This window comes from Shewanella sp. FeAMO (assembly GCF_053653955.1).
In genome coordinates this window covers 4,315,487-4,371,632 of the sequence record NZ_CM132201.1, presented here as the reverse complement: position 1 = coordinate 4,371,632, position 56,146 = coordinate 4,315,487, and the positions used below count along the sequence as shown (strand labels likewise).

At 54.3% G+C, this 56,146-nt stretch carries 56 protein-coding genes and 1 pseudogene (2 of these 57 cut by a window edge); 40 read left to right on the top strand and 17 right to left on the bottom strand.

Going from position 1 to position 56,146, the window contains the following annotated elements:
- The 10 genes from ACWAU4_RS19620 to rraA form a co-directional block, all read right to left on the bottom strand.
- A protein-coding gene (locus ACWAU4_RS19620) for a TatD family hydrolase (protein WP_107352853.1) crosses the window boundary here: on the bottom strand, positions 1-465 show its 5' portion. The gene continues 339 nt to the left of window position 1, outside the view; the window shows 465 of its 804 coding nt (coding positions 1-465); its start codon is at positions 463-465; the stop codon falls past the left edge of the window.
- The gene (locus tag ACWAU4_RS19615; RefSeq protein ID WP_208125168.1) at positions 462-965 is read right to left on the bottom strand and encodes a hypothetical protein; all 504 of its coding nucleotides are present in this window, start codon (positions 963-965) and stop codon (positions 462-464) included. The genes ACWAU4_RS19620 and ACWAU4_RS19615 overlap by 4 nt, the downstream gene beginning before the upstream one ends.
- A gap of 48 nt (positions 966-1,013) precedes the next feature.
- Positions 1,014-1,769, bottom strand: coding sequence for a twin-arginine translocase subunit TatC (tatC, locus tag ACWAU4_RS19610; protein ID WP_025011570.1), 756 nt, complete (start codon positions 1,767-1,769; stop codon positions 1,014-1,016).
- A 10-nt stretch (positions 1,770-1,779) separates the two neighbouring features.
- The gene (gene tatB / locus ACWAU4_RS19605) at positions 1,780-2,187 is read right to left on the bottom strand and encodes a Sec-independent protein translocase protein TatB (RefSeq protein ID WP_028781365.1); all 408 of its coding nucleotides are present in this window, start codon (positions 2,185-2,187) and stop codon (positions 1,780-1,782) included.
- 6 nt (positions 2,188-2,193) lie between these two features.
- On the bottom strand, positions 2,194-2,439 hold the full coding sequence (gene tatA, locus ACWAU4_RS19600) for a Sec-independent protein translocase subunit TatA (RefSeq protein WP_028781364.1): 246 nt from the start codon (positions 2,437-2,439) through the stop codon (positions 2,194-2,196).
- 59 nt (positions 2,440-2,498) lie between these two features.
- Entirely contained in the window at positions 2,499-4,148 is a 1,650-nt protein-coding gene (gene ubiB, locus ACWAU4_RS19595; RefSeq protein WP_208125167.1) for a ubiquinone biosynthesis regulatory protein kinase UbiB, read from the bottom strand.
- Positions 4,145-4,777, bottom strand: coding sequence for a ubiquinone biosynthesis accessory factor UbiJ (locus ACWAU4_RS19590; RefSeq protein ID WP_044735309.1), 633 nt, complete (start codon positions 4,775-4,777; stop codon positions 4,145-4,147). The genes ubiB and ACWAU4_RS19590 overlap by 4 nt, the downstream gene beginning before the upstream one ends.
- A gap of 1 nt (position 4,778) precedes the next feature.
- Complete coding sequence (gene ubiE, locus ACWAU4_RS19585) at positions 4,779-5,534, bottom strand: bifunctional demethylmenaquinone methyltransferase/2-methoxy-6-polyprenyl-1,4-benzoquinol methylase UbiE (protein ID WP_025011572.1); 756 nt, start codon at positions 5,532-5,534, stop codon at positions 4,779-4,781.
- A gap of 270 nt (positions 5,535-5,804) precedes the next feature.
- A complete protein-coding gene (locus ACWAU4_RS19580; RefSeq protein WP_208125166.1) occupies positions 5,805-6,827 on the bottom strand; it encodes a formimidoylglutamase in 1,023 nt (340 codons plus the stop codon).
- A gap of 108 nt (positions 6,828-6,935) precedes the next feature.
- Positions 6,936-7,421, bottom strand: a complete 486-nt coding sequence (rraA, locus tag ACWAU4_RS19575) for a ribonuclease E activity regulator RraA (RefSeq protein WP_025011574.1) — start codon at positions 7,419-7,421, stop codon at positions 6,936-6,938.
- A 334-nt stretch (positions 7,422-7,755) separates the two neighbouring features.
- Here rraA and ACWAU4_RS19570 point away from each other — a divergent pair, with 334 nt between their 5' ends.
- From ACWAU4_RS19570 to ACWAU4_RS19560, 3 genes are all read left to right on the top strand, one after another.
- On the top strand, positions 7,756-7,998 hold the full coding sequence (locus ACWAU4_RS19570) for a YgjV family protein (RefSeq protein WP_028781361.1): 243 nt from the start codon (positions 7,756-7,758) through the stop codon (positions 7,996-7,998).
- Positions 7,999-8,119: 121 nt separating this feature from the next.
- On the top strand, positions 8,120-8,632 hold the full coding sequence (locus ACWAU4_RS19565; RefSeq protein ID WP_025888251.1) for a phosphatase PAP2 family protein: 513 nt from the start codon (positions 8,120-8,122) through the stop codon (positions 8,630-8,632).
- Between the two features lie 9 nt (positions 8,633-8,641).
- Positions 8,642-9,736, top strand: coding sequence for an MJ1255/VC2487 family glycosyltransferase (locus tag ACWAU4_RS19560; protein ID WP_144131702.1), 1,095 nt, complete (start codon positions 8,642-8,644; stop codon positions 9,734-9,736).
- 43 nt (positions 9,737-9,779) lie between these two features.
- Here ACWAU4_RS19560 and ACWAU4_RS19555 read toward each other — a convergent pair whose 3' ends face one another.
- The 4 genes from ACWAU4_RS19555 to ACWAU4_RS19540 form a co-directional block, all read right to left on the bottom strand.
- A complete protein-coding gene (locus ACWAU4_RS19555) occupies positions 9,780-10,160 on the bottom strand; it encodes a gamma-butyrobetaine hydroxylase family protein (protein WP_025011577.1) in 381 nt (126 codons plus the stop codon).
- A 156-nt stretch (positions 10,161-10,316) separates the two neighbouring features.
- Entirely contained in the window at positions 10,317-11,015 is a 699-nt protein-coding gene (fre, locus tag ACWAU4_RS19550; RefSeq protein WP_208125165.1) for an NAD(P)H-flavin reductase, read from the bottom strand.
- Positions 11,016-11,080: 65 nt separating this feature from the next.
- Positions 11,081-12,562 carry a 4-hydroxy-3-polyprenylbenzoate decarboxylase gene (ubiD, locus tag ACWAU4_RS19545; RefSeq protein ID WP_071475666.1) on the bottom strand — a complete coding sequence of 494 codons (1,482 nt, stop codon included), beginning with the start codon at positions 12,560-12,562 and terminating at the stop codon, positions 11,081-11,083.
- Positions 12,559-12,693, bottom strand: coding sequence for a hypothetical protein (locus ACWAU4_RS19540; protein WP_260849183.1), 135 nt, complete (start codon positions 12,691-12,693; stop codon positions 12,559-12,561). Before ACWAU4_RS19540 ends, ubiD begins: the two co-directional genes overlap by 4 nt.
- A gap of 85 nt (positions 12,694-12,778) precedes the next feature.
- On the opposite strand from ACWAU4_RS19540, the gene ACWAU4_RS19535 reads away from it, so the two are divergent.
- The 3 genes from ACWAU4_RS19535 to ACWAU4_RS19525 all read left to right on the top strand — a co-directional run bounded on the left by ACWAU4_RS19535 (position 12,779) and on the right by ACWAU4_RS19525 (position 14,465).
- Positions 12,779-13,276, top strand: coding sequence for a hypothetical protein (locus ACWAU4_RS19535; protein WP_208125164.1), 498 nt, complete (start codon positions 12,779-12,781; stop codon positions 13,274-13,276).
- Positions 13,273-13,935, top strand: coding sequence for an SDR family NAD(P)-dependent oxidoreductase (locus tag ACWAU4_RS19530; RefSeq protein ID WP_101058381.1), 663 nt, complete (start codon positions 13,273-13,275; stop codon positions 13,933-13,935). The genes ACWAU4_RS19535 and ACWAU4_RS19530 overlap by 4 nt, the downstream gene beginning before the upstream one ends.
- 137 nt (positions 13,936-14,072) lie before the next feature.
- Complete coding sequence (locus tag ACWAU4_RS19525; protein WP_157824609.1) at positions 14,073-14,465, top strand: thermonuclease family protein; 393 nt, start codon at positions 14,073-14,075, stop codon at positions 14,463-14,465.
- A 127-nt stretch (positions 14,466-14,592) separates the two neighbouring features.
- Here ACWAU4_RS19525 and ACWAU4_RS19520 read toward each other — a convergent pair whose 3' ends face one another.
- The gene (locus ACWAU4_RS19520; protein ID WP_454290358.1) at positions 14,593-15,168 is read right to left on the bottom strand and encodes an imm11 family protein; all 576 of its coding nucleotides are present in this window, start codon (positions 15,166-15,168) and stop codon (positions 14,593-14,595) included.
- Positions 15,169-15,648: 480 nt separating this feature from the next.
- Here ACWAU4_RS19520 and ACWAU4_RS19515 point away from each other — a divergent pair, with 480 nt between their 5' ends.
- From ACWAU4_RS19515 to tldD, 30 genes are all read left to right on the top strand, one after another.
- Positions 15,649-15,951, top strand: a complete 303-nt coding sequence (locus ACWAU4_RS19515; protein WP_101058383.1) for a hypothetical protein — start codon at positions 15,649-15,651, stop codon at positions 15,949-15,951.
- A gap of 175 nt (positions 15,952-16,126) precedes the next feature.
- Entirely contained in the window at positions 16,127-17,374 is a 1,248-nt protein-coding gene (locus tag ACWAU4_RS19510) for a malic enzyme-like NAD(P)-binding protein (protein ID WP_025011583.1), read from the top strand.
- Between the two features lie 191 nt (positions 17,375-17,565).
- Entirely contained in the window at positions 17,566-19,479 is a 1,914-nt protein-coding gene (csrD, locus tag ACWAU4_RS19505) for an RNase E specificity factor CsrD (protein ID WP_101058384.1), read from the top strand.
- A gap of 221 nt (positions 19,480-19,700) precedes the next feature.
- Positions 19,701-20,585 (top strand): MSHA biogenesis protein MshI, encoded by an 885-nt coding sequence (locus ACWAU4_RS19500; protein WP_096141131.1) that lies wholly within the window; start codon positions 19,701-19,703, stop codon positions 20,583-20,585.
- Complete coding sequence (locus ACWAU4_RS19495) at positions 20,582-21,181, top strand: PilN domain-containing protein (protein ID WP_025888262.1); 600 nt, start codon at positions 20,582-20,584, stop codon at positions 21,179-21,181. Before ACWAU4_RS19500 ends, ACWAU4_RS19495 begins: the two co-directional genes overlap by 4 nt.
- Positions 21,178-21,837, top strand: a complete 660-nt coding sequence (locus ACWAU4_RS19490; RefSeq protein WP_025011840.1) for an MSHA biogenesis protein MshJ — start codon at positions 21,178-21,180, stop codon at positions 21,835-21,837. Before ACWAU4_RS19495 ends, ACWAU4_RS19490 begins: the two co-directional genes overlap by 4 nt.
- An 88-nt stretch (positions 21,838-21,925) precedes the next feature.
- Positions 21,926-22,144: a general secretion pathway protein GspB gene (locus ACWAU4_RS19485; RefSeq protein ID WP_223828866.1), complete on the top strand. Its 219-nt coding sequence runs from the start codon at positions 21,926-21,928 to the stop codon at positions 22,142-22,144.
- A complete protein-coding gene (gene mshL / locus ACWAU4_RS19480) occupies positions 22,144-23,835 on the top strand; it encodes a pilus (MSHA type) biogenesis protein MshL (RefSeq protein WP_096141129.1) in 1,692 nt (563 codons plus the stop codon). The genes ACWAU4_RS19485 and mshL overlap by 1 nt, the downstream gene beginning before the upstream one ends.
- 8 nt (positions 23,836-23,843) lie before the next feature.
- Positions 23,844-24,755 carry an ExeA family protein gene (locus ACWAU4_RS19475; RefSeq protein ID WP_335899752.1) on the top strand — a complete coding sequence of 304 codons (912 nt, stop codon included), beginning with the start codon at positions 23,844-23,846 and terminating at the stop codon, positions 24,753-24,755.
- Positions 24,752-26,089 carry a tetratricopeptide repeat protein gene (locus ACWAU4_RS19470; protein WP_454290357.1) on the top strand — a complete coding sequence of 446 codons (1,338 nt, stop codon included), beginning with the start codon at positions 24,752-24,754 and terminating at the stop codon, positions 26,087-26,089. Before ACWAU4_RS19475 ends, ACWAU4_RS19470 begins: the two co-directional genes overlap by 4 nt.
- Positions 26,086-27,840, top strand: coding sequence for a GspE/PulE family protein (locus ACWAU4_RS19465; protein ID WP_025011844.1), 1,755 nt, complete (start codon positions 26,086-26,088; stop codon positions 27,838-27,840). The genes ACWAU4_RS19470 and ACWAU4_RS19465 overlap by 4 nt, the downstream gene beginning before the upstream one ends.
- Positions 27,841-27,842: 2 nt before the next feature.
- The gene (locus tag ACWAU4_RS19460; RefSeq protein WP_025011845.1) at positions 27,843-29,063 is read left to right on the top strand and encodes a type II secretion system F family protein; all 1,221 of its coding nucleotides are present in this window, start codon (positions 27,843-27,845) and stop codon (positions 29,061-29,063) included.
- Positions 29,063-29,557, top strand: a complete 495-nt coding sequence (locus tag ACWAU4_RS19455; RefSeq protein ID WP_107005198.1) for an MSHA biogenesis protein MshF — start codon at positions 29,063-29,065, stop codon at positions 29,555-29,557. The genes ACWAU4_RS19460 and ACWAU4_RS19455 overlap by 1 nt, the downstream gene beginning before the upstream one ends.
- Before the next feature lie 65 nt (positions 29,558-29,622).
- Positions 29,623-30,225: a pilus assembly FimT family protein gene (locus tag ACWAU4_RS19450; RefSeq protein WP_044735297.1), complete on the top strand. Its 603-nt coding sequence runs from the start codon at positions 29,623-29,625 to the stop codon at positions 30,223-30,225.
- Positions 30,226-30,259: 34 nt separating this feature from the next.
- The gene (locus tag ACWAU4_RS19445) at positions 30,260-30,778 is read left to right on the top strand and encodes a type II secretion system protein (RefSeq protein WP_454290356.1); all 519 of its coding nucleotides are present in this window, start codon (positions 30,260-30,262) and stop codon (positions 30,776-30,778) included.
- A gap of 17 nt (positions 30,779-30,795) precedes the next feature.
- Positions 30,796-31,296: a type II secretion system protein gene (locus ACWAU4_RS19440; protein WP_045282603.1), complete on the top strand. Its 501-nt coding sequence runs from the start codon at positions 30,796-30,798 to the stop codon at positions 31,294-31,296.
- Between the two features lie 108 nt (positions 31,297-31,404).
- The gene (locus tag ACWAU4_RS19435; RefSeq protein ID WP_044735296.1) at positions 31,405-31,872 is read left to right on the top strand and encodes a pilus assembly FimT family protein; all 468 of its coding nucleotides are present in this window, start codon (positions 31,405-31,407) and stop codon (positions 31,870-31,872) included.
- The gene (locus ACWAU4_RS19430) at positions 31,862-32,362 is read left to right on the top strand and encodes a type IV pilus modification PilV family protein (RefSeq protein ID WP_045282604.1); all 501 of its coding nucleotides are present in this window, start codon (positions 31,862-31,864) and stop codon (positions 32,360-32,362) included. Before ACWAU4_RS19435 ends, ACWAU4_RS19430 begins: the two co-directional genes overlap by 11 nt.
- Positions 32,362-33,198 carry a PilW family protein gene (locus ACWAU4_RS19425; RefSeq protein ID WP_096141121.1) on the top strand — a complete coding sequence of 279 codons (837 nt, stop codon included), beginning with the start codon at positions 32,362-32,364 and terminating at the stop codon, positions 33,196-33,198. The genes ACWAU4_RS19430 and ACWAU4_RS19425 overlap by 1 nt, the downstream gene beginning before the upstream one ends.
- The gene (locus ACWAU4_RS19420; protein ID WP_025011851.1) at positions 33,188-33,661 is read left to right on the top strand and encodes a hypothetical protein; all 474 of its coding nucleotides are present in this window, start codon (positions 33,188-33,190) and stop codon (positions 33,659-33,661) included. The genes ACWAU4_RS19425 and ACWAU4_RS19420 overlap by 11 nt, the downstream gene beginning before the upstream one ends.
- The gene (locus ACWAU4_RS19415; protein WP_107005197.1) at positions 33,654-37,109 is read left to right on the top strand and encodes a DUF6701 domain-containing protein; all 3,456 of its coding nucleotides are present in this window, start codon (positions 33,654-33,656) and stop codon (positions 37,107-37,109) included. Before ACWAU4_RS19420 ends, ACWAU4_RS19415 begins: the two co-directional genes overlap by 8 nt.
- A gap of 120 nt (positions 37,110-37,229) precedes the next feature.
- Positions 37,230-38,672: an inorganic phosphate transporter gene (locus ACWAU4_RS19410; RefSeq protein ID WP_454290355.1), complete on the top strand. Its 1,443-nt coding sequence runs from the start codon at positions 37,230-37,232 to the stop codon at positions 38,670-38,672.
- A 208-nt stretch (positions 38,673-38,880) separates the two neighbouring features.
- Positions 38,881-39,930 carry a rod shape-determining protein gene (locus ACWAU4_RS19405; RefSeq protein ID WP_025011854.1) on the top strand — a complete coding sequence of 350 codons (1,050 nt, stop codon included), beginning with the start codon at positions 38,881-38,883 and terminating at the stop codon, positions 39,928-39,930.
- A 42-nt stretch (positions 39,931-39,972) separates the two neighbouring features.
- Positions 39,973-40,851 (top strand): rod shape-determining protein MreC, encoded by an 879-nt coding sequence (mreC, locus tag ACWAU4_RS19400; RefSeq protein ID WP_208134971.1) that lies wholly within the window; start codon positions 39,973-39,975, stop codon positions 40,849-40,851.
- On the top strand, positions 40,848-41,336 hold the full coding sequence (mreD, locus tag ACWAU4_RS19395) for a rod shape-determining protein MreD (RefSeq protein ID WP_025011856.1): 489 nt from the start codon (positions 40,848-40,850) through the stop codon (positions 41,334-41,336). The genes mreC and mreD overlap by 4 nt, the downstream gene beginning before the upstream one ends.
- A 1-nt stretch (position 41,337) precedes the next feature.
- Positions 41,338-41,940 (top strand): Maf family protein, encoded by a 603-nt coding sequence (locus ACWAU4_RS19390; protein WP_025011857.1) that lies wholly within the window; start codon positions 41,338-41,340, stop codon positions 41,938-41,940.
- A 131-nt stretch (positions 41,941-42,071) separates the two neighbouring features.
- Complete coding sequence (gene rng, locus ACWAU4_RS19385; RefSeq protein WP_454290354.1) at positions 42,072-43,538, top strand: ribonuclease G; 1,467 nt, start codon at positions 42,072-42,074, stop codon at positions 43,536-43,538.
- Complete coding sequence (locus ACWAU4_RS19380) at positions 43,538-47,854, top strand: YhdP family protein (RefSeq protein WP_454290353.1); 4,317 nt, start codon at positions 43,538-43,540, stop codon at positions 47,852-47,854. The genes rng and ACWAU4_RS19380 overlap by 1 nt, the downstream gene beginning before the upstream one ends.
- Positions 47,778-48,623 carry a carbon-nitrogen hydrolase family protein gene (locus tag ACWAU4_RS19375; RefSeq protein WP_028781337.1) on the top strand — a complete coding sequence of 282 codons (846 nt, stop codon included), beginning with the start codon at positions 47,778-47,780 and terminating at the stop codon, positions 48,621-48,623. Before ACWAU4_RS19380 ends, ACWAU4_RS19375 begins: the two co-directional genes overlap by 77 nt.
- A gap of 36 nt (positions 48,624-48,659) precedes the next feature.
- On the top strand, positions 48,660-50,108 hold the full coding sequence (gene tldD, locus ACWAU4_RS19370; protein WP_028781336.1) for a metalloprotease TldD: 1,449 nt from the start codon (positions 48,660-48,662) through the stop codon (positions 50,106-50,108).
- A 970-nt stretch (positions 50,109-51,078) separates the two neighbouring features.
- On the opposite strand, the gene ACWAU4_RS19365 is transcribed toward tldD, so the two are convergent.
- Together ACWAU4_RS19365 and ACWAU4_RS19360 are read right to left on the bottom strand one after the other, a co-directional pair.
- Positions 51,079-51,591 (bottom strand): hypothetical protein, encoded by a 513-nt coding sequence (locus tag ACWAU4_RS19365; protein WP_454290352.1) that lies wholly within the window; start codon positions 51,589-51,591, stop codon positions 51,079-51,081.
- Between the two features lie 226 nt (positions 51,592-51,817).
- A pseudogene (locus ACWAU4_RS19360) lies at positions 51,818-52,026 on the bottom strand (IS630 family transposase); the annotation flags it as partial.
- 549 nt (positions 52,027-52,575) lie between these two features.
- Between ACWAU4_RS19360 and ACWAU4_RS19355 the strand changes: the two are divergent.
- The 4 genes in view from ACWAU4_RS19355 to ACWAU4_RS19340 are tightly spaced (at most 2 nt apart) and all read left to right on the top strand, a layout consistent with a single transcriptional unit that may run on beyond the window.
- Positions 52,576-53,976, top strand: a complete 1,401-nt coding sequence (locus ACWAU4_RS19355; protein ID WP_101058393.1) for a TolC family protein — start codon at positions 52,576-52,578, stop codon at positions 53,974-53,976.
- The gene (locus ACWAU4_RS19350; RefSeq protein WP_028781331.1) at positions 53,966-54,940 is read left to right on the top strand and encodes an HlyD family secretion protein; all 975 of its coding nucleotides are present in this window, start codon (positions 53,966-53,968) and stop codon (positions 54,938-54,940) included. The genes ACWAU4_RS19355 and ACWAU4_RS19350 overlap by 11 nt, the downstream gene beginning before the upstream one ends.
- Before the next feature lie 2 nt (positions 54,941-54,942).
- Positions 54,943-56,100 (top strand): ABC transporter permease, encoded by a 1,158-nt coding sequence (locus ACWAU4_RS19345; RefSeq protein ID WP_071238672.1) that lies wholly within the window; start codon positions 54,943-54,945, stop codon positions 56,098-56,100.
- A protein-coding gene (locus ACWAU4_RS19340; protein WP_071238673.1) for an ABC transporter permease crosses the window boundary here: on the top strand, positions 56,097-56,146 show its start. It continues 1,114 nt past the right edge of the window; 50 of the gene's 1,164 nt are visible here — the first part of the coding sequence; the start codon lies at positions 56,097-56,099; the stop codon falls past the right edge of the window. The genes ACWAU4_RS19345 and ACWAU4_RS19340 overlap by 4 nt, the downstream gene beginning before the upstream one ends.

The window sequence follows — 56,146 nt, the reverse complement described above, 5'->3', positions numbered from 1 at the left end:
CAGTAGCGCCGCCGGTAGTGCTTCCAGATAGTCGTCCAAAATAGCCAAAAAGTCATCATGGGCGTCGCGCTGGTGCATCAGTACTGGGTATTGCAGTTCTGCCGCCAGTGTCAACTGGGCCTCAAAAGCCTGGCGCTGCTGCCGGCGCGGCGAAAAGTCCCTGTTGTAGTCCAGGCCGCATTCCCCTATGGCGACGACTCCCGGTTGCCTGGCCAGTTGCCTCAGTTCGGCGGCGCTCTCCGTCTGCCACTGGCTGGCATGATGGGGGTGGACACCAGCTGTGGTGTAGATTTTTTTGGGGTATTGTCGGCAAACTTGGATGCAATTTCGGCTTTCACCCAGATGGCTGCCAATAAGGATAAGCGGCGAGACACCTTGGTCCGCCGCTTCATTGATAACTCGATTGAGATCTTGTTCCAGGTGGCTGCCAATCAGATTGACAGCGATATCCAGGTATTGATTCACTGCAGACGCTTGACCCTGATAGTGCTGTTGCGCCCTTCTGTTCCCAACAGGAATGAGCCTAAGGCGGCTTTTTCGATATAAACTTTCTGCCCGGATTCCAGGCGGAAATTGCGGCTGTCGGTCTGTTTCCAAACCTGACCGTTACTGAAGCTGATCTTGAGGGCACCATAGGGGTCTTTATCGACCTCGCTGATGGTCAGGAAAATCTTCGCAACTTCGTTTTTCTTGCTGGCCTGGATAGTGGATTCCAGGTTGTCGGCACCGAAGTCGGCCACAGGATCGGCCTGGACACTCTTGGCCACAGGCGCAGCGGTAACCACTGCGGCCTCAGTAGGGGTGACTTTTGCATGGGTGACTTTGGCAGCCAGCTCATCGTAACAGATGAGCCGGTCAAGCTTGTCAGATAGAGAGGCACACTGAGCCAATTGCTGTTCTATTCCGGCCTGAGCCTGAAAACAAAGCAGTGCAGCAGTAGAGGCAGCAATCCAGGTTAAACGCATGAATATCATCCTTCTTTTATTCTTGTTTTTACCCTTGCTGCCCGCTGATTACGCTTGCTTTTCTTCGGTCTCGTCCTCGTCTGATTCATCCGAAGCCTTGCTGTAAAAACGGGCAGCCAAGAGTCCGCCCTCAAACAATAACAGCATTGGCACGGCCAGCATAGTCTGAGAAATAACATCCGGAGGTGTCAGTAACATACCCACCACAAAAGCGCCGACAACGATATAGGGGCGTTTGGCTCTTAGGTCTTCCGGAGTGGTGACACCGGCCCAGCACAGCAAAATCACGGCGACCGGGATCTCGAATGCCAAACCAAAGGCAAAGAACAGCTTCAGAATAAAGCTCAAATAACTGCTGATATCGGTCGCAACCTGAACTCCTTCCGGAGCCACACTGGTAAAGAAGCCGAATACAACCGGGAACACCACATAATAAGCAAAGGCGATCCCCAAATAAAACAGCAGAGTACTGCTGAACAATAGCGGGACTACCAGACGTTTTTCATGTTTATACAGTCCGGGCGCAACAAAGGACCAGATCTGATACAGCACATAGGGTACAGCAATGAAAAAAGACAGTACTAGCGTCAGTTTAAAGGGAGCGAAAAACGGTGCGGCCACATCCGTTGCAATCATGCTGCCGGTATCCGGCAGTGACTGCATCAATGGGATCGCCATGTAGTGATAGATGTCGTTTGCCCAGTAAACCAGGGCGATAAACACGATGAGCACACTTGCTATAGCTCTGAGCAGTTTAGTGCGCAGTTCCAGCAAGTGGCTGATTAATGGCTGCTGTTGCGACATGCTTTACCCATTATTTAGTGTCAGTACCTGTCGGCTTGGGAGCCGTCTCGGTGGCAGGTGTCTTCTCCTCGACAGCGGCTTCTGCCTTGGGTGCTTCCTGGGCTGGAGATTTGCTGTCTTCAACCTGATAGGGACGGTTGACCGATTGGGCCGCCTCTCTCAGTTGGTCGATAGACTCCTGCAGTTCGGGAGACAGATTGCTGAGGCCCTTGCTCTCGGCCTTTTTCAGGTCTGCATGTAACTGCTCGATCTTGAGCTCCTGCTCAAGTTCATCTTTGACCGAATTGGCCATGCGTTTCATGGCACGGATCCAACCGGTAATTGAACGTACCGCTACCGGGAGACGTTCGGGGCCGAGAACGACCAGCCCCAATACCCCGATGAGCAGCAGCTCCATAAAGCCGATACCATCGAACATAGGGAATTACGCCTGTTCTTTGTCCTTGGACTCTGGCTTCTTATCAGCCGCCTGTGCTTTGGGGTCTGCTTGAGTGTTCTGTGCAGAAGTGTCCTCGATGGCCTTCTTGTCATCGTCACTGGACATGGCGTTCTTGAATCCCTTGACTGCTCCGCCGAGGTCGCCGCCCAGTGAACGCAGCTTCTTGGTGCCGAACAGCAGCACTACAATTAACGCGATGATGAGAAGTTGCCAAATACTGATACCACCCATGAAGGTTTCCTCTTAGATAATCTTGGTTCAATTATGAACCTTTAATTAAAATGTACTAATTAAAATTTCTTAATTTTGGGCCTGGATCGCCATCCAATAAACCACAGGATTGCTCCGGCTCCCATACTGACATAGGAAGGCCACAGTGTAGCGTTCTGACTGAGTGAAATCGTGCCACAGATCAACAAAATTGCGGATGTGATTAACAAATAATTGCTCTTGTGCGCTTTCTGCTGGTGCTTCAGATATTTGTCCAACATCTGCTGCTGAGCTCCAAGGAGATTCCGCCCCAGCTTCAGATTGTCATATATCAGCTCCGGAAACTCTGGAAGTTTATCAGACCAGAAGGGCAATTGTGTTTGCACTTTTTTGAACATTGCCTTTGGACCGACCTGTTCGGCCATCCACTGTTCGAGGAAAGGCTTGGCCGTTTGCCACAGATCCAACTGAGGATAGAGCTGACGTCCCAAGCCTTCGATATAGAGCAAGGTCTTTTCCAGCAAGACCAGCTGTGGCTGTACCACTATGTGGAAGCGGCGGGCGGTACGGAACAGTTCCAGCAGCACATGGCCGAAGGAGATCTCGTCCAGCGGCTTGTTGAACATAGGCTCACACACCACTTTGACTGCTTGCTCGAAGGCCTGAATGTCGGTATCGGCCGAAACCCAACCCGATTCCACATACAGCTGGGCGATACGGCGGTAATCACGATTAAAGAAGGCAAGGAAGTTTTCCGCCAGATAGCGTTTATCCGTGTCGTTGAGCGTTCCCATGATGCCGCAGTCCAGACCAATATAGAAAGGATCTTCCGGGTGCTCGCGGGAAATAAAGATGTTGCCCGGGTGCATGTCGGCGTGGAAAAAGTTATCGCGAAATACCTGGGTAAAGAAGAGTTCCACCCCACGCTCGGCCAGTAGCTTGAGGTTGGTACCCTGGGCCTTGAGCGCGGCAACGTCCGAAACCGGGATCCCCTCGATGCGCTCCATCACCATCAGCCTTGGATAGCAAAGCTCTTCATAAACATAGGGAATATAGAGGGCGTTGGAGTCGATAAAATTGTTGCGCAGCTTGACCGTGTTGAGCGCTTCCAGTTTAAGGTTGAGCTCTCCCAGAATGGTAGTGCGGTAGTCTTCCACCACTTCGGCTGGGCGCAGGCGATTATCCGGGCCGAGAATGGTTTCCAGCAGATTGGCACTCTGGCTCATCAGCTGCAAGTCGGCGAGAATGTTTTGCTCTACATTGGGGCGTAATACCTTGAGAACCACGGGCTTGCCGTTGGACTTGAGCGTTGCCGTGTGCACTTGGGAAATAGATGCCGAGGCCAGCGGGGTATCGTCAAAGTCGTCAAACAGGGTTTCTATGGGGGTCTTGAGTTCGGCTTCAATGGCTTCCCGCGCCAGCTTGGAGTCAAATGGCGGGACTCTGTCCTGCAACATGGCCAATTCATGGGCCCATTCATCGCTGAGCAGATCGCGACGGGTGGAGAGCATCTGGCCGAACTTGATATAAACCGGCCCCAACTCTTGCATGGCCAGTTTCAGCCGTTCACCACCGGCCTTGGATTTATGTTTGTTGCGCAGCCAGAACAGACTGCGGCGCCAGAGTTTGAAGTACCAAGGGGTCAACTTTTTCGGCAACAGCTCGTCCAAACCATAATGCAGGGCAATGCTGATAACCTGATATCCTCTCTTGATACTGGCGAAACTCATGGGCTTTTCTTGTCCTTCAAATTGGCGAGTCGTTGTTCCAGAGCGTCCGTGGCGGCCGCAAGCTCGTCAATTTTGTCGCAATGGTGAATAAATTCAAGCCGATGAGGGGCTAATCTGTACTCTTCGGTGGTTAATTGCGCCAGATGGGATTGGGTCTTGTTAAAAACCCGGCTTAAATCTGCCTTGGCTCGCTGCAGACCACTTAACAAGATATGAGTCGGGGCATCGCCCAGATACCGGGACAAAGGCTCGGCAAAGTCAAACCTGACCTGCTGCAGAAAATGGCTGAATGTTTGCAGCAAGGCGAGTTCCCCTTCGATTACCAGCTTATCTTGTTTGATAAGCTCGGTGAGGCTTTCGCCTTCGCCCAGGCGGTAGAGGGTGGTGGCATCGGCCTTGACGGTAACCGCTGCCTCACCTTCATAGCTGGAAAGCACCTGAATTTTCTTGGCAAACACTAAATAAAGCGGCCAGTTCAGTTGACTGAGTTGCAGACACAGGACTTTACCGTGCAGCGATTTCAACCGGGCATATTCGCCCTCGGCTTGGTCGGTGACTTTCTCTAGCGCCATCTCCAGAGCGGCGCAGCACAGCAGCCGCCACTGGGATGTCAGGCTCAGCTCATTCATCTCAGAACTTATAGCCTCGGTGCAGAGCCACTACGCCGTCGGTCATATTGATGTAATCCACCTGCTCCAGGCCGGCATCTTGCATCATCTGTTTCAGGGTTTCCTGATCCGGGTGCATACGGATGGACTCGGCCAGGTATTCGTAGCTGTCGGCGTCTTTGGCAACCAGCTGACCCATCTTGGGCAGGATCTTGAACGAATACAGATCGTAGGCCTTACGCATGATCTCATGCTGTGGCTTGGAAAACTCCAATACCAACAACTTACCGCCTGGCTTGAGCACACGTTGCATGGAGCGCAGCGCCGCGTCTTTGTCGGTCACATTACGCAGGCCAAAGGCGATGGTGATGATATCGAAGTGATTGTCCGGGAAGGGCAGTGCTTCGGCGTTGGCCTGTACATAACTGACGTTGCCCACTATGCCCTTGTCGCGCAGCTTGCTGCGACCGACTTTGAGCATGGAATCATTGATATCCGCCAGGATAACCTGACCCTTGTCACCCACCAGGTGCGAGAACTTGGCGGTCAAATCACCGGTACCACCGGCCAGATCCAACACCTTCATTCCCGGACGGGCACCGGCGCACTCAATGGTAAAGCGTTTCCAGAATCTATGGATACCAAAAGAAGCGACATCGTTCATGATGTCGTATTTAGTGGCAACGGAATGGAAGACTCCGGCTACCAGGTCGGCCTTCTTATCGGCTTCGACAGTTTTATACCCGAAATGTGTACTCTTTGGTGAGTCTTCAGACATCAGTGTATTCCTATGACTAGCTCGTATTGCAGCGAGTGTAAGCTATTGGTACAGCTTGCTGAATCTTTGCGCGGCCAAGCTGTGATCGCCGCAGTAAAAAATGCTGTTGGCCCCCAGGCCAGACTGCGCATTAGACCACAATATCCGCCGGGGGTGAATAGCCCCAGCCGCCATAGTATTCCCTATTGCGGCTGAACTTCGCTAAGCCGTCCTGCCTATTTGAGCACGGGCAAGCTTGGCGGTGCTAAAGCGAAAAGAGTGTGGCAGTGTTCAGACCTGTTTGGCCTGTAGATAGGCGTAAATCAGTTCGGCAAGGCACTGACCGACGGCCTTGTAGCCGGCGGCTAAACCTGCGTCGTGGCATGCCGGGGCGCCTTCGGCCAGATGCAGATAAACACTTGGGGTGTGGCGCGCCATATGGCTGACGTAATGTGCCGCATCCAACAACGGAATACCGGCAACGGTTGAGGCACTGGATGGCATCTGGGTTATGGCATCCAGATCCAGCTCTATGGCGACCGGTAGACCTGTATGACGCAGCTGGCGGGCAATGTCGCTCAGTGCCTGTTCTAAACTCAGCTCACGGCGTACCCAAATCTGTTGCAGGCTGTGCCAACTGCCTCCAAATGCCGTAAGTTGTTCCAGATTGGCTTCACTGTTTTTCAGTTCATGCAGCCCGAGCACGTGATAATGCCCTAGGGCGCCGTTGGCCGCGGCATAACTGAAACCATTGCCACTGTGGCGGCCTTCACGCAACCTGAAGTCTGAATGAGGATCCAGATTGACCGCCGCCAGCGGCTTGGATAATGCCGCCCGGGCGGCGCTGAGTAAGCCAAAGGCGTTGTTGTGGCCACCGCCGATGACGATGGGCTCAAGCCCGGCGGCAAAAACCGGAGTCAGGGCTTCGATGACCTGCTGATCCAGAGACTCCACCTCTTGTCTGAGTTGCTGACAATCATTGGCAGCATTGGCAACCGGGGTGATTTCCCCCAGCAGCAGGCATTCTTCACCACTTAAAAAGCGGTTGGACTGCAGATTAAGCAGCGCCGGCAACATGGCGGCAAAGGCCTGGTTGGCACCGCCTTGCCCTAGATTAGCCCTGGGCCCAAGGTCCTCCTTGATTCCGATAATGGCAAAACGGGCGCCTGCGGCTTTGGCCTGGGTCAGCGCATCCATATAGCTTGCCGCGCCTGGCAGCAGGCGCACTTTCTGACCCAGACGGGTTTCACCTTCTCTGGGGCTGAAAGATTGAGCCAGCTTGGCTTGCGTGGTGGGGGAGAGCGGCAGTTCCATAGAATATCCCTTTCTCTGACGGGGCAAGAATAGCCTCTATTCTGGCCGAGGCTGAGCAAAAGGCAACAAAAAAGCCGGCAGAGGCCGGCTTTTGTGCAGAGGTCGTTATCAGTCGATATCCAAAGGCTCGGGAGAAAGAATCACCCCAGTGTTATCGGCATAGATATGATCCCCCGGCAGGAAGGTGACGCCACCGAAGTTCACCGGAATGTCCACTTCACCAATGGCATTACCATCGGCACCAACAGGAATGGAGGCCAAAGCCTGGATACCTATATCCAGCTCTTCGAGGGCATCGACATCGCGCACGCTACCGTAAACGATAATGCCTTCCCAGTTGTTGTTGACCGCAACCTCGGCAATCGAGGCATCGATCAGCGCCCGGCGCAGAGAACCACCACCGTCTACCAGCAGAACCTTTCCTTCGCCATCGTCCTGCAATACATCGAGAATGAGGCCGTTGTCTTCGAAACACTTGATGGTGCTAATGGAGCCGCCAAATGAACTACAGCCACCGTAGTTGCTGAACATGGGCTCGACGACATCGACAACATCCAGGTACATGTCACAAAGTTCTGAGGTGTTGTATTCCATATTTACACTCCTGTTGAACCGCAGGGTCTGACAAGACCGCGGGATAACGCACTAAGTGCCAGTATATAAGGGATTCTTGAAAAGAAAAGTGTTATCAATCACGGTATTGCTGGATTTTCTCTCCGTTAACATTTGCGTGGTAATATTTCGTAACTCCTGTCTATATATGCAGCGTTTTTTGATGCAGCTCATTAAATAACGTATTTTTATTACAACTCTGTTGTGACTTTTGTTAGCATTGGCACCATTCAAACTTACTTAACTTTAACCTGCTTTAGGGGCATGGATCCCCCGTCAGGCTTATGGACGGCAGAGGGCCTTAATGAGGTGCCTTATGGAAGCTCTTAACACAGTTGAAATCGTTGGCTATTTTGCCTCCATCATGGTGGCTATTTCACTGATGATGAAGGACATTATCTGGCTGCGTTGGATCAACTTTACCGGTTGTACCCTGTTTGTGATTTACGGTGCAGCTATTTCTGCCTGGCCGGTAGCGGGGATGAACGCCTTTGTGGCTTGTATCAACATCTATCATTTGATCAAAATCTATCGTGGCCGGGCTACTGTCACTGCCTGATGTCATAAAAGCTTAGGGCAGGTGTCACCTGTCCGTCACACCCCTTGACTAGGCTCTTTACTGCTACACAGATTGGAGCCCTTGACCCGGCTCCTTACTGTCCACAGAAGGAGCCTCAGCCATGTTTACCTACCTTGCTGAACTCGATCTTCGAACCTTTCGCGCGCTGACACAATTTGGCCGCAAACATGATCTGGAAGCCAGCGCCCTCAAGTTTTCTGCATCGGGTAATGGTCCGCTTTACCTGTGTCTGGCGCTGCTTATGTTGCTGGAGCAGGATGGACAGCGCTTCTTCGCTTTGTTGCTGTTGGCGTATGCCGTGGAATTGCCTTTGTACCTGTTACTCAAAAATGCCATTCGCCGTAAACGCCCATGTCATCAGGTTCTGGTGGGCTTCAGGGCCAGCTTTGAGCCCTCTGACAAATTCAGTCTGCCGTCCGGCCATACGGCGGGTGCCTTCGTGTTCGCCAGTGCGGTATGGCAAATTTACCCGCAGCTGGCAGTGCCGGCATTTATCTGGGCTGGCCTGGTTGGGGTTTCCAGAGTGTTTCTCGGTGTTCACTACCCTCTCGATATCTTGGCCGGTGCCCTTTTGGGCAGCAGTGCCACTCTCATAGCAGTAGTTTGGATATAAGGACTATCAATGCGGATACTTTACGGCGTTCAGGGCACAGGGAATGGCCATTTGAGTCGCGCCAGAGTAGTAGCCAAATCCTTGGCAAAGCACGATATTCAGGTTGATTATTTCTTCAGTGGTCGCCAGCCGGAGCAGTTTTTTGATATGCAGGCCTTCGGCGATTACCGGGTCTGTTCCGGGCTGACCTTTGTGACTCAAAAGGGACGGGTCAGCATCCCCAAGACACTGATGCACAATTCCGCCGTTGAGCTTTGGCGAGACATTCGCGAGTTGGATCTCAGTGGCTATGATCTCTTGCTCAATGACTTTGAGCCGGTTTCGGCCTGGGCCGCCAGGCGTCAGGGGGTGCCCAGCATAGGCATTAGTCATCAGGCTTCCCTCAAATACCCTGTGCCCAAAGTAGGAAACTCCTGGTTCAACGACTGGTTGCTGGAAAACTTCGCTCCCGTGGATCAGGCATTGGGGTGTCACTGGCATCACTTTGGCTACCCAATATTGCCGCCCTTTGTCGATGTCAGCCGCTGCGCCGTGGAACATTCACACGATATTTTGGTGTATCTGCCGTTTGAGAGCCCACAAGCTATTGCCGAATTATTGCACCCTTTCCATGACTACCGTTTTATGGTGTATCACAGCCAGGCGGCGCCAGTTGCTTTACCTGAGCATATTCTGTGGCATGGTTTTGATCGTGAAGGCTTCAAGGCCGATCTCGCCAGTTGCGGTGGGGTGATAGCCAATGCCGGATTTGAACTGGCCAGTGAAGCCCTGACCCTGGGTAAAAAGCTCTTGGTTAAACCCTTGCTTGGGCAGTTTGAACAGCTGTCGAATGTGGCCGCCCTGGAGCTGCTGGCAGCGGCCGACAGCATGATGACGCTGGAGCCGCAAACGGTGAAACGTTGGCTCAAACGGGGTAGCCCTGAGCCGATTAACTACCCGGATGTGGGCGACCTGCTGGTGCCTTGGCTGTTGGCCGGCAATTGGCAGGACAGCCAATCGCTGTGCCGGGAGCTATGGCAGCAGGTGACATTACCCGACACCTGGTTTTCCAAGCAGGATGCCAGGGCGCTCAGCGGGCTGCCTTTGGGCTCGCTGATCCGCTAGCAAAGGTACGAATAACTCCTCGTGGAATTTGTTCGCACCTTCCTCAGTTATATTTGATATTCATGCTGATCAGGGCTTCACGGCTGCCCTTTTCGGCACGCAGCCGAGCCAGATATTGTTCCCAGAGTTCGGTGTGTTGGGTGCAGAGCTGGTGCAGTATCTGCCAGGAATAGAGGCCGGTATCATGGCCGTCGTCGAAGACCAGCTTCACTGCATAATTGCCGACCGGCTCAATGGCGCTGATGTTGACCTCTTTTTTGTGAGTCACCAGCTTGGGGTTGCCATGGCCGTGTACTTCGGCCGATGGAGAGTGAACCCGCAGAAATTCGCAGCTCAGTTGATACTGACTGCCATCATCGAAGCCTATCTCGAGCAGTTTGGATTTACGCTTCAGTTTCAGTGATGTGACTTGAGGATGACTCATGGGAACTCCATTGTGTCCGGGGTTTCTGTGTATCTGTTTATTCTATGTCAGAGCGCTGGGACTGTGCACCCCGGTGGATGAGAGCTGACACACATTAATGGTGGCAAAAAATAGCGGCCGCTGGCAGCGGCCATTATTGGATAATGATGAAGACAGTTATTTGATAAAGGCGAAGGCATCGCCGTAGAGGTGGGCTTCATCCAGTCCCATCTCGCGGAACAGCTCCCGCGCGGCACCGACCATGTCGAAACGACCGGCAATATAGATGTCATAGCCCACCAGGCTGACAAAGTCCGAGCGTATCTGCGCCAGCAGATTGGCCTGTTTCCCTTGCCAGTAGGCCTCGGCCTGTTCTACTACCGGCACGAAGTGCAACCAAGGGTGCGCTTGATGCCACTCTCTGGCGATGGCTTCGTAGTACATGGCTTCAGGATTGCGGCAGCCCCAATAGAGCAGGGTTTCAACCTTTTGCCCCAGGGCGATTTGCTGCTCTACCAGGCTCTTGATATAGGAGAAGCCTGTACCACCGGCAACCAGCAGTCTGGGCCTGATACTCTGGTGTCTGAGGAAGGCTTCGCCGCCCGGAGCTTCGATATCGATATGGCTGTTATTTCTCAGCCGCTCGACCACTTGCATGGGATAGCTCTCGCTGACGGCTGCGCCTATGTGAAGTTCTATGAGTTCGCTGCCGGGAGCCGAAGCTATGGAGAAGGGACGCTTGTCTTTCTCACCCATTACCACACACAGGTATTGACCGGCCTTGAACTCCAGCGGTTTTTCGGGGCGCAGCAATACTTGGTACACAGCGTCATTGAATGGGGCAACTTTCTCTATCTTACAGCGGATGCTATTCATCGAACTTCCTTTTTACCTCTCTGTTGAAGGCTTATTTTAATAATGGCTAAAGCAGTTATTGCGGATTATAGGGTAGCTTGGTCTTCTATGCCCAACTGCTCCCAAATCTCGTCCACTCGCTGTTTAACCTCTTGGTCCATCACTATTGGGGTGCCCCATTCGCGGTTGGTCTCACCTTCCCACTTATTGGTGGCATCCAGGCCCATCTTGGATCCCAGTCCCGCCACGGGTGACGCGAAATCCAGATAGTCAATGGGTGTGTTGTCTATCATCACAGTGTCGCGGCTGGGATCCATCCGAGTGGTTATGGCCCAGATAACGTCCTGCCAATCGCGGCAATTCACGTCTTCATCGACTATGACAATAAACTTGGTATACATAAACTGACGCAGGAAAGACCAGGCTCCCATCATCACCCGCTTGGCATGGCCGGGATATTGTTTGCGGATGGAGATCACCGCCATCCGGTAGGAACAACCCTCCGGTGGCAGGTAAAAGTCGACGATTTCCGGATACTGCTTGCGCAGGATAGGAACAAAGACTTCATTGAGCGCTACCCCGAGCATGGCCGGTTCATCCGGTGGCCTTCCTGTGTAGGTGCTGTGGTAGATGGCGTCTTTTCTGTGACTGACATGAGTCACGGTAAACACAGGGAAACTGTCAGTTTCATTGTAATAACCTGTGTGATCACCGTAGGGGCCTTCCACCGCCATCTCCTCGGGATCGATATAACCTTCGAGAATGATCTCACTGGTGGCCGGTACTTCCAGATCGCAACTCAAGGCCTTGACCACTTCGGTACGCTCACCGCGCAGCAGCCCGGCAAAAGCATATTCGCTCATGGCATCGGGCACTGGCGTGACGGCGCCGAGAATGGTGACAGGATCGCTGCCCAGAGCCACTACCACAGGATATTTTTCACCTGGGTGCTGCTGTTTAAAGTCGGCAAAGTCCAACGCGCCGCCTCTGTGTGACAACCAGCGCATGATCAGCTTGTTCTTGCCCAGCAGTTGCTGGCGGTAGATCCCCAGATTCTGGCGTTTTTGTCTCGGCCCTTTGGTGATGGTCAAACCCCAGGTCACCAGCGGTGCAACATCGCCGGGCCAGCAGTGCTGAATGGGCAGGGCGGTCAGGTCAACCTGATCGCCTTGCAACACCACCTCTTGGCAAGGGGCGTTACGCACTGTCTTGGGTGGCATGTTCAGCGCTTGTTTGAACATGGGGATCTTGGCTATGGCATCCTTGAAGCCCCTGGGGGGCTCGGGCTCCTTGAGAAACGCCAGCAGTTCGCCCACGTCCCGCAGCGCCATGGGATCATCCTTGCCCAGGGCCATGGCGACCCGCTTCGGAGTACCGAAGAGGTTCACCAGCACGGGCATCTGTTTGCCCTTGGGATTTTCAAACAACAGGGCCGGGCCACCGGCACGCAGCACCCGATCGGCTATTTCGGTCATTTCAAGATAAGGATCAACCGGATAGCTGATACGCTTGAGCTCACCCTGACTCTCGAGGTGATCGATAAAACTGCGTAAATCCTTAAAACTCATGTGGAAATAGCCTCGCTGCCGAATGCATTAATGGCGCGCACTATAGCATTAATCCCGGCAGCGGTTAACTGTTGTAGCATGGGGGAGCAGAGACAAACAGGCGCCCCTTGGCTGAATGCACGCTGAGTCATCTTTATTTCTCCTGCGATTCACTGATGAATCCGGGCGCCAGCCGTAGTAGCATGAAAGCTGCGGGCCTTGAAGCCTGGAGGCTATATGAAACGAGCATTTTTCCTGAGTCTGATACTGATGAGTTTGCCACAGGTGGCTGCTGCCTGGGATAACTCCCATGCCGAGCGCCCCTATCAGGGGGATATTCACAGAGAAGATGACAACCGCCGGCATAACCATGGCTCACGAATTCATTGGGGCCTGTATTGGGGCGTTAACAATCCCTGGCGCTACGACCCGTGGAATCGTTGGCAGTGGGATGATCCTTGGTACAGAGATCGCTGGCAGCGCCCCTATGTATATCGCAGGCAACCCAAGCCGGAGCCTGTGGTGGTGGCGCCACCGCAGCGAGTAACGACTCACTTCGAAACCTTGGCCGACACAGGGAGTCGCGCCAGCCTACCGGCCAACGCCAGGGTGATACAACAAGGTAGTCGCACCTTGTATCAATGGCAGGGCAAAACCTATCAATTTGACTGGCAAAGCCAAACCTATCGGCCTCTGCCACAGTCCCCATCTGAAGTCGGAGAACAAAGCAAATGAAATTGATCACCGGGGCCAGCAGTGGCTTGGGGGCAGCGCTGGCGAGGCGTTATCATGCTGAAGGAGCGTCCTTACTGTTAACCGGCCGCAGCGAACAGAGGTTGCAACAACTGGCGGCAGAGTTGCCCGGTGTCAGTTGCCAAGCCACAGATTTAACCAATCCGCAAGCGATTGAGGCTCTGCTCGATACCTTGGGCGAGGCCCCCGAAATGCTGCTGCACTGTGCCGGCAGTGGCCGCTTCGGTAACCTGGAAACTCAGTCACCGGTCGAGATAAAGACCCTTATCGACAATAATCTGCTGTCTACTCTGTTGCTGCTCAGAGCCATGTTGGCCCGTTGGCGGCAAGAGAGCATGACACTGGTGATTGTCATGTCTACCGCGGCGCTGCAACCCAAGGCCGGAGAGAGCAGTTACTGCGCGGTAAAATGGGCTATCAGAGGCATGCTGGAATCCTTACGCTTGGAACTCAAGGGCAGCAATATAAAGCTGATAGCCGTCTACCCCGGTGGAATGGCAACCGGGTTCTGGCCCAGTAGCGGTAAATTGGTGGATACGTCGAGCTTTATGACTGCCGATGAAGCCGCAGCCATGCTTAGTAAGGCCTTGCAAAGTTGTGCCCACGGTTATGTTTCGGATATCACCTTGACCCGGGGCTAGGGGGCAGCGTTAAGAGTTAAAAAAGGATTTTGACAGTGATTCCACTCAGCCAAGAAGCAATTACAGCCAAGGGAGGCGCCATGATATCTCAATGGCACAGTACTAACTCAGGATCTGGCTTTGGGCGTCATTCATGCATGATTATATGTCTGTTGCTGCTGGGCAGTTTGCTGTCTTTGGGATTGGCGCAGGCCAGCACCAGCGGCAATCAGTGTATTCCCTATACTGCCAGCGAAAAGGTTACACTCGCCTATATCAATGATGGCGATACCCTCACACTCAAAGATGGCCGCCTGATACGCTTGATAGGTGTCAATGCCCCCGAGATAGATCATCAATATCCCAGTCTCTCTCAGCGCTACAGTCTGGAGGCCAGGGCCTTTGTCACCTCTAAGCTCAAAGCGGGGGATGAACTGGCGCTGATGTCTGGCCCAACCAAGCTGGATCCCTATGGTCGCACTCTGGCCTATGTCTTTACTCCGGATGGTTTATTGTTGCCGCAGCCCCTGTTGCAGAAGGGCTTGTTATGAGCAGAAGCTATTTGGAAAAGTCTTTACATGCACCTAACCGTCCAACACCATGCCGAGCGGCTGGCTCAAGGTCTTTGCTGAAAAGGAAAATGTAGGGGTAAACGATATTCCATATCTTTATTACCCCTTAAATATCCACAGCAAGATCATCTGTATGAACTTTCTCCATTCTTAAATCCTTAAAGGAAGAATCACAATTCAGTATGTTGAATACTTCTTCACAGAAGAACATTGCAGTTTCAGCTCCTTTAACTCTAAAAACAACTCTTTTATTAAAAGGTGTGTTTTTTAGTTTTTCTTCTGATATGTATAAGTCATGGATGATTAAATCTCCATTGTAAGGAGATACTTCTATATCAGACTCTTCCTCATCAATAACATCAATGACATTATTAATTGCCAACAAATAACGCTCACTAACCTCAGAGTTTTTTAGCGTTAATTTAGATGGATAGAACTCTACACCATAAGGATCAAAACTCATTATAATCTCCGCTAGATCTTTACTTATTGAAAGATCTCCACTATCAATAATGTGTCCAATTTTTGAAGTGTCAGCACTTTCCTGATCCTGCCATACAATTGGTCTCAATGAAGATGTAGGTTTAAATTCATCAGTACTATAGAGAAGTACTCTATTATCAATGCACGTAAAACTCGTCGTTGATGTAAAATAGTTTTCGGTTATTAAAGAGAAATACATAATATGCTCCTTGAAAGTTTTTCATCTCTATTTGGTTTTTTGTAGATTTCGTTAAGTGGATATTGATACTTTTCTTTTCCACTTTAAAAACCGCTTTTACTCGTTCATCGGACCGTGTCTCATCCCAATATTTAAAATGTACCCCAACAGTTACATAACTTGTTGTTTTACACTGTAGGTAGCTGTCCCCCCATGGGAAAATTCACAGGTTTAAATGCCCTGAACCCATGATTTTCAACCCAATCCAGCCAGTTCATGTGGGAGCCGATGATTTTGTGTGCAGCTGCATATGTCGCCAGATGTAGCGTACGCTAAAACCGCGGTTTCACTTTATCATATTTACGCATCTTCCATTCATCTTCGCCGTAAACTTTCAGTCTTGTGACACCTTCCCCGCTTACTGGTGTAGTTGTACATCCGTTTTGGGAATGCTTTGCCAAGTTGGAGCAGCAAGCACGAACTCAGAGTACAGGTTTGTGGGTGTTTGACGACTATGCGCCCAAAGCGGTTTCGGCTATCGGCCAGCAGGATTTAAATCAGTATCGGCTGGTCAGAGGTGTGGTGACAGATTTTGAAAGAAAGGGACAGTATTTGTGGCTTATTCTGGATAATAACTTCTATGTCGGCATACCTCAGGCCGGATCTGGTAATTTTAGCAACCTTTTAGCGCTGAACTCGCTTAAAAGAGCCGTTATAGTGCGGGGTAAGTTGTATTTTTCCTACAAAAAATGGCAGATAATCGCCACTCATCCATCACAGATAAGTTTAGAAAATCCCCCTTAGAAGCAAAATGCCTGACTTAAGCGGAAAATTTCTATCTCACTGTTTTAAAACAATGCCTTTTCGCGTATCTTTAGCGCCTTGTGATTTGAGTCACTGTAGAGGGAGTTCTGCAGTGATCCAGACCTGTGTTTGTACGGTTTTTACTTAATATCATTCCGCATTTCAGGATTTAAAAATGACAGATTTCCGTCAAAAAGCGCTCGATTACCATGAGTTCCCCGTTCCAGGCAAAACCGCAGTGACGCTGACCAAGCCCGCCGAGACCAGTATGGATTTGGCGCTGGCGTACAGCCCGGGGGTGGCAGAGCCGGTACGTGAAATCGCTTCCAATCCTGCCAATGCGTACAGATACACCAACAAGGGCAACACGGTTGCCGTGATTTCCAACGGTACCGCCATTCTGGGTCTGGGTAACCTTGGTCCCTTGCCATCCAAGCCGGTAATGGAAGGAAAGGCTTTGCTGTTCAAGCACTTTGCCAATATCGACGCCACAGATATCGAAGTAAAACACCGCACAGCTGAAGAGTTTATTCATACAGTCGAAGCGATTGCCGACACCTTTGGTGGTATCAACCTGGAAGACATCAAGGCGCCTGAGTGCTTTGAAATCGAGCGTGAGCTGATCGAGCGCTGCCAGGTTCCTGTGTTTCACGACGACCAGCACGGTACGGCAATCGTTACTGCCGCCGGGATGATCAATGCCCTCGAGATCCAGGGCAAGAAACTGGAAGAGGCTGTGTTTGTCTGTATGGGCGCAGGCGCAGCGGCCATCGCCTGTATGAGCATGCTGGTCAAGTGTGGAGCCCAGCGTGAAAACGTCTACATGCTGGATAGAAAGGGCGTTATCCATACCCGTCGTGAAGATCTCAACGAGTACAAGGCGCTGTTTGCCAACAACACAGACAAGCGCACGCTGCAGGATGTGATCAAGGGGGCCGACGTGTTCCTGGGGCTGTCTGGCCCTGATGTTCTCGGCGCCGAGGAAGTGGCTATGATGGCCGAGAAGCCGGTGATCTTCGCTTGCTCCAACCCGGATCCCGAGATCAAGCCTGAACTGGCTCATGAGATACGTAGCGATTTGATCATGGGAACCGGTCGCAGCGACTATCCCAACCAGGTCAACAATGTGCTCTGTTTCCCGTTCATCTTCCGCGGCGCTTTGGATGTGCGTGCCAGCCGCATTAATGATGAGATGAAGATAGCCGCGGTTTATGCCATTGCTGAACTGGCCAAGGAGCCTGTGCCAGCATCTGTGTTGGCGGCTTACCCCAATGTCAGCGAGCTGAGTTTCGGCCCGCAATATGTGCTGCCCAAGCCTATGGACCCAAGACTGTTGCCCAAAGTCGCCAAGGCTGTGGCGCAAGCAGCCATAGACTCTCAGGTTGCTCAGATAGACACACTGCCGCAATACCCGGAAGTCTGATAGCAGCTTTACTCCCAAGGGGCCTTGTTTGGCCCCTTTGTTGTTTCTGCAAGGCAAACGGGGCATTTGCCGTGCTATGCAGCTTGTCGGTTGCCTTTTGCGTATGGCTGCTGAATAATCAACAGACTGAGTTCCCGCAGTGAGGCGGCTCAATACTTAGAAGAATAAGAAGACTGGCAGGATCGCCCTCGATGAAACTCACCCGAATTCTCACAAAAAAACTCACCAGTTTTTGGCTCTTGTCGCTGACGACAGTGGCGTTTGTGTTTCTGCTCTGTGCCATGATGAGTTTCCTGCAGCTGACCTACAAGTTCCAGCAACAGAAGGTCATGGAGCTGGAAACCATGCTGACCAACCAGTACCAACCCAGCAGCAATTGGGAACTGGAGTCCTGGCTGCCTCCCATGTTGATTGCCTACAACGCCGCCAGCTTTAAGCTCTGGCATTACGACAAGTTATTGTTTGAATATAAAGGCAATATAGGCACAGAAAACCTGGTGCGTTATCAGTCACAGCTGAAGAACAACCCGGGTATCCGCATGGAGCTGGAACTGCCGCAGCCGTTTTCCCAGCACAGGCCAGGTTGGTACGAAGTCTTGATCATTCTGGTCGGCGTGGGTGCCGTGCTGGCGTTTGTCCGTTTCGGCTATCTCTGGTATTCGCGGCAACTGGAGGGGATTGAAGAGCTGGCACAGCGCAGCCGTTTAATCCTCTTGGGTGAGCATGAAAAAGCGCTGGCGATGCCGGGCAAGGGTAAGCCCAGATTGATTAACCGCGCCCTCAGTCGCTTGCTGGAAGAGCTGGCCGATGCCCAGAAAGAGCGGGCCAGATTTGACAAGTTTATCCGCAGCAATACTTTCCTGGATCCCGACACCCGTATAGGTAACCGCCTGTTTCTCAAGAATCGCCTCGATGCCCTGAGCAATGAACAGGGCATGATAGCCCATGGGGTGCTCTATCTGTTGGAGCTGGAGGACCTGGATCTGCTGCAGCAACAGCTGGGAGACAGCCTGACGCTGGAGCTGCTAAGACAAAACGTCAACGGCATCAGCCAGATACTGCAGTCTCAGCCCAACAGTTTCTTTGCCCGCCGCTCCCATAACCAGTTTGCAATAGTGGTGACCCAGATTTCCCTGGCGGAGGCAGATCAACTGGCGATCCGACTGTTGAAAGTCTGCCAAAGCCAAGTGTTGCCCAAGCTGGACAACGCCGACAACTTCTATCATCTCGGCGGGGCTTACTTCAAGGTGGGCGATGGTCAGCAACAGTTGCTGGAAGAGGCTGAAATGGCCCTGAGAGCGGCTCAGCTGCAGGGGATCAATACCTGGTTTATGTATGACAAGGGCGCGGTGGATCAGGAGTTTGCCAAGGGCTCGGTGCGCTGGCGCAGCTTTCTGGAAATGGCCTTGGTCAACAAGCGTTTTCTCGCTTATACCCAGCCAGTGATGGATTGTGACGGCAAACTGCACCATAGAGAGGTGTTCACCCGGGCCAGAGATCCCGAGGGCAATCTGGTGCGGGCGACCCTGTTTCTGCCTATGGCGGTTAAATGTGGGCTGATGCCGCAAATTGAGCGCCAGACTCTGGAAAGAGTCTTGTTTGAGTTGCTGCCGAGTGAGCCGGACAAGAAGGTTTGTTTCAGCATCAACCTGAGCCTGGATTCGCTGATGAGTCGCGCCTTTATCCGTTGGCTGCGTACCACCTTGCTGGAATACCGGGATCTGACTGGCAGGTTGATCTTCGAGGTCAGTGAGGATATCGCGGCGCCCAATCAGGAGAAGATAGCCTCCAGGCTGCAGATGATCCGCAAAATGGGCGCGCGCCTGTGTGTCGATCATGTGGGGCAGCAGGTGATCAGCACCCAGTATATTCAGGACACGGGGTTCGAGCTGATTAAACTGCACAGATCCATAGTGCGGCAGATCCATTTACGGCCCGAAAATCAGCTGTTTGTTCGCAGCCTGATAGGTGGACTCTACCGCACCGAAGTACAGGTTTGTGCCGAAGGCGTGGAGCTGTTCGAAGAGTGGCAGACTTTGAGAATACTCGGGGTCAGCGCCGCTCAGGGCAGCTGGTTCAGCGAGCCTATGCCGGCCAGCGCCTGAGCAAGAGTACAAGCCTTGTCTTCGTTCGACTTGTTTATCAGCATGGGTGAGCCTATCTTTAGAGCAGTTCTCAGTTTGAGAATATTTGCCTATAAAATGAAGTGATTAGTGTTTAGAATGGATACGCCAAAATATTGACTTAACTTTTTAAGGTTGCAGCAAGTTGTTAACCTTAAGGCCGAGGTCAGGCCAACCACTTTCACAGGGACTCAGGGTTACCTATGACGAACAAGTCATTCATCAGTCGTCTTTTTAGCTTTGGCTCGTCCGAATCCGGCGTCGCTACCGGCATCTTCCTCGCGGCCAATCACGCCTGGGTCTTTCGCCCCGGCAGTGACAACCAAGGTGCACTCTGCCACAGCTATTCACTGCAAAAAGATGATTGGAATGTACTGTTTTCCGCTATCTATGCCGACTTTGGCCCCTCAAAATTGCAGTTGGCGTTGGGCTTTGGTCATTATCAACTCCTGAGCGCCGACCGGCCCAAGGTAGAAGCCGATGAGATGGCTCAAGCGCTGGTTTGGGCGGTCAAGGACATGGTCAGCACGCCGCCGGCCGATATCCATCTGGACTACTTCGAATCACCGATTAAAAGCAGTGACAAACTCAATGTGGTGGTTTGCTCCCGCAGCAGCCTATCTGCTTTGGCCCAGGGAATAGACAAGGCCGGTATGGAGTTGGTGGGGATCAGCATCGAAGAGTTACTGCCCACTAACCTCTTTGGCCAAGACCCTATGGCCAGGCTGGTGATCAGCCAAATTCCCGGGCAGGAGTTACTGCTCACTGTGGTGCGCGAGGGTGAACTCTACATGCAGCGGCGCATTCGCGGATTTGCCGAACTGCACCAGACCGATGCCGAATCCTTGGGGTTCGGCGTTGCCGATACCCTCAGCCTGGAGATCCAGCGCTCGATGGACTTTTTTGAAAGCCAGCTCAGACAAGCGCCGGTAGCCTCGATTGAAATCATGGTTCAGGGGCAAACCGATGCCCTGGCGCAACTTGTGTCCAGTAACTTTAACCAGCAGGTGCGTCCGGTCAACGGCATGGATGTCGGTATGAAAATGGCTGAGCTCAGCTATCTGGAATTGGAGCGGGGTAGCAAATGAGCAAGACCCGGATCAATCTCTATTCGTCTTCACTCTTGCCTCCCAGGCTAAGGCTCAGTTTTGTTCGTTTGCTGGTTATTGCTGGCGTGTTCTTGGTACTGGGACTCTCACTTATCGGCTTGGGATGGTGGCAGCAAACGCAAGTGTCCAGGCAGTTGCTTGAGGTCGAGTCGCAGCGCCAGGCCTTGGAGAGCCAAAAACAACAACTGGAAGCCGAATTGGCCAAGCGTCAGCCTAGTGCCGAGCTGGTCATTGAGCTGGAACGTCGTACTCAGGAGCGAGAGCTCAAGGGTTTACTGCTGACCGAGCTTGGGCAGCGGGAGCGCATGACGTCCAAGGGCTTTGCGCCTGTGCTGCAGGAGTTGGCCCAAGTGTCCGATGGCAGCGTGTGGCTGAGCCGCATCAAACTTGAAGAAGACAAGCTGGAGTTTGAAGGTTTCGGCCAATATCCGCAGAGTCTGCCGCGCTGGATAGACAAGCTCAAACAAACCGAGAGTCTGAGAGGGCGCTCGTTTGCTTCCATGACCATGGCTCGGGAGCCAGGCCAGCCACTGGCCTTCGTCCTGACCAGTGAAGCCCGGGAGGTGAAGAAATGAATTTCCTTCGGCGTCTGGGCCAAGCCTTTGATGGTTTGAGTCAAAGAGAGAGGATCATGGTGGCGGGAGTCAGCCTGTTATTGCTGCTGTTTCTGCTGTATCTGCCGCTGGAGTCTTTCTGGCTGGAGCGCCAGAGCAATCTGCAACGCCTGCATGCCGGCCAGAGTAGCATCAAACTCAGTCAGCAACAGCTGGAGCTCTATCGCCAACGCCTGGCGGAAGACCCTGATACGCCGCTTAAGGCCCGCTTGGGGCAAGTCAATCGTGATATCGCCGCGTTGGATCAACAACTGGACCGCCAGATGGTCGACATGGTGCCCGCCAGCTATATGCCATCATTGCTTACCGCCTTGCTGGAACGGGTGCAAGGAATACAGCTGACCGGCTTCAAGTCTGTCGCCCCAACACCTTTGCTGGTGGTAGGCAAAGCTGATGAACAACAGATGAATCTCTATAGTCACGGCATAGTGCTGGAGTTTGAAGGCGACTATTTCGCCGTGCTCAAGTTTGTGCAAGCGGTGGAAAACATGCCGGACAAGCTCTATTGGAAGCGCCTGGATTACCGGGTGTCTGAGTATCCCAAGGCCAGTGTGCAACTTGAGTTATACACGCTCAGCATCAATGAGGACTTTATCAGTGTGGCATCATCCAGCTAAGTGCTTAATCTTATTGGCGATGCTCTGCAGCCAGGGTCTGGCAGCAGCCAGCCTGCGGGACCCTACCATGCCGGCACAGGGAGTAAATTTGCCAGCCAAGGAGCAGGGAGGACAGGGCCTGATACTGAGCAGCCTGCTCAGCGGACCTCAGGGCAGGCGGGCCGTGATCAATAACCAAATTTACCGCCAGGGAGACAGGATTCAAGGGGTGGTGTTAAGCCGTATCGATCAGGACAGTGTTTTGCTGGCCGATGGTCGCCGACTCTATCTGTTTCAAGCGATTACCGAGCGCAAGGAAAAACATTAATGAAAACCAGACTCGCCTATATGCTGCCGTTGTTGGCTCTGGGCCTGGCGGCCTGTCAAACCACGGATAGGCCCAACCCAGCCGCCTCCAAAGAGGCGCTGCGCGATTCCATGGCGCAGCAAAATGCCAGGGCAGCAGTGCCTCCTCCGGCCAGCTTGCCTCCCGGTGTGCAGCAAGAGTTGAACGCCGATGGTCTTCTGGCCGGGCTGGCCGCACCTATGCAGACCGAGCGGCGTTTTGATGTCTCGGCCAATGATGTCGATGCCAGGGTGTTTTTCCCGAGTCTGGTGGAAGGCACTCCCTTCAGCGTGGCTGTGCACCCACAAGTGAGCGGCAATATCTCTTTATCGCTCAAGGGCGTGACCCTGAGTGAAGCCTTGCAGGTAGTACAGGACATTTACGGCTATGAGATCAGCCGGGAAGGACGGATCCTGAGGGTCTATCCGGCAGGCCTGAGAACCGAGACTTTCCCGGTCAATTACCTCTATATGGAGCGTATCGGTCTGTCGCTGACTTCGGTCAGTTCGGGAAGGATCTCTGACAACAACAATAACAACAACAGCAATAACAACCTCAACAATAATGGCCTGAACAACGGCAATAACAGCAATTTCAGCAATAACCGCAGTAACAACAACGGCAACGACCAGAACAGCAATAACACCAACGGCACCTTCATCAGTTCCCGCACCAAGACAGATTTCTGGGGCGAGCTGCAAAAGACCCTGGAATCGATTCTCGGCAGCAGTGGCGACGGCCGCTCTGTAGTGGTCACTCCCCAGGCCGGCTTGGTAACCGTCAGAGCCAATCCGGACGAGCTGCGGCAGATCCGCAGTTTCCTCTCCACCGCCGAGAGCCATCTGCAGCGGCAGGTTATTCTGGAAGCCAAGATCCTCGAAGTGACCCTCTCCGATGGTTACCAGCAGGGGATCCAGTGGCAGGATGTGCTTGGCAGCGCTTTGGCCGACGGTAACACCAAGGTTAATTTTGGCACCAGCGAGGGCTCGTTTGGCGATCAGATCACCGAGGCCATAGGAGGGGTGACCTCTTTATCACTCAAAGGCACGGATTTCACCGCCATGATCACTCTGCTGGATACCCAAGGCGATGTCGATGTGCTCTCCAGCCCCAGGGTGACAGCGTCCAACAACCAGAAGGCGGTGATCAAAGTTGGCCGTGACGAATACTTTGTCACAGATGTCTCCTCTACCACAGTGGCCAGCACTACACCGGTGACATCACCTGAGGTGGAGCTGACGCCCTTCTTCTCGGGAATCGCTCTGGATGTAACGCCCCAAATAGACAAAGACGGCAGTGTCTTGCTGCATGTGCATCCTTCGGTCACAGATGTGAAAGAGCAGAAAAAGAGTATCAAGATAAGTGACTCTTCGTTGGATCTGCCCTTGGCACAGAGTGAAATCCGTGAGTCCGACACTGTCATCAAGGCACTTTCCGGTGATGTGGTGGTGATTGGCGGCCTGATGAAGAGCGAGAATACCGAAGTGGTATCCAAGGTGCCGCTGCTGGGCGATATACCCTTTATCGGTGAAGCCTTTACCAATCGCAGCAAGTTAAAGCGCAAGACAGAGCTGGTGATTTTGCTCAAGCCGACCGTGGTAGTTGATGGCACCTGGCAAAAAGAACTGCAACGCTCTCAGAGCTTGCTTGACCGCTGGTATCCACAGGAATAGCCGCTTCTATGTATCTGCAGCATTTTGGCATGCAGAGCATGCCTTTTGCCCTGACCCCCAACACAGGATTTTTCCTGGGGTTGGCTCCCCATGTGGAGGCCTTGCAGGTGCTGCAGGTGGCGCTGCAAACCGGTGAAGGTTTTATCAAGGTCACCGGCGAAGTGGGAACCGGCAAAACATTGCTGTGCCGCAAACTGCTCAACGAGTTACCGCAGCAGTTTCGCTGCGCCTGGTTGCCCAATCCTTATCTGACCCCGGCAGAACTCAGGCTGGCGATTGCCGAGGAGCTGGGGATTGCCGTGAATGATATTAAAGATCAGCAGCAACTCAGTGGTCTTATCCAGCAGCAGCTGCTGGCGCTCAGTGCCCAGGGGCTCAATATTGTTTTGTTGCTCGATGAAGCCCAGGCCTTGCCGGATGAGAGTCTTGAAGCCTTGCGGCTGTTGACCAATCTGGAAACCGAGAGCCGCAAGTTGCTGCAGGTGGTGATCTTCGGCCAGCCCGAACTGGATTCGCGCCTGGCGCAGCAAGAGTTTCGACAGTTACGCCAGAGGATCACCTTCAGCTATCGCTTGCGGCCGCTGACCCGGGATGAAGTCTATGCCTATCTGCGCCACAGATTGGCGGTGGCCGGCTATCAGGGGCCGGCGTTATTCAGCGCCGCAGACAGTAAACGTATCGCCATGGCTGCCAGAGGGATCCCCAGATTGGTGAATATTTTGGCGCACAAGGCGCTGCTGCTCTGTTTCGGTGAAGGCAAACAGCAAGTGAAAACGGCGCATATCAAGGGCGCCATAAAGGATACCGAAGATGCTTCCCGTACTTCGAACTGGCGCTGGCTTTGGCCGACTCTGGCACTGCTCCTTACTTCAGTCGGCGTCTCGGTCGGGGTTTATGCCATGAAGGGAGTCTGGTTATGAGTGTGGTCAATCAGATGCTCAAGGACCTGGATAAACGCCAGCAGCCCCACAACTTAGCTCATGTGCCGGTGGGGCAGGCCAGTCAAGCGGCGACCAATCCCTGGTGGTTGCTGCTCGGCGGCACGCTGTTTGGCATCTCTCTATTGGCGCTGGGGTTATGGCTGGGTGGTTATTTAGGAAGTGGCAGTCAAAGCGCTTCTCAAACCCAAAACCAAGCTGCAAACCAAAGCGGAAGCCGAGCAGAGCCATCGCAGACAGTGCCGTATGAGCCGGGACCCACGGGCCGTAATCGGCCGCAGCCGAAAGCCGTCTCAAGCGCTGCCGATGGCAGCGATAGATTAAGTTTGGAGCCTGAGGCGCAGAACTCGGCGCTGCAACTTCCCAGCAAGAGCCTGGCTCGAAGTGAACAATCCAAAGCTCCAGATACGGGCTTGAATGCTCAAGGCTCAGCCTTTGAAACAAAAAGCCCGGAAATGTATGGCTCAGAAACAGGCAACTTGAACTCGAGCCGAGCCGATGACAGCCTTGAAACCAGTGCAGTTGCCGAACGTCTGGCAGCCAAGGAAGAGCCGCTCGAACTGGAGGCTGGACAAGAGCCGGCTCAGTCAGTGCAAATAGAAAGACCTGGTCGCGATGAAAAATCAGGCTTGGATCAGAAGCCCAGCCCCAATGAGAGTGGCCGGATATCCCAATCCACATCTGGGGCTGCCAAGCCAAGCCAGGCAAAAATGAGTGTGACTCAGGTTTCTCTGACCCCGGCAGAGCTGTCGCAAAAGAAATTACAACAGGGACAACAGGCCAAGGAGCTGGGGCAGTTGGACAAGGCGATGTCGGCCTATGCCGAAGCCTTGCGTTTGAATTATGCCAATCACAACGCCCGCCAGGAGCTGGCGGCGCTGTTTTATGGCCGCGGCGAATTGGACAAGGCGGCAGTACTGCTGCGTCAAGGCGCCGAAAATTATCCGCAGCAACCGACCTTTTGGCTGTTGCTGGCCCGGGTGCAGAAGGCTCGCAGCGAGTTGCCTCTGGCTCTTGCCAGTTTGCAACAGATAGCCGATGGCAGCGAGCTTGGGCGCGAGAAATGGCTACTGCAGGCAGAAATTGGCCAAAGCCTCAAGGATTGGCCCTTGGTACAACAAAGTTATCTTAGCCTGATCCGGCAGGATGCCTCTCAGGGACGCTGGTGGTTGGGGCTGGCCTATGCCCAGGATGCGAGTGGTGATTATGACGCTGCCAAGGCCAGTTACCAGGAAGCACTCAAGCGCCAGGGCTTGTCCTCGGATGCCCGTGATTACATAGAAAACCGACTCGCCCAGATAGGAGGCCGCCAGTGAAACCCAAGTTGAAAATGCGCCTCGGTGATCTCCTGGTACAGGAGCAGATTATCAGCGAGGTGCAGCTGCAAAACGCGCTGTCACAACAAAAGCAAACCGGCCGCAAGCTGGGACGCACCCTGATAGACATGGACTTTATCAGCGAGGAGCAGCTGCTGCAGTTTCTCTCGCATCAGTTGAATATTCCCTTTATCGATATCAGCAAACGCCCCATTCCTACCGAGGTGGTCAACCTCTTGTCCGAAGTGCAGGCGCGGCGTTTTCGGGCTCTGGTGATTGAAGCCGATAGCGATTCCGTGCTGGTGGCCATGAGCGATCCTGCCGATCTGCAGGCGCTGGATGAATTGGATGTGCTATTGGCACCAAGACGCCTGAAACTGGCGGTGGTGAAGGAACAGCAGCTGTTCGATGCTTTTGATAACCTCTATCGCCGCACCGGCCACATTGCCCAGATGGCCGGCAAGCTGGAGGAAGAATACGCCGCCGATGATCAGTTCGATCTCGCCAGTCTGACCGAAGGTGACAGCGACAACGAAACCACAGTGGTTAAGCTGTTGCAGTCGATTTTCGAGGATGCGGTACAGATCCGCGCCTCGGACATTCACATTGAACCCGGCGACAAGTCGCTCAGGATCCGCCAGCGGGTGGATGGTCTGTTGCAGGAAAATGTGCTCAAAGAGGTCAATATTGCTGCAGCGCTGGTGCTCAGGCTCAAGCTGATGGCCGGCTTGGATATCTCGGAAAAACGTTTGCCCCAGGATGGCCGTTTTCATATTGAAATCAAAGGCCATCAGATAGATGTGCGTATGTCTACCATGCCCATCTATCACGGCGAGTCTGTGGTGATGCGGCTGTTGGACCAATCGGCAGGGCTCTTGACCCTGAATGAAACCGGAATGCCGCCGCATATTCTCGAGCGGGTACGGCGGCAGATAAAACGCCCCCACGGCATGTTGTTGGTCACGGGCCCTACAGGTTCGGGTAAGACAACCACTCTTTACGGCATTCTCAGTGAGCTGAACAAGGCTGAGAGTAAGATCATTACCGTGGAAGATCCGGTGGAATATCAACTGCCGCGGATCAACCAGGTGCAGGTCAATCACAAGATAGGCCTGGATTTTTCCAATGTACTGCGCACCACCTTGCGCCAGGATCCCGACATCATAATGGTGGGGGAGATGCGGGATCAGGAAACCGTCGAAATCGGCTTGCGCGGTGCCCTGACAGGTCACTTCGTGCTCTCGACCCTGCACACCAATGATGCCATTACCAGTGCCTTGCGTTTGCTTGATATGGGGGCGGCCAGTTATTTGGTGGCCAGTGCCCTCAGGGTCATCATAGCCCAGCGCCTGGTGCGGCGGGTGTGTAAGAACTGCGCCACCGATTATCAGCTCACGCCGCAGGACAGGGTCTGGCTCCAGAGTATCAGCAAGCGCGACTTTTCCGATGCCAGGCTCAGAGTGGGCACAGGGTGTCAGAGCTGCTCCGGCACAGGTTATCGCGGTCGTATCGGGGTGTTTGAGATCCTCGAACTGGATGAAACCATGATAGAGGCGATGCGCAGCGGTAATCCCCATGAGTTTGCCCGTGCCGCTTACGCCAGCGAACAGTTTACCCCGCTGGCTGAATCGGCTCTGGAATATTTACGCAGCGGCCTGACGACCATAGAAGAGGTCGCCAAGCTGGTGGAAGATGTCTCCGAGTCTCAAGTGCCGTTGGCGGCCGAGATGATGGAACGGGATGAGGTCTGATTATGCCGCTCTATAGCTACCGGGGCCGGGATGCCCGCGGTGAACAGGTCAAGGGACAATTGGATGCTGCCTCAGAGAGCGTGGCGGCCGATCTGTTGCTGGCCAGAGCCGTGATCCCGTTGGAGCTTGTTGAGCTCAAGCCTGGCCCGGATCTCAGTCTCAAAGGTTTGCTCAAGCGTAGGGTTGGCCTGGATGAGCTGCAGATATTTACCCGGCAGATGTACTCCCTGACCCGCTCCGGCATTCCTATTCTGCGAGCCATTGCCGGGCTGTCGGAAACCACCCATTCCAAACGGATGAAAGAGGCATTGCAGGATGTCTCTGAACAGTTGACCGCCGGACGGCCGCTGTCGTCGGCAATGAACCACCATCCGGATGTGTTCGACGCCTTGTTCGTCTCCATGGTTCATGTGGGAGAGAACACGGGCAAACTGGAAGATGCTTTTCTGCAGTTGTCCGGTTATATCGAGCGGGAGCAGGAAACCCGCAGACGGATCAAGTCTGCCATGCGTTATCCCATGTTTGTTCTGTTGGCGGTGGCACTGGCACTGGTGATCCTCAATATTATGGTGATCCCCAAGTTCGCTGAAATGTTTTCCCGCTTCGGTGCCGAATTGCCTTGGGCGACCCGGTTGCTTATCGGTACTTCCAACCTGTTTGTCAATTACTGGCCCTTGATGCTGGTGGGGTTGGTGGTAACTGTACTCGGGGTGCGTTATTGGCATAGAACCGAGAAGGGCGAAAAACAGTGGGATCGCTGGAAACTGCATATTCCAGCGGTGGGTTCCATAATCGAACGCTCGACTCTGGCCCGTTATTGCCGCAGTTTTGCCATGATGTTGGGGGCCGGAGTGCCCATGACTCAGGCGCTCAGCTTGGTGGCCGATGCCGTAGACAACAGCTATATGCACGACAGAATCGTCAACATGCGCCGTGGGGTCGAAGCGGGGGAATCCATGCTGAGGGTTTCCAATCAGAGCCAGCTGTTTACGCCCCTGGTGTTGCAGATGGTTGCTGTTGGGGAAGAAACCGGCCGTATAGATCAACTGCTCAATGATGCCGCCGATTTTTACGAAGGTGAGGTAGATTATGATCTCAAGAACCTCACTGCTAGGCTGGAACCTATTTTGATCGGCATAGTGGCCATTGTGGTGCTGATCCTGGCCCTGGGTATCTATCTACCTATGTGGGACATGCTCAATGTGGTCAAGGGAGGTCGCTGATGCCCAGCCAGCATCAGGCCGAGGAAGATCTGCTGCGAACCTTCGCCAGACTGGCCGCACTGCTGCTGTTGTTGGTCATTCTGGCGGTGTTGGGAATACGTTATTTTTCAGCCGTGGATCAGGTGTCGGCCAGAGGGTTGCAGCTTGAACACCACAGGTTGCTGAATGTATTGGCCATGGTGAGATCCCAGTGGCTGAGCCTGGGACGCCCTGAACAGATGCAACTGGATTGGCAGACGCTGGAACGACCTGAGCCTCCAGGTCAATTGGCTATGAATAAGGCCGGTTGGCCACAGGCGCCCAGCCGGGATGACAGCGGCTGTGTGGCTCTTTGGCAACAGCTTCTGGGAGGCATGCCGGATAAGGCCGTTATCCGGGTGCAGTTTCTCCACCAGGATCAAAGCTGCCGCTATATGAGCCCTGCCGGTGAGAGCCTGAGTTATCAAATGGACACCGGCAGGGTCATTTTTTTGACAGCTGATACAGATTATTGACCGAGTTGGTTTTTTATCTTAACGGAACTGCTAAAATCAGTGGCGAACAGGTGGAGGAAACCTAGATGAAACGACAGATGCAAGGCTTCTCGTTAATCGAGCTGGTGATAGTGATAGTGATCCTGGGCCTGCTGGCTGCAACCGCTATTCCGCGTTTTTTGAATGTGACAGATGATGCCGAGGATGCCAGTCTCGAAGGTGTAACAGGTGGCCTCGCCACTGCAGTCAGTTTTGTGCGCTCCCAATGGGAGGTCGATGGTCGCCGTAACAACTCGGTGATCCTTGATGGTACGACAGTGTCTCTGGATACCCGCTTCGGCTATCCGACCGGTACTGGCAATACCTCGGCCACTTCCATGGATGATGCCAGTTGCCAGCAAGTGTTCAATACCGTGCTGCAGAGTGCACCCAAGAATGTGCTTTACAGTGCCGATGCCAGAGATCAACGCTATACCGTCAGGGCCTTGGAAGGAGCAGGTGCAAGCGCTACAGCCATTGACGGCACTGTGGTAACCGGGCTGGATCTCTGCGTCTACCATCAGGTGGCATCTCTGGTGCTGAATCAAAGCTCAGGGGTGGCGACACCGGCTCCGGATCTCAACACCACAGGCGCCAAGGGAATTACCTATAACCCGGGTACCGGCCAGGTATTGAGTTTCAGCAACTGATTGAATTGAATTTTTTGAACTAAAGGAAAGCGCTATGCAAAGGCAACAAGGTTTCACCCTGATTGAACTGGTGGTGGTGATCATAATTCTCGGTATTCTGGCGGTGGTCGCTGCGCCCAAGTTTATCAATCTGCAATCCGATGCCAGGGTGTCTACCCTTCAGGGAATGAAGGCGGCACTTCAGGGGGCCAATGCCATGGTGTATTCCAAGGCTGTTATTGCCCGTCAAGGTAAAACTACGGGTGAGAGTGTTGTCATTGGAAAGAGCGGTAACAGTGATATTAGTGTTACTGTGGATTATGGATATTTGGACAGTGCGGCCAATTCCACCACAGTGAAAACCAATCTGGAAAAAGCTATGGACAATACTTTCGAGGCTATTACCGGAACAGATACCGTTGCAACTGAAGACTTTGGGGTGATCTATGTTAGTGACACTTCTTTCATTATTGTCCCTAAGGGTAAGAAAGGCAGTGAGGCCTGTCGTATTAACTATACCCCAGCCACAGCAACTTCGTTGCCACAGTATGTGGTAACTGGTACAGATTGCTAATTTGAAAGGAATAGAAAATGAAAAAACAACAGGGTTTTACGCTGATTGAATTAGTGGTGGTGATTATCATTTTGGGGATACTGGCTGTCACTGCAGCGCCTAAGTTTTTGAATCTGCAATCTGATGCAACCAAGTCAACTCTTTCTGGTATGAAAGCAGCGTTACAGGGCGGTAATTCCTTGCTCTATTCGAAAGCTGCTATTCAAGGTAAAGAAAAAGACGACGGTAGCAATGGTGACAATGTTGATCTTACAGGGGATGGTAGTGCGGATATCACTGCTGTATATGGGTATGTGAAGGCTGATGCAACCAATATTCTCAAAATTCTGGAAGCAGATACCACCTCCAGCGGGGACTGGGTTATCGCAGCTCCCAGCGCAGCCAATGTCAGTGCTGCTGATGTGATCATTTATCGCAAGGGAACAACGCCTTCAGACACCTATAAATGCTTTGTTGAGTATTCGGAAGCTACCAGTAACTCATTGCCCGTATATGAGATCGTGGATACCAACTGCTAATAGCCTGTAGCTGAAAAGGCCTGCCAAGCAGGCCTTTTTTACGTCAGGATTCAAACTATTGGGCTTATTTGCCATACTTGACTGAGTATGGAATTGGCGGGAAATCATATGGCTGTGACCAAGGGGACAGGCACCCGGGGATTTACTCTGGTGGAGTTGGTAGTGACTATCATGTTGCTGGCCATACTTTCCGTCGTGGTGCTGCCAAAATTGGTATCCTCCAGCAGTTACAGCGCCTGGACGCTGCGACAGGAATTGATTGCCGAGTTGCAAAAGACTCAGATGTTGGCACTCAATAATCCCGACCGTTGCTATCGGCTCTCCATCAGCAGCGGCGCTTATCAACTCAGCCATTTGACCCAGGACTGTACGAGCGTCATCCGCAACAATAGCGCCGAAAGTCTGCCGCGTAATACCCGGATACTGCTTCAAAGTAACGGTGCTGACAGTTTTCAGATCCAGTTCGATGCTTTGGGCCGCACCAACCTTGCCTGCAGTGGCGCCTGCCTCTCTGTGGTCGCCGATGAAACCCTGACTATCGCCATAGAGTCCGAGGGCTATATCCATGAGGGCTGAAGCGCGGGGATTCACCCTGATAGAGCTGGTGATCGGCATGTTGGTGCTCGGTATCGCCCTGGTGCTGTTGACCAGTGTGCTGTTTCCCCAAAGCGATCACGCGGCGCAGACCCTGCATAGAGTGCGCAGCGCCGAGTTGGCTCAGGCTGTGATCAATGAAATCTGGGGCAAGCGTTATGATGAGCATAGCGGCGCCAACGGTGGTCTACCCGCCTGTGACGGTTTGGGCGGTGTCAGTTGTACCCAGGTTAGCGATTATGGCCCGGATGGTGAGAGTCGGGATCAGTTTGACGATATCGACGATTACCATGGCCTTAACGAGCAGAGCCTGATGCTTAATTCCAGCCTGAGTTACCTGAGTCACTACCCTGGGTACAGTCTCAGCGTCCAGGTATCCCAGTATCAAGCCAACAGCAAGTTGGTGACTGTCACGGTAACTACCCCTGCGGGCGAGGCTATCCGTTACGACGTGCTGAGGAGTAATTTCTGATGCGCAGCAGGCAGGGTAAGAGATTCATACAGATCAAAGGACAAGGTTTCGCCAAGGGCTTTACCTTGGTGGAGTTGGTCACAGTGATCCTTATCCTGGGGATTCTGGTGGTGGGTGTCAGCAGCTTTATTATCTTTGGTACCCGTATTTTTGTGGATTCTACCGCCGTCGACAGAGTGCTGGGCAGCAGTCGTTTCGTGATGGAGCGACTGAGCCGGGAGCTGCGTAATGCCGTGCCTTCCAGTCTCAGGTTGCAGTCCAGCTCTCAGCTGCAGTGTTTGGAGTTTCTGCCCATCAGTGCCAGCGGCAGCTATCTGTCATTGCCACTGGCGCCGGATGTCCAGGCGGACAATGCCACAGTGTTTGCGCCGGCAACGGCTATTTCGGCCGGTGAACAGCTATTGGTATACCCGCTGACCAATGCGGAGATTTATGGCAGTGGCAGCAACAAGCGCCACGCCATAGATAAGGTGGTGCTCAATGGCTCACAGCTGACCTTGCAGTTTGCCGCTGCGGTTAATTTTGCCGAAGCCTCACCGGCGAAGCGTTTTTATGTGGCCGGGCAACCTGTCAGCTACTGCTTTTCTTCGGTGGATGGCAGCATTCGCCGTTATAGCAACTATGGTTATCATGCCGGTCAACCTCTGCCCGATACTATGGGCTCTGGAGCCTTGATGGCCGAAGGCTTGAGCAATGATATTGCCACCAACCCGGCGGTGCAGCTGTTGCCTGCCACTCTGGTCAACAACGCCATAGTGCAATTGCGGCCAGAGTTCTCGGTCGTCGGAGAGCATTTTCAGTATCAACATCAAGTGCAGGTGATCAATGTTCCCTAGTCGAAATTATCACTGTTATGCGCAAAAGCATCAGGGCGGCAGCGCCTTGGTGATAGCCATCTTTGTAATATTGGTGATGTCGCTGTTGGCGGTGACTCTGTTGCGGGTTGGCGGCGACGCCGATGAAAGCGTCAACCTGGAAGTCTGGGGCTTAAGGGCGCTCAACGCTGCCAACAGCGGCGCCGATGCGGCCCTGGCCAGGCTGTTTCCCTTAAGCGGCGGCACTGCCGGCTGCGCCGCCGTGGGCTCAAGCTGGACAGCGCCGGATGTGACCGGGTTTCACGGCTGCAATGTACAGCTCAGTTGCGAGACTTTGAGCCAGGACACCAGCCCGGGCAGTGCCAAGTTGTATCGTATCCGCAGCACGGCTGTATGCGAGAGCGGCAGTTGTGGTGTGGGCGCGGCAGATGACAGTCAATGCCTGAGAGTGAGCCGGGTTGTGGAGGTGGAAGCCCGTGAATAGTCGCATATTACTCTTGCTCGGGATATTGCTTGGCGGCCTGCCTGCGCTGGCACTGGCTGTGCCTCAGTGCAGTGATATATTTACCGACCCGCCTACGGGCAATCACGCCAATGATGGCTTTGTACCGCCTGCCAATCTGCCGCCTAGCCTTGGTGGACTCTACTGCCCAGGCAATTCACGCTACTGCAATCAGTCATTGGCTGCCGGTGATTTTAACTTTAACTATGGTTATTTTTTCCATGGCAGTTATCTGTATCCCACTACGACCACTACCAGGCTCTATTTCGATAGTCTAACTCTCAATAAGGCGACCCTGAACCCAGGGGGGAAACCGGAAAACCTGATCATCTATGTGCGTGGCTCATTGGATATCACAGGTCAAAACACAGTGAATGCCATCCTTTATGTGGCTGGCTCGGTCAAAATAGCGGGCGGCTCATCGCTGGACGGCGCCCTGGCTTCCGGCGGTGCCTTGGATGTTACCGGTAACTCGGATGTGGATATCGATCTCGGTGCAGTCGAAGACGCCGATTTTGGCGGCATGTGCAGTAATGACCAAACGCCAGTGCTGGGGTGTTTCAGCGATGACTTCAGTTCGGCTTCCCTATCGGCAGATGATTGGGCCATCAAGGTGCTGGGCAATTCAGTGCCGCCCAGCATAGTGGGTGGGCGTCTGCGTTTGACTCCTGCCCGAGGCAATCAGGCAACCTCCAGTACCTATCAGCGCTTATTTCCGGCCGAAGGCAACCTGGTAACAGTTGAATTTGATTATTACGCCTGGTCGCCCCAGAGTGGTACCGGCGGTGATGGTGTGGCGGTGATCCTTTCTGATGCGGCCGTGACGCCACAGCCGGGCAGTTTTGGTGGCGCCTTGGGTTATGCCCAGCGTAATGATGGTACCCCGGGTTTTGCCGGTGGCTGGTTGGGGGTGGCACTGGATGAATACGGCAACTTTTCCAACCCCACAGAAGGGCGTGTCGGTGGCCCGGGCTTTCGCCGTCAAGCCGTGTCTATTCGGGGCGCTCAGGCCGGTTCCTATCGATACCTGACAGGTACAGTTGCCAATATTTATCCCAAGATAGATGTGCGTAGCAGCTATTACCCCGCTCCTGGGCACAGGTATAAGATTACTGTAGATTCCCGCCAGGCCAACATGGCCATGGTGTCTGTTGAGCGGGATACAGGTGCCGGTTACCAAACTCTGGTTAGCCCATTCAATGCCCGGAGTTTTATTGGCCAAGGGAGTGTGCCGACAGATTTTTACCTGTCGCTCACCGGCTCTACCGGCGGTTCCAACAACAACCATGAGATAGACAATTTCCAGGTTTGTGCTTTGGACTCCAAGGCCGTGGGTGAGCAGGTTCATCATTTTGAGTTTGATTACAGCAGCGTGCCTTTTACCTGTCGTGCCGAACCCATCACCTTGAGGGCCTGTAAAAATGCCAGCTGCTCAGAGCTCTTCACTGGTACTGTCACCGCCAATCTGAGCCCTAACCCCGTCAGTAACGGCCGTTGGTTGCCGGCAAGTTCGGTGACTTTCAACGGTGGCAGTACCCAAATTCAACTGCAAAAGTTTGATCAAACGCCGCTGACACTGGGGGTTTCCTCCTCGACACCGGCCACCCGCCCAGGCAGTGACACCCTTTGCCGAAGTGGCAGCGGTCCCTTGAGTACGGCCGCCTGTCGCCTGAGTTTTGCCGATAGTGGTTTCATTTTTGATGTGGCAGATAAGCTGGCCAACAAGCCAGAGACAGGAGTGCTTGTTAAGGCTATTAAGTCGGACGGCACAGCCCAGTGTGTACCGGCCTTTGCCAGTACCAACAAGACGCTTTCGTTCTGGAGTGAGGCGCTGTCGGCAGTTGTCGGTTCACCCAAGGTGCAACTGAAACCGACAGGCGCCCTGAGCTGGCAGGATATAGGCAGCAATCAAGCTGCCGCCACACCGCTGACCTTGGCCTTCGACAGTCAAGGCCAAAGCCGAATCGATATCAATTATGCCGATGCCGGTCGGGTCGAGCTAAATACCCTCTATAGAGGAACGACCAGCGAAGGGGATGCCGGGCTGGTGATGCATGGCGCTGATGATTTTGTCAGCTTCCCGTTGGGATTCTGTGTCGAGGTAGAGCAATACTGCCAGGCCGCGGATGCCTCCTGTGCGCCTTTTCGGCGAGCGCAGGAAAATTTCCCACTCAGCATCAGTGCCAAAGCCTGGGCGGATAATGGTAATGCCGATTTCTGTAAAAACCTCACCACACCTTCCTATCAGCAGGCAGGTCTCTCTTTATGGCATAAGCTGATTGCACCGGCTTCAGGTCAACCCGGTAAACTGCAGCTGCAGCAGTATGATCATTTTCGCCAGCAAACGCCTGAGAATAACCGGCTCGCTCAGGCGGTCAGTGAGGTTGGGGTGTTTGAATTCGGCGTCACAGCGCCTTTGCCCTACGAGGGCAGTGTGGCCTTCCCGAGTCTGGTGGGCAGCGCTTATTGGCAGGGGCCGAGCGGCAAAACCATAATGCCCGTCGGGCGTTTTGTGCCGGCCTTTTTCCGAGTCGATGAACCTAGTTTGCTGCCGGCCTGTAATGGTTTCAGTTACATGGATCAGCCATTTGAAGTCAGTTATAAAGTCAGCGCTTTGGCACTGGATAGGCAAGTGACTCAAAATTATGTCGGTGATTTTGCCAAGGCTTACAGTCATTATCAGGCAGCCAATCAATTCGACGGAGTGGCGTTGGACAGCCGGGTTTCGGGGGGCGAGATTACTTCAGATACCTGGGTGGATGGCCTGGCTGAGTTCCAAGGGCAACTCAAGTTTGCCCGCAAGGACCCGGTTGCAACAGACGGGCCTTTCCCGCTTTTGGATATAGGCCTGGAAATTCAGGATCCGGACAAGATTGCCGAGCTGCTGGACAGCAATATGCAAAGCGATTTCAGCGGTGACTGCTCTGTGGCAGGCAGCTGCAGCGCCGTGCGTCTTGGTAGCCAAAAGATGCGCCATGGGCGTTTGCTGTTGGACAATACCTTTGGCCCGGAAACCCAAATTTTGAGCATGGCGGCGAGGACAGAGTATTGGGATGGCAGTGGCTGGCGTTTGAACGAGCTGGATAACTGCAGTGTGTTCAACACGCCACTTGAATATCAACAGGATCAACTCACCCTGGGTTACCACTATGAACCTGCGCTCAGCGCCGGGCAGAGTATTAGCCGCTCCGCCAGCGGCGGCAACACAGTCACAGCCTTTGGCGGCGAGTTTGAACTCTTGTGGCGTGCGCTCGGAAGCTCCGGCTATCGCGGCAAGGTGACGGCGCCGCTCAAGACGCCTGAATGGTTGCAGTGGTACTGGAATTGGAATGGCCTCAACGACGGCACACTTAGCGACCCCAGAGCCAGCGCCTTCTTTGGCCGTTATCGCGGCAACGACAGGATCATCAGTTGGCGGGAAGTTAACTGAAGCCGAATAACAACAGTGTGAAGCAAATCACTAAAGCGCCAAGATGTAGATAATTTAACTTTGTCTTCAACTCACATTGAGCATAATCGACAGCCTCTGCTGTATTTGGCTGATTAAATTATGTTGGAAGCGCTTGCGGGTTTGGGGGGGATCTGGTCTTTGGGACTGATCCTGGCTGTACTTTTTGTGTTGGCATACGAGTTTATCAATGGCTTCCACGACACCGCCAATGCGGTAGCCACTGTGATTTATACCAATGCCATGCCGGCCAGAGGTGCAGTGCTGGCCTCGGCGCTGTTCAACTTTGCCGGGGTGTTGCTGGGGGGGCTCGGTGTGGCGTACGCCATAGTGCATCTTCTGCCGGTCGGGCTCTTGTTGGACATGGACTCCTCCCAAGGCCTGTTGCTGGTGTTCTCCCTGCTGTTTTCTGCCATCGTCTGGAACCTGGGTACCTGGTTCTTCGGTATTCCCGCCTCCAGCTCCCACACTCTGATCGGCTCCATCATGGGTGTCGGTGGTGCCTATGCCTGGCTCAACGGCCAATCGCCGCTGGATGGAGTCAATACCGGCAAGGCGATAGATATCATGCTCTCCTTGCTCTTGTCTCCAACCCTGGGCTTTATTCTGGCGGCGATTTTGCTGTTGGTGATGAAACGTATCTGGCGTAAGCCCAAACTGCATCGCACTCCGGCGGAGCAGGTGGCGGTCAATGGCAAGAAGCATCCGCCATTTTGGGCCCGTATTACCTTGATAGCCTCAGCCATGGGGGTCAGTTTCGCCCATGGCTCCAACGACGGTCAGAAGGGCATAGGCCTGGTGATGTTGGTACTTATCTGCATGGCGCCGGGTTATTTTGCCCTGGACTTGAACAGCCAGAGTTTCGATATGGACAGGACTCAGGATGCCAACCGGCGCATCATGGCTCTGTATGAGCGCAACCCGCAACTGGTGGCTAATCTGGGTGAGCACGCCGCCGACAGTCGCTGTCAGGACTCGGCCATAGCTTCGATGCAGAGCCTGGATAGGCTCCTTGAACAAGGGAGTACAGTAACAGAGTTGACCCAGGAACAGCGCCGGCAAGCCAGGCAGTTGATCCTTTGTATCGATGACAGCACTCGTAAGTTGGCCAAGCAGCCCTTGCCAGGAGCCGAGGCTACTCAATTGAAGCACTGGCGTGGTCAGCTTAACGCCATGACCGAATATGCGCCGCTATGGGTCATAGTAGCCGTTGCCCTGGCTCTGGGTTGCGGCACCATGGTGGGCTGGCGCCGGATTGTGCACACGGTTGGCGAGAAAATCGGTAACGGTGGCATGACCTACAGTCAGGGTATCGCCGCGCAGTTGACCGCCGCCGGTTCTATCGGTATCGCCAGTATGACAGGCATGCCGGTATCCACCACCCATATCCTGTCTTCGGCCGTGGCCGGCACCATGGTAGCTAACGGCTCTGGGCTGCAAAAAAATACTATCAAACAGATCCTGTTAACCTGGGTACTGACATTGCCTATGACCATAGTTTTGTCTGCCGGACTCTTTATGCTGGTGCAAACCCTTTTTGCTTAATAAGCACACAAATCATGTCAAGGGATTGGCATGATCCAAGCTTTTGGCAACTTTATCTCAGCGCATTCCGACAGCTTTTACAGATATATGCTAAAAACCCTCACGGATTAGCGAATGTTAACCCCGCGAGTCTTGTGGAATGCCGGAGGCATTGATAAAGTTAGCTGATTTTCATTTCTTCTGACTCCACAGAATACAGGCTAGTTACATGTTCAAGAAGCTGCGTGGCATTTTTTCTAACGATCTGTCGATCGATTTGGGTACAGCTAACACTCTCATTTATGTTCGTGAAGAAGGCATTGTATTGAATGAGCCTTCCGTGGTCGCCATCCGTGGCGAACGAAGCAGCTCTGGGCAGAAATCCGTGGCCGCAGTCGGTACTGAGGCGAAGCAGATGCTGGGACGTACCCCCGGCAATATTCAGGCCATCCGCCCAATGAAAGATGGGGTTATCGCCGACTTCTACGTGACCGAGAAGATGCTGCAGCACTTTATCAAGCAAGTGCACAACAACAGCTTTTTCCGCCCAAGCCCTAGGGTACTCGTGTGTGTGCCTGTAGGTGCCACTCAGGTTGAACGCCGCGCGATCAAGGAGTCAGCGATGGGCGCCGGCGCCCGTGAGGTTTACCTGATTGAAGAGCCAATGGCAGCCGCCATAGGGGCCGGCCTGCCGGTTTCCGAAGCCACAGGCTCCATGGTGGTGGATATAGGTGGTGGTACCACTGAAGTGGCCATTATCTCGCTCAACGGCGTGGTTTACTCCTCTTCCGTACGTATCGGTGGTGACAAGTTTGACGATGCCATCATCAACTATGTGCGCCGCAACTACGGCAGCCTGATTGGTGAAGCCACAGCCGAACGCATCAAGCACACAATCGGCACGGCTTATCCAGGCGATGAAGTACTGGAGATTGAAGTGCGCGGCCGTAATCTGGCCGAAGGGGTACCGAGAAGCTTTACCCTGAACAGCAATGAGATACTCGAAGCGCTGCAAGAGCCGCTGTCGGGCATTGTCAGTGCCGTGATGGTCGCACTGGAGCAGTCGCCTCCGGAGTTGGCGTCCGACATCTCTGAGCGCGGTATGGTGCTCACAGGTGGTGGTGCCTTGCTGCGGGATCTGGACCGTCTGCTGATGCAGGAAACCGGGATCCCTGTAATGGTCGCCGAAGATCCGCTTACCTGTGTGGCCCGCGGCGGCGGTAAAGCACTGGAGATGATCGATATGCACGGCGGTGACCTGTTCTCAGAAGAAAACTAATACTTTCCAGCACAGGCGGTATCTTACCGCCTTAGCTTTTCTATGAAGCCTATTTTTGTTCGCGGTATTTCAAATCAGTTCAGGTTGACTCTGGCAGTGGTCATGTCGGTGATCCTGCTAGTTGCCAATGATCGTCTCGAACCTGCGAGACAGTCGCTGGCATCCTTACTGAGCCCTCTACAGTACCTGGCCAATGTGCCCGGTGAGCTGCTGGATTGGTCTGCCCAGAGTCTGGCGACCCGTGACATGCTGGAGCAGCAAAACAAAGAACTCTTGCGCCAGCAACTGCTGATGAGTGAAAGACTGCAGCGTTTTGAACACCTGCGCCAGGAAAACCAACGCTTGCGTGAACTGCTGGGCTCGCCCGTGCATATGGACTCGCGCAAGATGGTGGCCGAGGTGATGGAAGTAGCCAGCGACCCCTTCCATCACTATGTGGTGATCAACCACGGCAGCCGCAACGGCGTGTTTGTCGGTCAGCCCGTGGTGGATGCCCAGGGGGTTGTCGGCCAAGTGGTGCAGGTCAGCGAACTCACCGCCAGGGTGTTGCTGCTCTCCGACCCCAAACACGGCTTGCCGGTGCGTATTACCCGCAACGATGTGCGCCTGATAGCCAACGGCATAGGCGAGCTCGATGAGATAGAACTCAGACACGTGGCCAAGAGTACCGACATCAAGGTTGGCGATCTGCTGGTGACTTCCGGGCTGGGCAACCGCTTCCCGGAAGGTTATCCGGTGGCGCGGGTGATTTCGGTTTCCCGGGACGATGGCCAGAGTTACCTCAAGGTCACGGCGCAGCCGCTGGCGGCGCTGGACCGAATCCGTTATCTGCTGCTTATCTGGCCTGAAGACCATCCCGGCACCAAGCCTGAGTCACAAGAGCCGGCTGCAACCGACGCCAACAGTGGAGCCGAATCATGAGTCTGGAAAATGCCAATGGCCGTTTGGCGGTATGGCTGACCCTGCTGCTGGGTATGCTGCTGCAGATCATGCCGGTACCGGAAATGTTCAGCGCCTGGCGCCCCGATTGGTTGGTGCTGGTGATGATCTATTGGGCCGTGGCACTGCCCCACAGATACAATATTCTCACCGCCTGGGTGTTGGGGGTGCTACTGGATATTCTACTGGGGGCTACCCTGGGGATCCGCGCACTGGCCATTTCCCTGGTGATCTATGTGGTGGTACTGCACTTTCAGAAACTGCGTAACTTCCCCATGTGGCAGCAGTCTTTGGTGATCGCCAGCCTGATCTGCTTCTATCATCTGATTATTTTCTGGGCCCAGTTTGTGGTATCAGGGGCGCATTTCACCATGGAGCTATTCCTGCCTTCCCTGTCCAGCCTGGTCATTTGGCCCTGGGTCTTCTGGATACTGCGCCGCATCAGGCGCCACTACAAGGTACGTTAATATGCCGCTGATTTTGGCCTCTGCCTCCCCCAGACGCCGCGAGCTTTTGGCACAGCTGGCGCTGGGAAATCCGAACTTTGGTTTTGAGATCCTGCCCGCCGATATCGACGAGAGTCATCAAGCCGGGGAAACCCCGGAGCAGTTTGTCAGCCGCTTGGCCGAAGAGAAGGCGGCAGCTGGTTTAGCCCTGTGGCGCGGGAACCCTGAACATCAGGAAGGGTCTGATACTCTAGTGCTGGGCTCAGATACTATAGTGGTATTGGGCGATAGAATTTTGGGTAAACCCGTGGACAAGGCCGATGCCTGCGCCATGCTCAAGAGCCTGAGTGGTCGCAGTCATCAGGTGATGACCGCCGTGGCCTTGACCGATGGCAAGCGCACAGAGGCGGCTCTGGTGGTCACCCAGGTGTACTTCTGCGACTTGAGCGATGCCGATATTCAGGCCTATGTTGCCTCGGGCGAGCCCATGGACAAGGCAGGGGCCTATGGCATTCAGGGGTTGGGTGGCAGCTTTGTCGCCAAGATTGAAGGCAGTTATTCGGCGGTAGTGGGCCTGCCCATGGCTGAAACCCGGTCGCTGTTGCACAAGGCCGGTTGTTTGTAAGCTCGCTTACACAAACTGACGAATTTTTAGCAGCTTTAACGCCCGCCAGCCGATAAAATCAATGAATTAACATCCAACAAGGGTAAATCGTGAATACCAGTCGCACAGTCAATAGCAAGGCTCCGCGGAAGATGGGGTCAGAACTGCTGATCAATGTGACGCCCACGGAAGCGCGAGTCGCATTGGTAGAACACGGTGTCCTGCAGGAAGTGCATATCGAGCGGCGTATGAAGCGCGGCCTGGTGGGCAATATCTACAAGGGCAAGATCAGTCGGGTTTTGCCCGGGATGCAGGCGGCATTCGTCGATATCGGCCTGGAAAAGGCGGCCTTTCTGCATGCCTCGGACATAGTGCCGCACACAGAGTGTGTTGCCGATGTGGAAAAGGGCAACTTCGTGGTGCGTGATATTGCCGAGCTGGTGCGTCAAGGCCAGGACATCATGGTGCAGGTGGTCAAAGACCCCCTTGGCACCAAAGGCGCGCGGCTGACCACAGACATTACCCTGCCTTCCCGTTACCTGGTGTTTATGCCGGGCTCAAGCCATGTGGGCGTTTCCCAGCGAATAGACTCCGAAGAGGAGCGGGCGCGGCTGAAGAAAATTACCCTGCCTTTTGTCGACGATGACGGCGGCTTTATTATTCGCACCGCGGCCGAAGGCATAGGTGAGGATGAACTGGCGCAGGATGCTGCTTTCCTGCGGCGGGTGTGGGCCAAGGTCAGAGAACGGCGCAAAAGGCCCAAGGCCACGCTGTTGTATCAGGACTTGGCCTTGCCGGTGCGAATTGTCAGGGACTTTGTTGGTGCCGAGCTCGATCGCATTCAGGTGGACTCGGGCCACACCTTCGAGGAGCTGCTGCATTTCGCCCAGGAGTTCATGCCGGAAATTGCCGATAAGATAGAACACTACAGTGGCCCGGTGCCGATTTTCGATCTCTACGATGTGGAGAATGAGATTCAGCGGGCGCTGGAGCGTAAGGTGGAACTCAAATCCGGCGGCTATTTGATCATCGACCAGACAGAAGCCATGACCACTGTGGACATTAACACAGGGGCCTTTGTCGGCCACCGTAACCTCGAAGAAACCATATTCAACACCAACCTGGAAGCGACCCAGGCGATTGCCCGTCAGCTGCGGCTGCGTAATCTGGGCGGCATCATCATTATCGACTTTATCGATATGCTGCAGGATGAGCACAAACAAAGGGTGCTCAACAGCCTGGCCACGGCGTTGGCCAATGATAGGGTCAAGACCAATATCTCAGGTTTCTCCGGCCTCGGTTTGGTGGAGATGACCCGCAAGCGCACCCGCGAGAGCCTGGAGCATGTACTTTGTGGCGAGTGTCCTGCCTGCCGTGGTACCGGCTCGATGAAGACAGTGGATACCGTCTCCTTTGAGATCTTCCGCGAGATCATCCGTCTCAACCGCACCTATGATGCCGATGAATTCCTGATTTACTGTGCCCCTGCGGTACACGCCTGCCTGTCAGATGACGAGAACCACCTGGTGGCCGAGCTCGAAGTCTATATCGGCAAGCGTATTCGCATTCACTGCGAGCCCATGTATGTGCAGAGTAAATATGATGTGGTGATGGTCTAGTGCGGCTGTCTTTTTGCCCTCGAACCTTCGGCCGCTATTGCTGGCGCACCTTGGCCGTGACCTTGGTGCTGTTCGCCTTGATGGTGAGTCTCATCCGCGGGCTGTTGCCGCAACTGGATGAAGCCAAGCAGCAACTGGCCGACTATGTTGAGCGCGAATATGGCGTCGAGGTCAAGATAGGCAGCCTGGCTGCCCGTTGGCAGGCTTTCGGCCCGGCGCTGACGGTTGAGGACTTGGTGTTACCGCCGCAGGAGCGTTTGCCGGTGACACTCATGGTCGACAAGGTCGATGTCAAACTGGATTTCTGGCAGAGCCTGATGACCGCCAGCCCGCAAGTGGAAGACGTGATCTTCGACGGGGTGCAATTGGCGCTGGATCTGGACCATCTGGGGCAGAAATCGACCGGCGCAGCCGAGGCCGTGAGCAAGCCGGCTCCTGCCACCAATATCGACTGGCTCTATGCCTTGCTGCTGGAGCAGTTGGACCGTTTCTCTATCCGCGATGCCAGTGTGCAGCTGTTGTCCAGCAGCCATGATTATCGCCCCATTCATCTGCGGGACCTCAGTTGGCGCAATAGCGGCAAGTTGCACCAGGGCCGCGGCGCTCTCTACCTGGATGAACAGGCAACGGCGACCGAACAACTCACTCTCAGGCTGGATCTCAAGGGCGATGGCTACAAGCCTGGCAGCATCAAGGGCCAGGCCTATCTGCAGGCGCAGTCGCTGGATCTCGGCAAGTGGGCCTCGCGCCAACCCAACCCTTATAACCCACAGGCCAAGTTGCCGCTGGAGGGGGTGGTCAACCTGGAGGCCTGGGCCGGCTTTGCCAACCGCGGCCTGGAATCCGGGGTGATCAAGCTGTTGCCCAGCTGGCTGCGCTGGTCACTCAGAGATGAGCCGCAGAAATTTGCCATAGATGGTGGTGTGATTGCCTGGCAGCCCATCGCCGACGGCTGGCGCCTGGACAGCAGTGAGCTCAAACTGGCAACCAATGACAAGCCTTGGCCCAAGCTGGAGTTTCACGCCATGGAAACCGCCGGGGTGCTTTACGGTAAACTCAATGAATTGCAACTCGATAGCCTGTTGCCGCTGTTGCCGCTTATTCCCGGCATGCCTTTGGAAGGCCTTTATAGCTGGCAGCAACTCAAGCCTCAGGGCAAGCTCGGGCCTCTGGCTATCTATCGCCCCAAGGACGGTGAACTGCAGGCCAAAGTGGCGCTGGAGCGGGTTAGCTGGCAGCCTGCCGAGTCCATTCCCGGCAGCACACCAATCGATCTCTCCCTGGGATGGCGGAACAACTTTCTCAGTGCAGTCTTGCCTAGCCAGGATTATAAACTGGACTTTGGCGATGGTTTCAAGGCGCCGCTCAGTTTTCGCGCCGATGCCTTTGAGCTGGGCTTCTCGCTCGACAGTCAGGCGCTGATGGTGCCGGCACTGCATCTGGGCAATGACGACATCAGCCTGGACGCGTCTATGCGTTTGCTGCTGGCCGACAAGCCCCACCTGGCGCTGTCTTCCCGGGTCAAACTGCTCAACGCCGCCAATGCCGGGCGTTATTTCCCGCGCCATGCCATGGGTGAGTCGCTGGCCGCTTATCTGGAAGGCGCCATCAAGGCCGGTCGCAGCGATGATGCCGCCGTAGTCTGGCACGGTGAGTTGGCCGGGTTTCCCTATCAGGATCATTCCGGGGTATTTCAGGCAGGTTTCAATCTGACCCATGCCGAATATGCCTTCCAGCCGGATTGGCCGGCGGTGACAGATTTAAGCCTCAAGGCGCTGTTTGAAAATGCCCGGATGGATCTCTGGGTCAACAAGGGCAAGCTGTTGAATGTGGCGGCCGATGGCGCCCATGTCTATATTCCCAAGATGGATCACCGGAGTCTGCTGCGGGTCGAGGCGCAACTGGCGACTCAAGGCAAGGATGCTACTGAGGTGTTGCAGCGCTCGCCGCTTAAAGACAGTGTCGGTATCACCCTGGATGTTGTGCAGGTTCAGGGGCCTGTCAGTGGCAAGCTGGATCTCAGTATTCCGCTCTATGAAGGCGAAGAGGAGCAGATCCTGGGTGAAGTCCAGTTTGCCGGAGTGCCGGTTTATATCCGTGAGCCCGGGGTGCTGCTCGATAAGGTCAGCGGCAAGGTGAGTTTTCATAACGAGGTGGTCAAGGGCGAAGGCTTGAGTGCCAGCCTGTTTGGCCAGCCGTTGCAGTTTGGTTTTGATACCGGCAAGGTCAACCAGAATATGGGGCTCAATGCCAGGCTCAAGGGCCAGTGGAACCTCGCCAACTTGCCGTCCGAGCTGGACAATCCTCTCAGCGATTTTTATCAGGGCGCGTTGGATTGGCAGGGGAGTCTGAAGCTGATCTTTGATGAGATAGGCTATCGAATTCAAGCCAATGTCAATGCCGATCTCAAGCAGACAGAGTTGCTGCTGCCGCCGCCTTATCAAAAAGCCCCGGGGCAGGCGCTGACGCTCAAGGCCGAACTGCTTGGTGACAACAAGACCAGCTCCCTGGGCGTGCGTCTGGGGGATAAGGCCGAATTCTGGGGTGGCTTTGATGCCGACTCAGGTAAGGGCCTGAAACACTATGACCTGCTGCTGGGGCGCCTCTATCGCAGCGGCGATCAGTTGCAAAAACAGGATGGTCACTTACGGCTGGCCCTGGATGAGGTGGATTTTGCCCAGTGGCAGCCGCTGATCAACGCCTTTATCGGCGGTGGCAATCATGACAAAAAGGCAGCTGCCGAGAGCCAAACAGCAGTTCAAGCCCTGACTCAAGCTAAGACCCAGGCTGAGACTCAAACCGAAAGCACGGCCGGCACTACAAGCATTGCAGCCGACAAGGCTTTCTTCCCACCACTTAAGGGGATAGAGGCCAGAGTGAAACAACTTGAACTACTGGGGCAGCGTTTTACCGAGTTGCAACTCAGTGCCCGACCCGGAGAGCATGCCTGGCAGATAGAGGGACTGTCACCGGAGTTTTCCGGTCGGGTAGAGATCTACCCGGATTGGTACAGCCAAGGATTGAAGCTGGTGGCATCGCGCCTGTATCTGAATCCGATAGCGGCAGCAGCGGCTGAGCCCGATTCCAAAGCGCAATCTGAGCCCGAGTCTGAAACCAATCTGCCTCAGGGCAGTGACCTGCCGCCGCTTGCGGTGGAGGTGGATGATTTCCGCTATCAGGATATGGCGCTGGGGCGTTTGTTGTTGCAAGCTAGCCCGTCTGCGACGGGCTATCAGATCCAGACCTTGGCGCTCAGCAGCGAGGATGCCAGTTTGCAGGGCAAGGGTGAATGGCTGAGCCGTGACGGTAACAACCGGACCCAGGTTGAACTCAATCTCAAGGGAGATAAATTTGATCTGTTGGCTACTCGCTTGGGACTGGATCCCGGCGTGAAAGACTCGCCGCTGGAGGTCAAGGCCGAGCTCAACTGGCTGGGGGCGCCGCTGGCGTTTAATCTGGAGAGTCTCAGCGGTAAAGTACGTTTCGATCTCGGCAAGGGGCATATCGAACAGCTCAGTGATAAGGGGGCGCGGATCTTCTCCTTGTTCAGTCTGGACTCACTTTTACGCAAGTTGTCACTGGACTTTACCGATGTGTTTGGCAAGGGCCTGTATTACAACTCCTTTGGCGGCGATCTGACCCTGGAGAACGGGGTGCTCAAGACCACCAATACCGAGATGGACGCCATTGCCGGTAACATGAAGGTGCGCGGCTATACCGATCTGGTTACCGAGAGCCTCAACTATGATATTCGCTTTGTGCCGCAACTGGCCTCCAGCGTGCCGACTGTTGTGCTGCTCAGTACCAGCGCCTGGACCATGGGCCTGGGGGCTTTTGCCCTGACCAAGGTGCTGGAACCCGTGATTGAGATTATTTCAGAGATACGTTTCCGCTTGACCGGCACCATGTCAGAGCCCAAGCTGGAAGAGTTGGAGCGAAAGAGCAAAGAGATAGAGATCCCTGAGTCTGTACTGCCACGGCAACCCAAGTCGGCGCCTGGGAAAGGACAGACTCAAGTGCAGGACGATGAGCCTGCGGCCACGGATGCAGGCCAAGGCGATCAAGCCAAGGACAACAAAGCCAAAGTGCTTAATAGCGACCAAGAGAGGGCTGTTGAAGAGGGGGTCGGCGGCGCTGAGGCTGAAAAACCTTTGCCTCAAGCCGATAAAGTCACGCCGCTGCCGCTCAAATCGCCGAGTGAACCCAAGACAGAAGTGCCAGTGAAACAGGAAGTCGAACATGCAAGTCAGTCTGCTACAGTGTCAGAGTTGCCGCGAGCCGGAACAGAACCTGCAATTTATCGTCTCGCAGCTTGAGACTCTTCCCCGCCAAGATAATGAACCCCAACTCGTGGTGCTGCCCGAGTGCAGCCTGCTGTTCGGCGGCCATGAGAGCATGCAGTTGGCCTGGGCCGGTGAGCCTGGGCAAAGTCCGCTCAAACGGCAGCTGGCCGAACTTGCCACCCAGTTTCAGGTATTCCTGCTGGCCGGCTCTATTCCGGTAGCCAGTGGCGATGGCCGGGTTTACAGCCGCTGTTATCTGTTTAATGATCAGGGGCAGGTACTCGGCGACTACGACAAACTGCATCTGTTTGACGCGGAAGTGACCGACGGTACAGGCCAATACCGCGAGAGCGATACCTTTTGCCCGGGTGAGCGGATAAGCGTGGTGGATACCCCTTTTGGCCGCATCGGCCTGGCTATTTGTTATGATCTGCGTTTCCCGGATCTGTTTCGGGCGCTGCGTTTGCAAGGCGCCGAGATCATCGCCTTGCCCTCGGCCTTTACCAAGGTGACAGGCGAGGCGCACTGGGAAGTGTTGCTCAGAGCCAGGGCGATAGAAACCCAGTGTTTTATACTGGCGGCGGCGCAATGGGGCCAGCATAATCAAGGAAGCCGCGAGACCTGGGGCCAGAGCATGATAGTCGACCCCTGGGGACGCATTCTGGCGCAGAAGGCCGAAGGCACAGGCTGGGTGCAGGCGCGTTTGGACAAGGCCGAGTTAGCGCGGGTGCGCAGCGCCATGCCCGTAGAGACACACAATAGATTTTTGCCGCCGCAACTGGGCGACGGTAAGCGGAAATAACCAACAAGGCCACAGGGCCGGATTGAGAGAGACCCAATGCCATTTTTAACCCAAGTGGGACAGAGTTTACTGCAAGAGGGACTGCACCTCGACGATCTGCAAACTTACCTGGAGCGAATCCACCAACACCAGGTGGATTTTTCCGATCTCTATTTTCAGGGCAGTCGTCATGAAACCTGGGTGCTGGAAGATGGCATAGTCAAGGAAGGCAGTTTTCATATTGAGCGCGGTGTCGGTGTCCGAGCCATCAGTGGTGAAAAGACAGGTTTCGCCTACGCCGATGAGATAACGCCCAAGGCCCTGGCCGCCGCCGCCGATGCCGCCAGAGGCATAGCCCAGACTGGGGGCAGCTATCAAACTCAGGCCTGGAAGCGCCGCGGCGCCAAGGCGCTGTATCTGAGTGAAGATCCGATAGCGGCACTGGAAGAGGGCCGTAAAATTGCCCTGCTTAAGGAAGCGGATGCCTATATCCGCAGCCTGGATAGCCGCATCATTCAAGTGGTGGTCAGCCTGGCCGGGGTGCATGAAGAGATACTGGTAGCTGCCAGCGATGGTACTCTGGCGGCAGATATCCGGCCGCTGGTTCGCTTCAACTGCTCTGTGATCCTCGAAGAAAACGGCCGCCGTGAACGGGGCGGTGCCGGTGGCGGTGGTCGTCACCACTATCAAACCCTGATGGCTGCCGCTGATGACGGCCTGCCCATGTGTTTTGCCTTTGCCCGCGAGGCCGTGCGTCAGGCACAGGTCAATCTGCAGGCGATAGACGCCCCTGCCGGTGAAATGCCTGTGGTTCTGGGCGCAGGTTGGCCCGGAGTCTTGTTGCATGAAGCGGTTGGCCACGGCCTGGAAGGTGACTTCAACCGTAAGGGCAGCAGCGCCTTCAGCGGTAAGATTGGCCAGCAGGTGGCCTCCAAGTTGGTCACTGTGGTGGACGATGGCACGCTGGAAAACCGCCGTGGCTCGCTGACCATAGATGATGAAGGTACCCCGGCGCACAAGACAGTGCTGATTGAGAACGGCATTCTCAAGGGCTATATGCAGGACAAACTCAATGCCCGCCTGATGGGACAAAAGCCCACTGGAAATGGCCGCCGCGAATCATACGCTCACTTGCCTATGCCGCGTATGACCAACACCTATATGCTGGCCGGTGAGTCGGCGCCTGCCGATATTATCAAGTCGGTGAAAAAAGGCCTCTACGCCCCCAACTTCGGTGGCGGTCAGGTGGATATCACCTCGGGTAAGTTTGTGTTCTCGGCCTCTGAAGCCTACCTGATTGAAAACGGCGAGATCACCAGTCCGGTAAAGGGCGCGACCCTGATAGGCAACGGCCCGGAAGCCATGGGGCAGATCTCCATGGTGGGCACAGATCTTGAACTCGACAAAGGCGTCGGCGTCTGCGGTAAAGACGGCCAGAGTGTCCCGGTCGGGGTTGGGCAGCCAACGCTTAAACTGGACCGCCTGACGGTCGGTGGCACAGCCTGAGAAATGCTGTCGAATCCCTGATTCGGCAGCTTAGTTTAGCGCTGGTTCCTGCATTGCTCTTGGGCGAAGTTGATAGCTGCTGTGACGGCAGAAAGTCTTGGAGCAAATGCATCCCTTCGATTGTGATCTTTGCAGAAACAGGCCTGGCAAGGACAATTCTGCATGAACCTCCGAAAGTGAGCGTCTCAGAGAGTCTCAGACACTTTGCAGCGGGCTTCCTTGCAGCTCGGAAAGTGTTTAGGGTGTCTTGTATATTTGATATTAGCCGCTGTGCCAGCGGCATAAAGTCGTGGAGCTTCGCCCCACACCCGACCAAGAGGGGAACAACAGCAATCCCCTCTTGGATCTCCCTTGCCGCCCCACACGGTGTCGAAAGCCCCTCGGCCTAATGGCGCAAATAACTAGCGCTTCAGACGCTCATCCCTGATTCGACTGTCGCTGCTTCGGCATCCTTGCCTCAGCCACGTTATTTGCGCCAACGGCTGTCGGCGACACCGAGGGGGAAAGTCGGTGCAACTCTGCAATCATAGCGTTACTTGAAATTCCACAAACATACACCTATTTTCCAGGCATAGGCGGGACTGTGACCGTCGAAAACAGGGATGTTTTCGACGAGGCTACAGGGACGTATTCACGCCGTGTCACAGGATCGCCTGTGCGAGAGCGAACCGCAGGTGATGGGCTGCACCGTAGCCGGAAGCTCGGCCAATGCCTATTGGCGACACCTAAGGGGGAAGTTGGTGACATTCTGTAAAGTTTAAATCTACCAAAAGACAGCAGCCAAAAGACAGGACAGCCAAAAGACAGGACAGTCAAATCTTTCTCAATACAACCTCCGGGTAATGGCATATCATGATAGCCGGGTTTAACACCATCAGAAGCCTGGTATGGTAATAAGGTGCAGCCAGTTAGACTTAAACCAATTAATGCCAATCAGCTTGCCAGCAAAGAGTTAACCTGCATCAAATGACTACTCCGGTAATTGTTTACAGAGGTCATCAAATAGCGCAAAACTCTCTATTAACACAGTTTGTAATTGCGTTTCGTTATAGCACCATGGCTGGTGTTGTGTACGCCAGTCGTTATCCCAGTCTATCTTTTCACCTCGCGCTAACCGCTCCGCCACGGCAATCTGTTGATAAGTTCCGCCACCAATTCGCTTATCTTCACGCCACAAGTCAAAGTTGAACACTACCCACTGCAGCATCTCCATCATAAGCCTCATATGGGGGTAGGCGAACTTTTTGGCATTTAGCTTGTAATATCCCCCCTCGCTTTTGTAAAAGCGAATCGGGTAAGGGAACTGGGCAACCAATGCCTGTCGACGCTCCGTCGGCACCTTAGGATTAAAATCGCCAGGGAGTTTAGGAAAGCGCACCAACATGGAGGCATAGCGCTCGGCAAAATCGACCTCGCGGGCAATGGTAATCACGGGTTGTGACACTTTGTTTAGAATAAATTCACGTTCTTCATTGTCTAACATATCATTACTCATCTCGACTGTTTATGGTTTCCAGCCTGCAGGGGCTCGGCCCGAAATCTTAGCTCCCCTTGGGTGCAGCAATGGCCTTGTAGATCAAATCAATCCCAGATAAGCAGGTTCCATCAGGGTTTGCGCTGTTAATTGAGCCGCTGGTAAAGAAAGACAAGACAGCCAGATCTTTTTGATGTTTCACACCCCCTCGACTAAACAACTGATCCTAATACTGCTACATTTCCGCTGTGCCGTGTCCGCTGCCAGGAAATGGTGAAACCGTTTCCATAAATCGCCATACCCTGCTGAGGCGTTTCAGCATGGTCTTGCAACTATGATTGCGCGTGACCGTTTCATGCAGCGCCAGCCATAAGCGCTCTATCTTGTTAATCCGAGGTGAGTATACAGGTGAAACAGTAGCTTGAACCTGGAATTGTGTTTGAGCCGGTAGTCCACCTTTTTTGACCAGCTTTCCGGTTTTGTTTGGCCAGCATTCTGTTTAAAACTAAGCAGTTTCTCAATGTACTTGAATAATCTCTCGGGCCAATGTGTCTGGTCAATGTCTCAGGCTAACTTGTTGATGGGCTGTGAGGTAACAATTCATGGTGTTGATAAGCCAGTTGAGTCACATTTTGGAGTCTGGAGGGACTCGTGCAGACATACGCCCATTTCCTCGGTGCAGGTTTGCCGATACGACTGCTCGGCATAAAGTCTGGAAACTGCTGCTATACGCAGCAGATTAGCTAAAGATCTTGGTGGGTATAACCCATTTCTCATACTTGGCGAGATAATCGTCGGCAAGCTTCACTCTTAGTGTTAGTTTCAATACAGCTTAAAAAAGACTAGGATCCAGTGGCTTGTCTGTTTTTTTACCCAGGTTTCGACAGGCCTTGGAGGCCTCGCGCCGCCGCGCAGCAAGGTTAACTGGTGGCCGACAAGCGAGGATGATATCCTTTTTGCTCAGGAATTAGAGTTTTTACTCTAGGGGTGTAGATGAAATTGACCAAATTTGCCTGGTTGCTGTTGTGGCCGCTGGCGGCTCAGCCTGCGCTTGCCGCAGACTATAGTTTTGCCTCGGCCTGGCAACAGTTGCTGGAGGTGAGCGATAAGCTGGCCGCCGAAGGCCAGGAAGTCAGCCGCGCCGAGGCGCAGCAAGAGGCCGGGCGCGACCTTAACCTGCCATCGCTCAACATCAACGGCAGCTATACCAGGCTGGAAAAACCGATAGAGCTGGATCTGCGCGATCTCAATCCTCTCGCCTCTATGGATCCCGCCACTCTGCCGCCGGCCATAGGTGGCATTATCGGCTCGCTTCCCGGCTCCATGTTTGTGACTCCTTTCACCGAGCAGGATGTGTTCCGAGCCAGCTTACAGGCGATGTGGCCGATTTATACCGGTGGCCAGATCTCTGCCGCTCAAGGCATTCAGGCGGCTCAGGTGGCTGAGAAGAAGCAGCAACTGGAGTTGGCACGGCGTGAGCTGTTTACCACACTGGTAGACAGATATTATGCCGTCACTGTGACCCAGGCTTTGGTGCAAACCCAGGCTCAGCTGGTGGCATCGCTGGAAAAGCATTACAGCCACGCTGAAAAACTGGAACAACAGGGGCAGATCGCCAGAGTCGAGCGCCTCAATGCCCAGGTGGCACTGGATCAGGCCAAGGTCGACCTCGGCAGTGCCAAACGCCGCCATGAGATGGCGCTGATAGCCCTGTCACGCCTGCTGCACCAGACTGATATCGCCACCAAGTCACCGCTGTTTATGGTGCCAAGCTCCCCTTCATTGCCGCAGTTGACTGAGCTGACGCTGAAGCAGCATCCAGCCTTGCGCTTGTTGGAGGCGAAAGAGACCCAGGCTCAGGGTCTGGTCGATATGGAAAAGGGAAAATACTTCCCCACGGTTTTCCTCTACGGTAACTACACCCTCTATGAAGACGACAGCCTGTTTTCCAAGGTCGAACCCGACTGGATGGTAGGCGTCGGGGTCAAGGTACCGCTGCTGTCTCGTGATGGTCGAAGTGGCAAGGTGCAGGCGGCCAAGAGCGCCCTGCTGCAGGCCAGATACACCAAGGCACAAACCCGTCAGGATCTCAGTCTGTTGGTGGATCAGAGCTATCGCCAACTGCTGCAGGCCGAAGAGGAGGTCAATGCCTTGAACAGTTCTCTGGCGCTGGCAGAGGAAAACCTCAAGCTGCGGGAACTGGCTTTCAATCAAGGGCTGTCTACCTCCATCGACAGAGTGGATGCCGAGCTCAAACTCAGTGCCGTACGCACCAAGCAGTTGGCGGCTCAATATCGTTATGTTCAGGCCTATGCCCGCTTGATGGCGGTCAGTGGCCAGTTGGATGAATTTATCGGACGCAGTGACAAGCAGGAGATACAGGATGCGGGTTAATCCTTTGGTGGCCATAGTGGCCCTGGTAACCATAGTGGCGGCGCTGGTATATGGGCTGATCCTGGCTTACTCCCCCAAGCCACAGTTGTTGCAGGGGCAGATAGAGGCCAGGGAATACAATGTGTCTTCCAAGGTGCCGGGCCGGGTGGAGCAGGTGTTGGTGCGCCGCGGAGACAGTGTCAGTGAAGGGGATCTACTGTTTGCCATCGACAGCCCAGAGCTCAATGCCAAACTGATGCAGGCCGAGGGTGGCCGCGATGCCGCCAAGGCGATGCAGCAGGAAGCCGACAGCGGTGCCCGTAAGCAGCAGGTTGCCGCCTCCCGCGAGCAGTGGCTCAAGGCCAAGGCCGCCAGTGAGCTGGCCAAGACCACCTTCGACCGGGTAGAAAACCTGTTCCGCGATGGCGTACTTGCCCGGCAAAAGCGTGATGAAGCCTTTACCCAATATCAGGCCGCCAAGTATACCGAGCAGGCCGCCTATGCCATGTATCAAATGACCGAAGAGGGTGCCCGGGAAGAAACCAAGGCCGCCGCAGCCGGTAATGCCCGTATGGCCGAAGGCGCGGTGAAAGAGGTCAGTGCCATACTCGCCGACAGCCAGATGCGCGCGCCCAAGGGCGGTGAAATCACCGAGGTGCTGTTGCAGGTGGGCGAGCTGGCACCCAGTGGTTTTCCTGTGGTCAGTTTGGTGGATATGACAGATGCCTGGGCCGTGTTTCAGGTGCGTGAGGATCAGCTCAAGCAGTTCAAGAAGGGCGAGCGTATGACCCTGACACTGCCGGCGCTGCAACGCAGTGTCGAGTTTGAGGTCAGCCACATCAGTGTGCTGGGCGACTTCGCCACCTGGCGGGCGACCGAGAGTGGCCACGACTTTGATATGCGTACCTTTGAAGTGGAGCTCAGGCCGCTGGAGCCGGTAGCCGATCTGCGGGTGGGCATGTCAGTATTACTTGAAAAGTCTTGATTATGAAGAAGTTGCTTCGGCGAGAGTGGCAGGCTGTCTGGCGCGATCCCTGGCAGCTGGCACTGATAAGCTATCTGCCGCTTATCGGTGTGCTCTGTCTTTGGTGGTTGTTTTCCGCCGGGTTGCCCAGGCAGTTGCCGGTGGCGCTGGTGGATCAGGACAACTCCAGCCTCAGTCGTGAGCTTGGGCGTCATCTTGAGGCTAATCCTGTCACCGCCCCCAGACGTTATCTGGCGCTGGACGAGGCGGTCGAGGCGATGCGCCGCGGCGAGGTCTATGCCTTGGTCATCTTGCCCTATGGTTTGAAGCAGGAACTGCTGACCGGGCACACTCCCACCATAGACCTGCGCTACAACGGCCAGTTTTTGCTGGTGGGCAAACTGCTGGCCAGTCAGTTGCAACTGACCCTGGCCGATGGTTTGCAGCAGGTGGCCAGGCTCAAGCAGCTGGCGGCCGGTGTCAATCCGTCCCAGGTTGAGGTGCGTCTCAGCCCTGTAAGCACCCAAACCACGGCGCTGTTCAACCGCAATAACAACTATGTCGGCTTCTTGGTGCCGCCTGTGCTGATAGCTCTGTGGCAACTGCTGGCCATGTTGGCTTTTGCCGGCAGTCTCAACCGTGAGCTGCGCCAGGATACTCTGGGAGAATGCTTCCGCCTGGGTATGCCCTCAGTGCTTTTGAGTAAGTTTATGGTCAACGGCGCCTTTATGCTGCTGCACGGCGGCTTTATTTTGGTGCTGTTGTATCAGCTGCTGGGGCTGCCGATAGCCGGGCAACTCCTGTGGCTGCTGCCGATGCAGATCTTAATGTTGATGGCGGTCTGGCTCTGGGTGCAGGGGATTTTCTTTATGCTGGCCGATAGTGCCAGGGTGATCAGCTTTTGCACTGCGCTGTTTGCACCCGCCTTTGCCTTTATGGGCATTACCTTCCCGACCGGAGAAATGCCGCTGCTGGCGCAGTGGTGGCGTTTGTTGATGCCATCAAGCCACTATATAGAGTCTCATGTTGCGTTGGTGAGCTATGGCGCAGGGCCGGCCAGCTTGCTGCCTCAGGCGCTGGGTTATCTCGGCTTTCTGCTGCTGTTGATCCCCAGTTGGTTCTTTGCCCGTCGTTATGCCAGGGTGCTGCAGTCGCAGTTGCCGCTTGAGGAGACGTTATGACAGCCAAGTCCCTCTCGTTATGGCAGTTGATCTGGCTGGATTTACG

Excerpts from the sequence above, each read along its gene's own strand:
- tatB (WP_028781365.1), bottom strand. The coding sequence starts at position 2,187 with ATGTTCGATGGTATCGGCTTTATGGAGCTGCTGCTCATCGGGGTATTG.
- tatA (WP_028781364.1), bottom strand. The coding sequence starts at position 2,439 with ATGGGTGGTATCAGTATTTGGCAACTTCTCATCATCGCGTTAATTGTA.
- fre (WP_208125165.1), bottom strand. The coding sequence starts at position 11,015 with ATGAATAGCATCCGCTGTAAGATAGAGAAAGTTGCCCCATTCAATGAC.
- ACWAU4_RS19460 (WP_025011845.1), top strand. The coding sequence starts at position 27,843 with ATGCCGCTCTATAGCTACCGGGGCCGGGATGCCCGCGGTGAACAGGTC.
- ubiB (WP_208125167.1), bottom strand. The coding sequence starts at position 4,148 with ATGAGTTTCGCCAGTATCAAGAGAGGATATCAGGTTATCAGCATTGCC.
- rng (WP_454290354.1), top strand. The coding sequence starts at position 42,072 with ATGGGGTCAGAACTGCTGATCAATGTGACGCCCACGGAAGCGCGAGTC.
- ACWAU4_RS19500 (WP_096141131.1), top strand. The coding sequence starts at position 19,701 with ATGACGAACAAGTCATTCATCAGTCGTCTTTTTAGCTTTGGCTCGTCC.
- ACWAU4_RS19405 (WP_025011854.1), top strand. The coding sequence starts at position 38,881 with ATGTTCAAGAAGCTGCGTGGCATTTTTTCTAACGATCTGTCGATCGAT.
- ubiD (WP_071475666.1), bottom strand. The coding sequence starts at position 12,562 with ATGAGTTTTAAGGATTTACGCAGTTTTATCGATCACCTCGAGAGTCAG.
- ACWAU4_RS19390 (WP_025011857.1), top strand. The coding sequence starts at position 41,338 with ATGCCGCTGATTTTGGCCTCTGCCTCCCCCAGACGCCGCGAGCTTTTG.
- ACWAU4_RS19555 (WP_025011577.1), bottom strand. The coding sequence starts at position 10,160 with ATGAGTCATCCTCAAGTCACATCACTGAAACTGAAGCGTAAATCCAAA.
- ACWAU4_RS19410 (WP_454290355.1), top strand. The coding sequence starts at position 37,230 with ATGTTGGAAGCGCTTGCGGGTTTGGGGGGGATCTGGTCTTTGGGACTG.
- ACWAU4_RS19425 (WP_096141121.1), top strand. The coding sequence starts at position 32,362 with ATGCGCAGCAGGCAGGGTAAGAGATTCATACAGATCAAAGGACAAGGT.
- tldD (WP_028781336.1), top strand. The coding sequence starts at position 48,660 with ATGCCATTTTTAACCCAAGTGGGACAGAGTTTACTGCAAGAGGGACTG.
- csrD (WP_101058384.1), top strand. The coding sequence starts at position 17,566 with ATGAAACTCACCCGAATTCTCACAAAAAAACTCACCAGTTTTTGGCTC.
- ACWAU4_RS19420 (WP_025011851.1), top strand. The coding sequence starts at position 33,188 with ATGTTCCCTAGTCGAAATTATCACTGTTATGCGCAAAAGCATCAGGGC.
- ACWAU4_RS19450 (WP_044735297.1), top strand. The coding sequence starts at position 29,623 with ATGAAACGACAGATGCAAGGCTTCTCGTTAATCGAGCTGGTGATAGTG.
- tatC (WP_025011570.1), bottom strand. The coding sequence starts at position 1,769 with ATGTCGCAACAGCAGCCATTAATCAGCCACTTGCTGGAACTGCGCACT.
- ACWAU4_RS19570 (WP_028781361.1), top strand. The coding sequence starts at position 7,756 with ATGGAAGCTCTTAACACAGTTGAAATCGTTGGCTATTTTGCCTCCATC.
- ubiE (WP_025011572.1), bottom strand. The coding sequence starts at position 5,534 with ATGTCTGAAGACTCACCAAAGAGTACACATTTCGGGTATAAAACTGTC.
- ACWAU4_RS19365 (WP_454290352.1), bottom strand. The coding sequence starts at position 51,591 with ATGTTAGACAATGAAGAACGTGAATTTATTCTAAACAAAGTGTCACAA.
- ACWAU4_RS19355 (WP_101058393.1), top strand. The coding sequence starts at position 52,576 with ATGAAATTGACCAAATTTGCCTGGTTGCTGTTGTGGCCGCTGGCGGCT.
- ACWAU4_RS19495 (WP_025888262.1), top strand. The coding sequence starts at position 20,582 with ATGAGCAAGACCCGGATCAATCTCTATTCGTCTTCACTCTTGCCTCCC.
- ACWAU4_RS19435 (WP_044735296.1), top strand. The coding sequence starts at position 31,405 with ATGGCTGTGACCAAGGGGACAGGCACCCGGGGATTTACTCTGGTGGAG.
- ACWAU4_RS19565 (WP_025888251.1), top strand. The coding sequence starts at position 8,120 with ATGTTTACCTACCTTGCTGAACTCGATCTTCGAACCTTTCGCGCGCTG.
- rraA (WP_025011574.1), bottom strand. The coding sequence starts at position 7,421 with ATGGAATACAACACCTCAGAACTTTGTGACATGTACCTGGATGTTGTC.
- ACWAU4_RS19455 (WP_107005198.1), top strand. The coding sequence starts at position 29,063 with ATGCCCAGCCAGCATCAGGCCGAGGAAGATCTGCTGCGAACCTTCGCC.
- mreC (WP_208134971.1), top strand. The coding sequence starts at position 39,973 with ATGAAGCCTATTTTTGTTCGCGGTATTTCAAATCAGTTCAGGTTGACT.
- ACWAU4_RS19445 (WP_454290356.1), top strand. The coding sequence starts at position 30,260 with ATGCAAAGGCAACAAGGTTTCACCCTGATTGAACTGGTGGTGGTGATC.
- ACWAU4_RS19350 (WP_028781331.1), top strand. The coding sequence starts at position 53,966 with ATGCGGGTTAATCCTTTGGTGGCCATAGTGGCCCTGGTAACCATAGTG.
- ACWAU4_RS19440 (WP_045282603.1), top strand. The coding sequence starts at position 30,796 with ATGAAAAAACAACAGGGTTTTACGCTGATTGAATTAGTGGTGGTGATT.
- ACWAU4_RS19590 (WP_044735309.1), bottom strand. The coding sequence starts at position 4,777 with ATGAATGAGCTGAGCCTGACATCCCAGTGGCGGCTGCTGTGCTGCGCC.
- ACWAU4_RS19535 (WP_208125164.1), top strand. The coding sequence starts at position 12,779 with ATGAAACGAGCATTTTTCCTGAGTCTGATACTGATGAGTTTGCCACAG.
- ACWAU4_RS19490 (WP_025011840.1), top strand. The coding sequence starts at position 21,178 with ATGAATTTCCTTCGGCGTCTGGGCCAAGCCTTTGATGGTTTGAGTCAA.
- ACWAU4_RS19580 (WP_208125166.1), bottom strand. The coding sequence starts at position 6,827 with ATGGAACTGCCGCTCTCCCCCACCACGCAAGCCAAGCTGGCTCAATCT.
- ACWAU4_RS19520 (WP_454290358.1), bottom strand. The coding sequence starts at position 15,168 with ATGTATTTCTCTTTAATAACCGAAAACTATTTTACATCAACGACGAGT.
- ACWAU4_RS19525 (WP_157824609.1), top strand. The coding sequence starts at position 14,073 with ATGATTATATGTCTGTTGCTGCTGGGCAGTTTGCTGTCTTTGGGATTG.
- ACWAU4_RS19530 (WP_101058381.1), top strand. The coding sequence starts at position 13,273 with ATGAAATTGATCACCGGGGCCAGCAGTGGCTTGGGGGCAGCGCTGGCG.
- ACWAU4_RS19475 (WP_335899752.1), top strand. The coding sequence starts at position 23,844 with ATGTATCTGCAGCATTTTGGCATGCAGAGCATGCCTTTTGCCCTGACC.
- ACWAU4_RS19375 (WP_028781337.1), top strand. The coding sequence starts at position 47,778 with ATGCAAGTCAGTCTGCTACAGTGTCAGAGTTGCCGCGAGCCGGAACAG.
- ACWAU4_RS19540 (WP_260849183.1), bottom strand. The coding sequence starts at position 12,693 with ATGACTCAGCGTGCATTCAGCCAAGGGGCGCCTGTTTGTCTCTGCTCC.
- ACWAU4_RS19345 (WP_071238672.1), top strand. The coding sequence starts at position 54,943 with ATGAAGAAGTTGCTTCGGCGAGAGTGGCAGGCTGTCTGGCGCGATCCC.
- ACWAU4_RS19430 (WP_045282604.1), top strand. The coding sequence starts at position 31,862 with ATGAGGGCTGAAGCGCGGGGATTCACCCTGATAGAGCTGGTGATCGGC.
- ACWAU4_RS19615 (WP_208125168.1), bottom strand. The coding sequence starts at position 965 with ATGCGTTTAACCTGGATTGCTGCCTCTACTGCTGCACTGCTTTGTTTT.
- ACWAU4_RS19560 (WP_144131702.1), top strand. The coding sequence starts at position 8,642 with ATGCGGATACTTTACGGCGTTCAGGGCACAGGGAATGGCCATTTGAGT.
- mreD (WP_025011856.1), top strand. The coding sequence starts at position 40,848 with ATGAGTCTGGAAAATGCCAATGGCCGTTTGGCGGTATGGCTGACCCTG.
- ACWAU4_RS19510 (WP_025011583.1), top strand. The coding sequence starts at position 16,127 with ATGACAGATTTCCGTCAAAAAGCGCTCGATTACCATGAGTTCCCCGTT.
- ACWAU4_RS19470 (WP_454290357.1), top strand. The coding sequence starts at position 24,752 with ATGAGTGTGGTCAATCAGATGCTCAAGGACCTGGATAAACGCCAGCAG.
- mshL (WP_096141129.1), top strand. The coding sequence starts at position 22,144 with ATGAAAACCAGACTCGCCTATATGCTGCCGTTGTTGGCTCTGGGCCTG.